The following is a 56,189-nucleotide window of genomic DNA, read 5'->3' on the forward strand; positions in this document are numbered from 1 at the left end:
ACGATCTGCACGCGTTCAGAAAAGCGGCAATTCCCTCAGGCGGCCTTGAATCGAGCCGTGACGGGGTCAGCGGCATAGAAAGGCACAAATTCCTCGGTACGCCGGGACAGGTCATTGACGCTGTCGATGATGAACTGAACGGTTTCCTCGCTCATCAGATAGGAAAAGTTCAGGCGCACCCAGCCCGGTTTCTTCAGTTCTTCCCCTGCGGACAGTGCTGCGTGCAAAGCCTCGGACGTGGGGCGGTCAATACCAAGAAGGCGGTGCGCATATGGCCCTGCACAGGCACATCCGCCCCGTGCCTGTATGCCATAGATGTCGCTGAGCATCCGGGTGAACAGCTGCTGGTGCACCGGTTGGCCCGCTTTGTCCCGCACGAGGAAGGAAAAGATCGGCAATCTGTGCGACGAATTGGTACCCAGCAGAGTCAGGTGCGGGTTGTTCGCCCAGCCTTCCAGCGCCATTCGGTTGTACTGCGCCTCGCGTTTCGCGATCTCGTCCGCGCCCACAACGTCCTTGACGATGAAAGCCAGAGCAGCACGGATATCGCCGATAACATTTGGGGTTCCAGCCTCTTCCCGCGTCGCCAGATCGTCACTGTAGTCGTGCCGCCAGGGCGAAACAAAGCTGACGGTGCCACCGCCCGGCCAGCTGGGTCGCTGGCGCTTTACCGCATTCTGGTTGACAACAAGAACACCCGACGCCCCCGGACCACCGGGAAATTTGTGCGGGGAAACCACGATGGCATCCTTGCGGGCATCGTCTGGCCCCATATCCATGGGCAGGTACGGGCCACCACCCGCATAATCCCAGACGGCGTGCGCGCCATGTTTTTTCAGCATCCGGGTAACAGGGTCGGGATCGGTAATGATCCCGGTCACGTTGGATGCGGCCGAAAACGATCCAATCAACAGGTCGGCATCCGCGTTGGCGATCAACGCTGCCTCGAGCGCCTGCAAATCCGGGCCACCCTGCGGTGCTTCGGGAATTTCGATCACCTGTGCCTTGCTTTCCCGCCACGGCAGGATGTTGGAATGATGTTCATAGGGTCCGATCAAGACAACCGGCCGGTCAGCCCCTTCCACTCCGAGTATACTGACCAGCCGGTTGAGCCCTGCAGTGGCGCCCGACCCGGTGAAGATCACCGCGTCGTCTCCCCTTGCGCCAACAATGCGGGCGATTTCATTGCGGGCTTCGCGCCGCAACCGCGTAATGTAGGAACCGCAATAGGAGGCTTCGGTGTGGCTGTTGGCATAAAACGGCAACACATGCCCGGCCACAAAGTCTTCGACCTGCTGCAACGCGCGGCCCGAAGCAACGTAATCCGCATACACAAGCGGTACGTCCCCGTGCAGACCTGGGATGAGAATGTTCTCACCAATCAATCCATTACGCAGACTGTCATCGTGAGTGGCGGTTTCAATCGCTGCGCGAAACTTGGAAAGGGTCATGTCACGGGCTCCTTACTGTTCTTTAAATATGATTGACGGAACCCGAGGAAACTTCCCCTGAATCGGTTTAGTTTTCCCAATTTTTGTGTCATATGCTTCAATATGAGCAAAAAAATCGATCAGATTGACGCAAGTATCCTGCGTGAGCTGCAAAAGGACGCCACATTGTCCCAACGCGATCTAGCGGAACGGGTCGGCCTGTCGCAAAATGCATGCTGGCGGCGTCTGAAGGCGCTGAACGAAGACGGCGTGCTGCTAGGGTCATCCGCGCGGATCGCGCGCGAGAAACTCGGACTGAATCTTGTCGTCTTTGTAATGCTGCGTACACGGCATCATTCAGCGGACTGGCTGCAAGCCTTTCGCCGTCATGTTCTGACAATTCCGGAGGTGGTGGATTTTCACCGCATCGGCGGGGACTATGACTATCAGCTCAAAGTGGTCACGCAGGACATGGCAACCTATGACAAAGTCTATCAACGGCTGATCGAAAAGGTCGAACTGGACAGCGTGACATCATATTTTGCAATGGAAGCCATAGCCGAAGGACGGCCCCTGCCGATCTAAAGTCCTTCGGGAGATATCAGCTCAAGTCAGTATAGCCGCAAAAAAAGAGCCGCGCGAAACGCGCGGCCCTTGGTTCGAAACCGGTTCTGCGAAGATCAGTTCTTCGCGTAGAATTCGACGACCAGGTTCGGCTCCATGACGACAGGGTAAGGCACATCGCCCAGACCCGGTGCGCGCACGAAGGTCGCGGTCATTTTCGAATGATCAGCGTCGATGTAGTCAGGCACATCACGCTCGGCCAGAGCGACAGCTTCCAGAACAACAGCCAGTTGCTTGGATTTGTCGCGAACCTCGATCACGTCGCCTTCCTTGACGCGGTAGGACGGGATGTTCACGCGCTTGCCGTTAACCTTGACGTGGCCGTGGTTCACGAACTGACGCGCGGCAAAAACAGTTGCCACAAACTTGGCGCGGTAGACGACTGCGTCCAGGCGGCGCTCCAGCAGGCTGATCAGGTTTTCACCAGTATCGCCTTTTACACGCTCGGCTTCGGCGTAGATGCGGCGAAACTGCTTTTCGGTCAGGTCGCCGTAGTAGCCTTTCAGCTTCTGCTTGGCACGCAGCTGCAGACCAAAGTCCGACAGCTTGCCCTTGCGGCGCTGGCCGTGCTGGCCGGGGCCGTATTCGCGACGGTTGACCGGGGATTTCGGACGACCCCAGATGTTTTCGCCCATCCGGCGGTCGATTTTGTACTTGGCAGACGTGCGTTTGGTCACGGCTGATCTCCTTCGTTTTGGTCGAGGTCCGAACGGACCACTATGAAGGGCGTTGTCCTCTTGAGGTCTCCCCCATGACAGGCATCCCCTTGCGGGGGCCACCAACACCAATGAAGCCGCGCTTATATCTGCGGGAATGACAGAGTCAACAGGGCGCAAGGCGGGAAAGGAGAAAATAGCGTGCGCAAGACGCTGTCCCTCAAAGCCCGGTGGACGAATTAGTCCGTGGTGCCAAACGCTCGTGCGTACCCGGGCACTCTTTCCGGTTCGTGGGTAACGGCCAAACGCCTGTCGGCCAGATAGGTTACGACCCCGCCCCCATTTGCATTCGACACCGAATACGGCTGAGGTTCCGACACTTCGCTGATCCAGAATTCCTGCTCCCGCGGGGGCGGGCCGGATTCGAAAATCAATGTCGGCAGTGTCTCATTCACCAGCGTCACAAGATACGCCTGATAACGTTGTGCGCCATTGCTCAGAACCAGTGAAGGGCTGCCCTTTTGAATGTCCGCAACCGATGCATTACCGGGCATCGTCGAACGTGCTGAAACAATGGAAGAGAACCCGGCTTCTTCGCGCCCAAGCTCCTTCTGCTCAATCAAAACAGTGGCCTGTCCCCGCCATTCCCATGCTGCACCAACAACCAAAGACTCCAGAGGCGCTGCCTCCAATCCGTCGATTTCCGTCTGTGTCCATGAAATGGCAACTCGACCGTTTAACCCGGTTCTCATCCGCCTGCCCGCACTTCACTACTCCGCACCATTTACTTAGCGGACAATAATAACGACGAATCAGGCAGAAAAGAGACCAGATGATGAAATCACGAACATGTTGCTTGTGTATCAAATCAAATTGATACTCAAACAACTATAATGATAACTCGTGTACCTCAACTCAACCCAGATGTCACCTAAGAATATTGGTGCCAGCTGATTTTGACACACCTTAATAGACTGATTAAAGGGCAACTTGTCGCCACGAAAATCCGCACTTTGATCACAACCTCACCAAGTAAAGGGATGGGTGTGGCCTTGCGGACCTTTTGAGAAATTCAGCGAAAGCGCTCTTTGTGCGCTCATACACCATTCGTGAGGACCGAAGAAAATGGCCGGGGCGAACCCATCGCGCCATATTCCGCAACAAGAATGAATGTCGGTTTTTGATACATCAGTGTGGCAACCGTCTCTCTCGCCTACTGTGGCAGACCCGACGATTTCACACCTACTAGTTCGGCCGCCTTCCAAGCACGTTGTTCCGCTATACAAACCAGTTTTTTCACAAAACGTCACAACAATGCCTGATGCAGTCAGTAATGCAGGGTCGTAATATACCCTTTCAAAAAAATAGAGGCCGCCTGAATGATCCGCTTCCATCAATTTGTCTGCATTTCAGCCATTGCGTTGCACGCCCCGGATGTTTCGTTTGCCGAGATTTCCGCATCTGATGTCTGGCAAATTCAGCAAGACTACTTTGAAACCATAGGCGGACAACTAACCGGAAGCACGAGCCGAGCAGGCAAGACGGAAACGATCCGGGATGTTTCACTCCATTTCGATTTGCCGCTTGAACTCGGATTTATCAGCTTTGCGACTACAGGAATGACGCTTACAGAAAATGACGATGGTTCTGTCAGCATAGGATACGTGGAGCCGGCTGTTCTGAAGATTTCTGCGGAGCTTTCCGAGCAGGACGAAATCAGCATGTCAGTTGGGTTCGAACTGGAAAACTTCGAATTGCTGGCTGCCGGCAAAGCGGGAGACATTACCTTCGACAGTTCTGTTGGCCGAATGAATATGGCGCTGGAGGAATACAGCGCTTCGGCCAGTGACTTGGAGGCTGACACAGTTGCCTTCACTGGGGTCATCGAAGATTTTTCTGGCCGAACCCAAATAACAATGAGCGAGATGGCCAAGGTGAGTGCCCACTATGAAACAGGGGCACAGAGGTTCGATTTCGAAGTTGTGGGAGCCGAAACAGGAAAAAGCATCGGCTCGGAACGTGCCGAGCGTGTCGTGAGCAAAACTGAAATTGCTCTGCCGAGAAATGGCATGGACATCATGAATCTGGCTGCTGCCTTGGCCGAAGGGTTGAGCATATCCACTGATACCAGCATGCATGGCTATGAATCGAAGCAGAGCGTGGAAATCGACGGTCAGGAACTTTCCGATCAGTGGTCCTTCAGTGAGGTTCAAACCGCACATATCGTTTTTGACCGGAATGGTGTGGTCCTCGCTGGTGCGGCCCAACAGAACGTCACCAAAATGAACATCCCAGAAGTCTTCCCTGTTATCTGGGAATTTGCTGCTGATCTGATTGAGGGTGAAATGAACTGGCCGATCTCCGCCAGTGATGACCCGCAAGAGGCAAATATGCGTTTGGAAATGCGCGGGCTGACAGCAAGTGATGATCTTTGGGCAATGATCGACCCCGAGGCAGTCATACCACGCGATCCAGCCACTGTCGCAGTTGATATGTCGGGCAAGGTCCGCAACCTCATCGACTGGATGAATTTTCCGCTGGTCAGCCAGGTGTTTGAAGCAGACGAGGTTCCAGTGACCGCTGAATCTGTTGCTCTTGATGAGCTTGAAATCAAAGTGGCCGGTGCGTCCCTCAATGGTTCCGGAGCACTGGAGTTTGATAATGACGATCTCCAGACCTATGGCGGATTCCCCAAACCTGTCGGGGCGATTGCACTGGAAATGAGCGGCGCCAACAGCCTGATTGATCGTCTATCAGCGCTGGGTGTTATGGACGAAGCTGAGGTACAGGGTTTTCGGATGATGCTGGCGATCATGGCCAAACCCGACCCGTCCGCAGGCCCGGATGCGTTGGTTTCTCGGATTGAGCTGACCGAAGAAGGGCATGTGCTGGCAAACGGAAACCGGATCAAGTGATTTTTAAGGGAGTGGCGACGATTGCATCCTCGCCATACGCCCGCTTTCAAGAAATTTTAGGTTCTGTTTCATCGCGTGACTTTTCGCAACTTTGGCCGCGATCCCGTTTTCAGTGCGGTTGTTTGATTGATTTAGTGCCTGGTCGGTTCAATTTGACATGCAACAATATTGTTGCATTATAAGGTATGAGCATTCAGTTCGATCCGCAGCTAAGCATTTTGTTCAACGCCCTTGGTGACACAACACGCTTGTTGGTGCTTGATGAGTTGAGAAAGCGTGACGAACAGACGCTTTTCGAACTCTGCGCACGGCTGCTCGAAGAGCATTCAGTCACAATATCCAGACAAGGCATCACAAGGCATCTGAATACGCTGGAGCAGGCAGGCCTAATCAGCACTGCATGGCGAGGGCGCACAAAAATTCACACGCTGGTGGCTGCGCCAATTGCTTATGCGATCAATCCCTGGGTGGAATTATTTTCTCAAGGAGACAGAGTATGAAAATGTACATGAAGAGCATTGCTGTTGATGATCAATCTAAGGCTCTTGATTTCTACACGAACAAACTCGGGTTCGTTGTGAAGCACGATATCCCTCTAGGCGAACATCGTTGGCTGACATTGGTGTCAATGGAGGAAACTGACGGAGTACAATTGGGTTTAGAACCGAACGCGCACCCTGCAACGCGCGCCTATCAGAAAGCGCTTATGGCCGATGGTATTCCCGTTTCGGCATTCAGCGTCGACAACATTGAGGCCGAGGTTGCCAAACTAGAGGAAGCTGGTGTCGAGTTCACACAACCCCCTGTGAAGGCTGGTGGCGCGACGATGGCTGTCTTTGACGACACCTGCGGAAACCTTATCCAGCTAGTCGAGTTACATGTTTGACCCGAGAGCATTCGAATTCCGACATTTACAAAGTACCGGCAGCCGTTGAGCGCATCTCAACGGTAGCTAAGTCCACGAAGCAGACGTCCAACCTGGTCTGCTGAACAACCGGCCGCGCGGAAGGTCCGGCACTTTCGGTGCAAGAAGACTAGGAAAAACACATGATCGATATCCGGCCCCCTTCCCTGCTATTTCATTCTCTTTGGCACAGGGCTTGCCTGTCGCCTTTTCTTGAGATTTTCTGATCAGACTGACCAATCAAAAGGCCTGGCCTTCATGAAACTTGAATTTCACCACATCAACTTTGTCTCGGAAGACGTCGATCGGATGCACCGGTTTTACACGCAGGTGCTGGGGCTTGCCGATATACCGATTGAGAACTTCCCCCGGCCAGATGAGACCGATGATAGTGGCTACAGTGGCAAAATCCGTTTCGCGACTGATGGCGGAATGCAGATGCATCTGGCTGAAAAAAACCTCAACGTTGCATTTAAGAACAATGAGGCCATCAATCCCGTTGAACGTGGCCATATCGCATTCCGTACCGACGACATAGTGGCCTTCAAAAAGCTTCTGGACGACAACGGAATCTCCTATTCGGACTACGGTACCGCCTTCGCAAAAGAGTGGCACCAAGTGTTCTTTCACGACCCAGAGGGGAATATTATCGAGGTCCATCAGGCGATTTGATCTGTATTGGAGGTGCGTATTGAAACAAGCCGTACTGGTAATCGATGTTCAGCCCAACTTTAACCCGCCGCGCTGGTTGGTCGAGCGTTGCCAGGTGTTAGCGTCCGGCTTGCCTTCTATTGCCACGGTAGTGCGCCATGATGAGGTCAAGGTACCTTTCTTCGAGCAGCTTGGATGGAAGCCCGACCTGGACAATGCCAGCCTCGTTCAAACAGATCGCACCGTTATTAAACATGGATATGGTCCACCTTCAGAGGTTATAGAGCAGTTCAAAAACTGGAAGATCGAGCGCGTATTGGTCTGTGGCATTCAGGCGGATGCCTGCGTTCTGGCCGCAGGGTTTGCACTCTTCGATGCGGGGCTTCATCCGACCATCGTGGCCGATGCTGTTGTTGGTTCGTCACTGGACCGCAGCGGCCAGCTGGGGGTCGATTTATGGCGCCACCACTTTGGGAAAGTTATTAAGAATCATTTAGAAATCACTTAGCGGGCAACCAAGTTGACGCAGGGTAAGCCTTTGTAATACCGAAGTAATTCACGCATTTTTGGTCTAAAAACAATTGCTTCTGCCAAGCCTGACAAAAGTCTTGGCCTTCTTGAGGCGTTTAAAATGATTCTAAAGCGCCCAAATAGCCACCAGCCTTTCAACTTTAACCGAGCCTGCGTGGGTGTGAGTTTCACCCCTCAGGCCCCTATTCGAACAGGATGGTCCCCATGAATTTTGTTCTGCGTGGTAGCCTGGTTACTCAAATCATCATCGGCCTCGTGGCTGGTGCTCTTCTCGCCACTCTTTGGCCTGCTGCCGGTTCGGCCGCTGGCCTGCTTGGCGACTTCTTTGTCGATGCATTGAAAGCCGTTGCACCGGTACTGGTTCTGATCCTGGTTTGCGCGGCGATCACAAACCACAAAAAGGACAGCGAGGCGCGCATGGGCCCCGTGATACTTTTGTATTTACTCGGAACCTTTGCAGCTGCACTGGTTGCCGTTGCAGCCAGCTATATGTTTCCGATCACATTGCATCTAACGGGTACGCCCGAGTTGCTGGATGCCCCTGACGGTCTGGCCGAAGTGGTCAAGAACATCCTGCTGAAAATCGTGGACAATCCCGTGAATGCGCTGGCAACCGCTAACTACATCGGCATTCTCGCCTGGGCCGTTGGCCTTGGGCTGGTCTTCCGCCACGCTAGTGACTCGACCAAGACCCTGATGTCGGATCTGGATGGCGCAATCACCAAGATCGTGGCAGCAATAATCCGTGTGGCCCCAATCGGTATATTCGGTATCGTGGCCTCGACAATTGCTGAGACCGGTTTTGGAACACTTGCAAGCTATGGCCAACTACTGGCGTTGTTGATCGGCTGCATGATTTTCATGGCGCTGGTCGTGAACCCGCTGATCGTGTACCTGCGCATTCGCAAGAACCCATATCCGTTGGTTTTCACATGCCTGAGAGAATCCGGGATTACCGCTTTTTTCATGCGCAGCTCGGCCGCCAATATTCCGGTGAACATGGAACTTTGCCGCCGTATGAATCTGGATGAAGAGACCTATTCGGTCACTATCCCAATCGGTGCGACGATTAACATGGCCGGTGCTGCCATAACCATCACAGTCATGACGCTGGCAACCGTTCATACATTGGGCATTCAGGTCGATTTCCTCTCGGCCCTATTCCTGAGCATCATTGCCTCGATTGCCGCTACTGGGGCTTCGGGCGTTGCAGGCGGCTCACTGTTGCTGATCCCGATGGCTGCCAGTTTGTTTGGCATCGACAACGCGACGGCTATGCAAGTGGTTGGTATCGGCTTCATCATCGGCGTTTTGCAAGATTCTGCTGAAACCGGTTTGAACTCATCGACAGATGTCCTGTTCACCGCGGCAGGGTCGTATAAGCAAGGCGATCCCTACCCGCGCAAACTGCCCGTGGCACAGGTCGTCGCTTAGGCAGTGCCTAAAACACTTTGTTCAGCCGCCGACGATAGTTGGCGGTTGAACAATCACTTGGTCCGCAATGGGATCGCCCGACGTTGTCATTCGAGATCTTGTGCAGTAGCGTCCTGAACTATGGCCATCAGACGATACTCACTTGTGCTACTGGTTAGCGTTCTGGCTTTATTGACCGGACTTGGCGGCGTTGCTCACGCTCTGTCAAATGGCTGCATCGGCTTTCACTGCATGGACCAAATGCAGTCGGCTGAACAAGCAGCGATGGCGAATTACAGCGCCGATATATCGCCCCCAAACCACCAACACGAACCGTATGTCTCTGACACTGGAGAGTGTAATCTCGCTCTTTGCCAAGCAGTTGTATTGGTCTCTCAGAACCACGACGTTTTACGATCCCCGCGTGAGATCAACCCGGAGCTCCAGATTGGAGCCCTTACCAGGCTTACCGAACCAGACAGCCCCTACAGACCCCCTGACCTTTGAAGCTGCGAAAACCCTTGCGCACCTGAGCGACCGGCACACGCGGCTGTTCGCAAAGTGCCGCAACACTACCAGCTTCTACAAAGTCAGGATCAATCAATGAAAAAAAGTTACCTACTAATCGGCGTCTGCGCCGTCGCTGCCCTTGCCGCCTTATTAACTCTTCGACCCAACCCAGCCGAAGAAGCGGCACCGCCAGAGGCAAGTGAAGGCGGCGCCATAGTCGCAATTCAGATGCCGTCCATCGAGGGCAATGCAGCAATCGGCCAGCGCATCTTTGATGTCTCCTGCGCCTCTTGCCATGGCGTTAATGCGGTCGGAGTAGAAGGTGCCGGACCGCCGCTGATCCACAAAATATACGAACCCAGCCACCACGCTGACGAAGCCTTTCAGAGGGCGGTTTCACAAGGTGTAAGAAGCCATCATTGGCGGTTTGGTGACATGCCACCCGTTGAAGGTTTGACGCGAGGGGACGTATCATCGGTGATCGCGTACATTCGTGAAATCCAGCGTGCCAACGGAATAAACTGAGGATGGCGCAATAAAGAAGGTTTTAACGCTTTGTTTGGTTTGCGATTTTGCCTCTCAAAAGCTTGCGCCAAACAATATTGAGAAGGCAAAGGTCACGACGTGACCTTTGCCAAACTAGTTCACCTGTTGAAGAACTCCGCTACAGCGTCGGTTGACGCCTTCACCGCCTCAGGCTTGTAGTAGAAATCAACATGGCTAAATTCGTCGAAGGCCAGTTCCTCATGCTCGTTTGTCAGCTTCTCGACAAATTGGGTCGAGCAAATCGCTGTAAAGGCCGACTTGCTATAGATGGTCAGAGAAGGCTGCACGATCTTGTCTGCATAGGCTTCCCCGATCGAAATCAAAGACTGCATGCCCTGATCGCCAATATGCATGTTGGTATATGTCGGTACGGCAGTCGGTCCTTTGACCCCATCGCGCCCATAGTAGTTATAGCTTTCTTCCGCCATCGGATTGACCCCCGAGCCGACAAACTCTTCTTTTGATTGTTCATCGTTCAGGCCGAAGGGGGCGACATAGTCCGGCTCACCTGTTTCGTACATTTTCTGCATCGACGCATTGGAGGCCGCAATCTGTTGATTGACCATGTCGCGGTCTGCCCATTGGAATGCATCCGCCGCCATCATGCCGGACACCATGGCGATCTTCTTGATACGATGATCGGTCACAGCGGCCGAAGCGATAATCGAACCACCTTGGCACACGCCCAGACCGTGGATTTCTTCGACGAAAGGCAAGGTGCCCAAGAAAGACACTGCGTCCCAAGTGTTTTCAATCAGGCGGAACACATAGCGGGACTGCTTGAATTCGCCCGGAAGCGCCGGAGAAGTACCAATGCCCAGGTAGTCAAACCCCAAATAGATGAAACCCCGTGCGGCCATCTCCGGCCCGTATGTCGCCGGAATTTGGTCTTTGACCTGTGGGAACGGGCTGGCGCCCACGATGGCCTTATAGGTCTTGGATCTATCAAATCCTTCGGGAAGGTAGAGATCACCTGCCAATTCCACTCCAAAGGATTTGAACGTTACAGAGTTTTTGCCAGCAGTCAGATTTTGAGGAGCCATATTCATAGTCCTTTCGAGTTGGTCGGCATCTCGCCTTACATAAGTAAATTTCTCTGTTTACTTACGACTCTGAAATGGCGCTTGTAAACAATTCTTTTTACTTTTTGGGGAAAATCATGAAACGCATTGAGAAGAAACGAAAATACTTCTCGATGCAGCCATCGAAGAGTTCCGTGAGCAGGGTTTTCCAGGGGCTAAGGCGACCACGACCGCCGAAAATGCGAATGTATCGAGTCGCTCTTTCTACAATCATTTGGAGAGCCAATAGGTGCTGTTTGAGGCGCCCCCTGAGATCATGATCGAACGCAACTGGAGAATGGAGCCGGTGCCCAATGACCCGGATCGCGAATTCTTCAGACAATTGAAGGATGCCTTATAGCGCTTTGTTCGGGTAATCACTGACGAGACGGCCATTGGCCTGAACCGCATGGCCATATCAGAGTTGATCGTTGATCTGGATCGCTCCCGACAAATCCACTTGGACTCTGAAACACATGACTATCCGGTCACAAGACTGATCGGAGACGCTATGGAAGCGGGCGTGATCCGCAGAACCGATCCGGCTTTTGCGACAAGTCAGCTCCTCGTTCTCATCAGTGTCTTTCAGGGCGAAAGCCCCACGCCGAAGAGCGTAATGGACGAATGCATCGCGATGTTCCTGACACACTACGAACCCGACAGATGAGCCAAACGGTGGATCGCACATTGCTGAAACAACACGCGATCTTGCAGGCCGAAACATCAGTTAGTTCATATACTTGTCGAAGAACTCGATCATCGTTTCGGGATGCTCACCGAAGAAGTTGTAGCCGATGAAACGCCGGGTATCGCCTTCTTTGATCCAGTGCAGTTTCTTGTCGTCAACCGGGATCAGATCATAGGTCGTTTGCACGTCATCGGGGATAGTCCAGACGTCATCCCTATTCTGCACGATATAAGTTGGCATGGTAACGTTCTTGGCGTGAAGATGTGGGGTCATCTCGTTGAGCGTCACGCCTCTGATCCTTTCAATTTCTTCACCCAGAACATCGTGGAACGCTCCCAGCCCCATGGCGTCTAATGAAACCTTAGACATGATATTGATTGATGCTGGCTGCGCGCAAATAAACGCTTTCACGTCTTCAAAATAGTCGGGGCGTTCTGTCATGGCGTGCATCGCGGCATTTCCACCGGCACAGGGATTGAACAGACCAATTTTCATGTCTTTCAGTTTGCCCCGAGATTTGACGTAGTCGAAGGCCGCCAGAACATCCTTGTACTCATCAGCGAAGCCCTGACCCCAAGCATTGTCCGCAACACCGTCGCTTTCGCCGTGATTGCGCAAGTCATAAGCCAGGACGTTGTAACCCGCGTCGTGCAAGGCTTTGTGCACCCTTCCAAATTTCACCTCGATATTCTGGAAATCACTCCAAGGTTTCATGTGGCCGGGGAAACCGTAGCGGTTCAAGGTCGCGGGGTGATTGCAAATGATGAGCTTGTCAGAACCTTCTGCCGGAATGAACCAAGCCGCAAGTTTGACGCCATCTTCCGCGTGGAATGTGACGTTTTCGAATTCGAGCCCATAGTCCTTTGGAGTTTCCAGGATAGGAGCGCGTCCACCATCGATTGACACTAGGCAGCGCGCCACGGCCTTGAGGGTTGCGCGTTGGTCTTCGTTTGGTTGAACGGTCATGCCATTTCTCCTGATTTTGACGTGTTTCATGGTGCGGGTCCGACATGCTGGTCCCGTAAAAATGGGGGTTAAGTTCTGCGTTGACAGTTTGGCGCAGGCTAGCTTCGGCTTGGCACCTTGTCCGGGCTGTTCGGCAATCTGGCGCGCCACTCAGCTGGGGTCTGACGCTCCCATTTTTGGAAGGCGCGGTAGAACGATCCCTGGTCTTCGCACCCAAGCAAATATGCGATCTCATTGATATCGAAGTCCGGCTCGGCCAGATACTCTTGCGCCAGCTGATGTCGAGTGTCCGACAGCAGTGATTTGAAGCTGTGTCCTTCGCCTTTGAGATGCCGCTGCAAGGATCGTTCACTGACCGCCATTTCACGCGCGATGCTGCGCAATTCCGGGCGCCCTGCAGTCAGCGCACGGCGAAGGTGCCAGAGCACCTGATCGGTTAATGATGTCGTGTTTTCGGCCTTGTTCAAATCAGCCTCAAGCGCGGCATCCAGCATCACCAAAAGCTCGCTGTTATAGCTGGTGAAGGGAATATCCAAATCGGCTTTGTCAAAGACAAGGCGAGCTTGTGGCGCATTCCATGTGATCGGGCAATCGTACCAGTTTTCAAGCCTATCGCTTGGGCTACGTCGCAGCTCGATTACCTTGGGTTTGATCTTCAGCCCAGTGCCAGCACGCACCATGTTCACAAGAAATGTAAAGGTGGCGTCCGTTAGCGCGTCGGGTTCTGTCTGCTTGGCGTATGTCCAGGCGGTAGACACGACACAGCTTTCACCTTCTACGGCCACTTGGAATTCTTCCGGTGCGCAAAGCGCCTTGAACCGCGCAACACGGTGCAGAGCTTCGCCAACGTTCTTGGCGTGAAAAGCGACTAAAAAGGACGGGGGCAACGTCGGCCCATGCATGGCCTGCGTCAAGGCCAGCCCAATATCTTCGCCGCCCAAAGTCTGAAGCGCCTCCCATATTGCAAAGAGCTGCTTGGTACTCATACGCGCCTCTGACGAAAACGCACTCGGTGGTAGCCTGGCCTCACGCAGCAGAGCTGCGCGATTAATCGACAGGCTTCCGAGAGCCTTCCAGAAAGTGTCTGGCGTCTTTATCCGATCAGGCGTTGGCATTTATCTGTCCCTTGGCATCTGAATAGAACATAGCCAATTCTGCCAAGATAGCTTATGGCAACACCCGCCATATATATCGCGGGACGCGCCAATCCTCCGACTGCTATGAGACCTCAGTCGCTGCCATTTGCGGCTACCGCCAATCACCGCGCATTCGAACTCAGAGAACACATCGGGATAAAAGCCCATTACCTGTTCCCGTTGGCCACGACTGATCAGCGCGCCGAACGAGTTTCCAGTTTCAAGTCAGGCCGAAAATTTCCGCCGGAAATCCTTGGGTGTCATCCCCGTTGCCTGATGGAATTTTCGACCAAAAGAGGAATGATCCGCGTACCCCGTGTCAAACGCAACTTGCTGGATCTGCTTTGTCGAATGGATCAGCAAGTCTTTGGCCTTCTCGATCCTGACGGCCTGAACATAGGCGATCGGCGTCATTCCGGTCACAGATACAAAGCGACGGATGAAAGTGCGTTCTGCCAGACCCGCCTGCAGGGCAAGATCATCCACCGACAAACGCAACGCATAGTTGCTTTCGATGGCCAGCTGCGCTTTTCGGATCGCGGCATCCTGATGCGATAGGTCTGGTGTAAAACTGCGATAGCGCCGTTGATCCATCCGTCCAACATCAACGACAAACCGGCGCGAGGTTTCGATCATCGCGTCACGGCCAACAAACCGCTCAATCAACGCCATGGACAAATCCACCCATGCCATCATACCCCCCGCAGTCGTCAGGTCAGAGTGTTCGATCAGGATCTGGTCCACGTCCGTAGCGGCTTCGGGGTATCGCTCGGACATGAGTGTTTCCAATCCCCAATGGGTTGTCACTGGCCGATTGCCTAATACACCCGCCTCTGCCAACCAGACCAATCCCACGCACACCGAACACACAAGCGCTCCGCGTGTGTGTTCTTGTTTCAGGAGTTTTGGAATGTCGGGTTGGGCCGATACGTCAACCTCTTGTCCCGCCGGCGGCAAGATATAGGCGTCATATCCGGGAGCTACTGTGTCGATAATGGTCACGCTCAGGGGACGATGCCCATCAAGAGCTCCGGCAAAACTCAACATCTCTTCAATGCCGTGAACGGCTGAGGTCAAAGCGCCCCGGTATCTGACAACCGCAATACGTGATTGATCGGTCATAATGGCAGTTTGTGCATAGTTTTTGTCTTCTCTGCCAATAGCAGAAAAACTTGAGAGTAGCAAATTGGGATCCAGAAACGTGAAAGGATCAGCAGATGAAAACTCCAGAGCTTACTCGCCGCACATTTTCAACCGCCCTGCTTGGGACTGCCGCTGCTGCCGGTTTACCCAAGCCTGTTTTTGCGGCTGAGATCGCCACGCTGAACGTTGGTACAAAGACGGTTTCGATGCTATCGGATGGTTATTTTGAAATCCCGCCCGCCTTCTTTCAGGGTGCAGACGACGCGGCCACGGCAGCCGCAGGGGATCCCATCGAAATTGGAGCAACGATCTGGTTGGTGCGCGACGGTGCGCGCACCGTTCTAGTCGACACGGGATCGGGCGCGGCACTTTCCGAGATGTTTCCAACCGTCGGCAAGCTGGACGCATTGCTTGCTGCGGAAGAGATCGAGAAGGACGCGATCACCGATATCATTCTAACCCACATGCATGCCGATCACATCGGCGGGCTGATGGGGCCGGACGCGGGCGGGTTCCGAAACGCAACCATTCATGTCGCGGAAGCCGAATGGGCGTTTTGGACTAACCCGGACTTGCCAGCCGCTGCTCCTGATGCGGACAAGCCGATGATTGATTTGCTGCAATCCATTGCGGCCCCATTGGCAGGTCGAGTTAAATCCTATGAGGGCAAAGCGGATCTGGGCGGTGGCATCACTTTGGTTCCACTCCATGGTCACACCCCGGGGCACACCGGAGTGCGCATCATGGCCGAGAATGGCACTGAGCTGCTGATTGTTGGTGACGCCATCATCTCAGAAGTACTTCAGTTCGCGAACCCATCGGTACGTTATGCGCTGGATTCCGACCCAGAAAAGGCCGTCGCAACCCGGACAAAGCTGCTTGGCCAACTGGCCGACAATCAGACGGTCTTCTCGGCCACCCATCTGAGCTACCCCGGAACCGGGCGCGTGACGCGCAGTGGTGACGGGTTTACCTTTATCCCTCTGGCATGAAGTTAATGAAACGGGTGAAAGTGCAGCGCTGCTCTTTCACCCATGCGATTTCGCCTATCGCTTCAGGCCCGCACCATATGCCCACCGTCTACGTCGAGTACGGCACCGGTCAGATAGCCATTGGTCATTGCCATGATGACGGTCTGTGCGATGTCTTCGGCCTGACCAACACGACCAACGGGCAAGCTGCCACCGACTTCGGTATACATGGCGTCCCGTGCTTCCTGAGGCATTTTTTCGTAGGCCTCTGTGGCGACCATGCCGGGACTGATGCAGTTAACCCGCGCGCGTCCGGCAAGTTCAAGCGCCAGTCCTTTGGGCAGCGCTTCGACCGCCGCATTCACGGCCCCAAGACCTGACGCCCCGGCGGATGGGCGACGGCTGAGGACACCAGAGAAGAAGGTGATCGAACCGCCTTCGACCAGTGACGGCAGCACTTCTCGTGCGGTGACATACGGGCCCGTAAACTTGGCTTCAAACATGCCACGCAATTCATTGGTTGGCAGTTCGATGAAGGCACCATGCACTGCACTGGAGGCCGAGATCACCAAGTGATCCACCGTGCCAAGTTCAGCGGCCCAAGCTTTCACACCGGCCTCGTCGGTCGTGTCCACAGGCGCCACTTTGGCGCCTCCCCCGATCTCGGTCGCGGCGGCGTTCAGCTTGTCCACGTTGCGGCTGGAGATAGTGACGTATGCCCCAAGCGCCGCGGCCAGTTTTGCGGTAGCTTTGCCCATGCCGCTGCTGCCGCCAACGATGACAACATGTTTGCCCTTAAGGGCGGTGTCGAAAACTGTATTCATTTCAGTCATTCCTAAGATCAGTCGATGTGATTGGATCAATCGATGCTCAGTACAAGCTTTCCGGTGGTCTCGCCTGCTTCAAGACGTCGATGCACTTCTGCAGCCTCTGCAACTGGTAGAGGCGTGATATGCGGACGCAGAACGCCTTGTTTCAACATGTCAAACACATTCGCCATGTCAGAGTTGAAGGCATTGGGGCGATTGGTGAAATAGGTGTAAATATCGCTTACACGTACCGCGACGGATTTCTGAAAATGCTTCGCCAAATCGTCGGCAAAGCTGCCTGCGGGCGAGCCGGCAAGGAACCCGAACAGCACCGCCGTTCCCAGCGGGGCCAGCGCGTCGAGGTCGAATTTCAGGGTTTCCCCAGAGATCGGGTTCAGCGTCAGGTCAACGCCGCGCCCACCGGTGAGTTCCATTACCCGTGCGGCAACTTCCTCTTTGCGGTAATCGATCACGTAGTCCGCACCTTGCTCTTGCGCATAGTTGGTCTTGTCTGTGCTGACCGAGGCGATCACTGTCAGGCCCAGGTGTTTCGCGATCTGCAGAGCCATGGTGCCAACGCCGCCAGCGGCGGCATGAACCAGCACCGTATTTCCGGCTGAGGCACCGCCGAGATTGACCAGCATGTGATAGGCGGTCATCGCGTTCACCGGGATCGATGCAGCGGTTTCGAAGCTGACTTCATCGGCCAGCCGAACCACGTAAGGAGAGCTGATCACAGAATGCGTACCATAGCCGCCTGCGCCAACCGGACCCATCCAAGCCACGCGGTCACCCACGGTGATTCCAGCAACACCATCGCCTATGACTTCGACAATCCCGGCGCCTTCAACACCCGGAACAAGAGGCAGATCGGGCATCATTCCTTCGGGCATTTCGCCCCGACGGATGATCGTATCGATAAAGTTCACGGCCCCGGCGCGGTTGCGGATCACGACTTCACCCTCGCCCGGCGCAGGCACCGCGAGATCAGTTTCGCGCAAGACCTCTGGCCCGCCGGTCTGAGTGATTTCGATTGCATATGACATGGTGTTCTCCTTTTGTTGAGGAGAAGATAGAGAAAGCGGCGTACAGGGATAATAATTGAAAGTAGAACTATTAATCCCATAAAAAGGATAATGATCTACAATGACCTAGCCCTATTCACCGCCGTCGCTAATCACCTCAGCTTCTCCGCCGCTGCCGAGCAACTGGCCATCCCGCTTAGCCGGGTCAGCCGCCGTATTGCGGAGCTTGAGGATCATCTTGGTGCAAAACTGTTTGAACGCACGACCCGACAGGTGCGCCTGACCGAAGAGGGTCGCCGGCTTCTGGATCGGTGTCAGAATCCGATCGAGGCGCTTCAAGAGGTGGCGGGTTTTGCCGATGACACGCGGCGGCATATGATCCGCATCACTGCCCCACCCCTTGCCGCCCGCAAGACCGTCGGCCCACGCTTGCTGGATTTTGCTGAGCAACACCCAGATGTGGAATTTGAACTGACAACGACAAACCTGTTTCTCGATTTCTTTCGCGACAACATCGACCTTGCTTTCAGGGTTGGGCCGCTCTCGGATTCCAACCTAATCGCCAAGAAACTTTGGTCGATTGATTATTGTTTCTGCGCCGGGGCGAAGTTCGTCGAAGATCGTGATTTGCGTGAGCCATTGTCGCGTGAAGAGTTACTGACCCTTCCTGCATTGGCGGCAGGACAGTCATGGGTGCTTGAAACCGGTGAGACACTGCAACCGGGACAGATTGTGCATAGCTTCGGTGATCTTGATGTTATCGAGCAGGCGGTTCGTCGCAATCTGGGTATCGCGATGCTGCCGCTAGATATGGTCGGGGGGGACATTCAGCCCTTGCACGTCGAGAATACCATCCCCCTGACCAGAGACATGTTTGCGGTTTATCCCAGCCGCCGCCTGTTGCCGTTACGAGTCAGAAGGTTGATCGACCACATGGCGACCGGCTGAGGCTACCAGTCGATGGGCTTCCCGTCGCGAAAGAAGCCTCCTGTGGGGCCTGCATCGGTCAGGGTTGCGGCCCAAACGACCCCTTCGGCACCTTCGGACACCGGGCGACCACCGCCACCCATGTCTGTCGCCACCCAGCCGGGGCAAACGGCGTTGACGAGGATACGCTGCGGCTTCAATTCCGCTGCCGTCTTCAAGGTCAGCGCATTCAACGCCGCTTTCGAGATACCGTAACCCGGTGTCCCTGAGGACATTCCATGAATAGCCCCGGCCCCGGAAGACACGTTCACGATCCGGGCGCTGTCTCCCCGCTTCAAGAGCGGCACCGCAGCAATGGTTGTGGCCCAAGGACCAAAGAGGTTGGTCTCAAATGCGCGCTGGACGCGGGCAAGATCGGCGGTATGCGCCCGCTGATCGGTGTCATAATCCACACCAGCATTGTTCACGAGGATGTCGAGGTGACCATGTTCCGCTTCGAGCTTGGCGAATGAGACCGCGACCGAAGTGGGATCGGACACGTCCAGCTGAATGGCTTCTGAGTCCAGTCCGATCTGATGTGCAACGGCTTCTCCCTTTGCCAGATCGCGTGAACCGATCAGAACTTTCACTCCGTGATCATGGGCCAGCTGCCGGGCAACCTCTTTCCCAATCCCGCGATTGGCGCCGGTTACAAGAGCAATACGTGGCTTGGTCATTGTGAACCCTTTCACTTTTCGGAAGCGGCGCGTTCTCCAGCCTGCCCCACAATAGCGCGGTCACCGGTCTCCCACAGAGGTGTCATGGTCATGGATGTAACAAGCCAACGGTCATCCGATTTCACAAGATCATAGCTGTACCGCCCTCCCAGCACCCAGAACCCGTCCTCAATCCGGTGGGTGGCGGTAAAGTCGGCCTCTGCCTTGGCGCTGGTATCGGTCAGTTCGGCGATCGTGTGATTGGTCACCATGTGGTGCGTGATTTCAAAGCCGGGCAGGAAGGCGGCCCAACCGGCGATCAGTTCATCGGCGGGCTGAGTAACGGGATCGCCGCCCCACAGTCCGGTGTAGTCGATGGTGACGGTGTCGGCAAAGGCGCCGCGCACGCGGGTCCAATCGTGACGGTCGGCCCCGGCGGCGATGTCGGTGATTGCCTTGCTGATGCCTTGGGCGGTGTCGGCGGGGATCATGTCGGCCATGGCAGTGCCTCCAATCAGGGTTGCGGCCGCGAGAGTTGCAATAAATCCACGGGTCATTTCAGTGTCCTTTCATCGGTTGGCGGAGTTGCTTCACTCATTGGCCAAGCGCTCGGGCACAGGTGCCAGTTGGTATTGTGACCAGAAAAAGGTGTTGGCAGCGTCCTGATCAGCACTGAGATTGGTTGCCTCGACGATCTTGCCATTCTCGATCCGGTAGACCAGCGCCCAGATCGTATCGACATTCGGCTTGCCTTCGGCATTGGACCAGCCCCGGTGGATATCAACCACATGGGTTTCATCGGCACCGAAATAGATCGGATCAGCCTGAAATCCGGCCACGCCGAGCTGGGCAAAAAAGGCCAGAACCTCGTCTCGGCCATTCTTGGTACCGCTCAGAGGGTGGCGGCCCGGAATGTGCCATTTCACATTTTCGTCCATGACAGCACTGATCCCGTCGAGGTCATTGGCGCCATAAGCAGCGAAGAAATCCTGGACGACTTTCATGTTGTCTTCGGGTGTTTCGGCCATCGCGGTGCCTCCGATCAGGGATGCGGTTGCAAGGGTTGCGAGAATTTTGCGAGTCATTGGCTTTCCTACGGAATGAGGAAGTGCCGGGCAGCATCGCCCGGCATCTACCGGTTCTGTTCAGCCTTCAAGGCCAATGCGGAAATGGTCGGCCACTGTGTCGGCGGCGCGGGTCACATCCTCGGGATTGTCGTAGAAGTCGAACTGGGTCACGTCTTCCAACCACCGAGCGGTGGCCTCGCCAGCAAAGCCTGCCAGGAAGGTTTGCACGCCTTGCGGGATGGCGGCGCTTTCCGAGTGCACGATAGCCAGCGGCTTGTCCAAGCGCTGTGGGTTATCGGCAGGATGATAGGTCAGCCAGCCTTCCCAGCCCGCGTTGTTCCACTTGTCGTCATATTCCGGGATCGCGCCACGGTCGGCTTCGTAGTAGTAGCCACCGATCGGCATCAGAACGCCCTCAGCGCCTTCGGGCCCCGCAGCGGGGATGATTTCGCCACCCTTGGCTTCGGCGGCATGCGAAACTTCGATTAGGCCCGCAACGCCTTCTTCACCGCCATAAACGGCCTCAACAATCTCTTTGTTGTGCAACCAAGGGGCTACCAGACCAAGGCGATCCACCAGCGGGTTGCCTGCCACAGCGTCGACCATATAGCCAGCAGAGGCACAGATCCCCAAGCCGTTGACGTGGCCGGCGTCGACCTCGGGTAGGGTTGCGACAAACTCAAATGCAGCCTTGATATCCGAAGTTTTGGCCTCGGGGCTTTCTACGAAACGCACGTTGTTCGGCAGATCGCCGGATTTGCCCCAGCCGCGGAAATCGAAGGTGAAGGCGGCAAAACCACGTTCGGCCATTTCACGGGCATAGTTTGCAGGCATCTGTTCCTGAACCGAGGTCCAGGCACCGGTCACAACGACAGTTGGCAGCGGCGCGTCACCACGTTCTTCCGGCAAGTAGAGCGTACCCGAAAGAATGGCGCCTTCGTTTTCGAAGGTCACGGTCCGGGTTTCGACCTGAGCGATGGCAGCAGTGGAGGCCATAAGCCCGGCGGCAGCAGTCAGAGCAAGAGTTTTCACGACTGTATCTCCGTTGATTTGTTTGGGCTCAAGCCCGATGACCAAAGAGATACGGCGCACTCGCCTAGATTAATTGCACCTGACTGCCGGGTTTTTGAATGATCCTGCTTCAGACAGGTTTTGACGCCCGATACGCCCGAGGGGTCTGCCCTACGACCTGCTTGAAGCTGCGTGTGAAATGCGCTTGATCCGCAAAGCCACACGCCAGAGCGATGTCACCAAGCGGACGCTCTGCGTCGTCCATCATCTTGATGGCCTGCTCGATCCGATAGGCCATGACATATTGCATGGGTGTAGATCCAAGCGTTTCCTTGAACACACGGGCAAAATGGGACTGGCTCATCCCGACCTCTGCGGCCAGTTGATCCACCGTGATCGTCCGATCCAAACGGTTCTGCACATAGGAGAGAACGCGCTGGTAATGCCCTGATGTGAATCGCGCCGAAAGTTCGATCTCGTCAGCGCGGCGTTTCCCGTATTTCTGTAAAAGCTTGACCAGAAACACACGGCTCATCGCTTCGAACATCACGGCCGAAGACATATCGTCTGCCTCAAGCGCGTCCCGCAGGATAACCCCGGCAGCACAAAGGTCGGGGTCGGAAAACTGCGGAAGGTTCCGAAACTGCTGGGGATCCAGCAACATGCCAAGCTCGGATTGCGCAAACTGCTCCACCTTAGCGGGGTCCAGTGTGATCACGATCACGTCCGACTTTTCATGCCACCGCCAGCCGGATCGCATCCCAGCCGGCGTGACAACAATCTCGTCCATCTGGAACGTGAAATCGCGCAGTTCACCATCCCGCCAATTTTGCACGCGATGCGCCTTGGGATTAAGGTTTAGAAGCACGTGATGCTCTTCAAACACCTCTTCCGGCATCTGATCCGGTTCGGCCTGAAAATATCGCACTGACATAAGCCCCGCTGCTGACGGACGCGCCATCGCATCGCTGCTGAGCAGCGGTTCCGAGGGGTAAATGTCGGTGTATCTTAGGGGCAACCTATGAATCCTGAAGCGAAGCTGATCAATCCTCGATGATCCCAGTCAATTGTGCCGACGCAGCGTTTCTGAGGGCTTTTCTCCAAAGAAGTTGCGGTACTCTGCTGCAAATCTACCCGCATGCGTAAATCCGTGATCCTGCGCCAGAGAAGTTACACTAGCTTCGCCAGGCCCGCATTCAATCAGCTGTCGACGCACCTCGCCAAGGCGCAGCGCACACGAATATCGTGCCGGGCTAACACCGGGCCACTGCCGGAACGCGCGAAATAGCGTCCTTCGACTGACACCCATATTCCATGCCAATTCGTCAATGTTCTCGATCTCTTGTACGTCGGGCCCCGATAAATAGGTTCGCGCTTGATCAACGAGGGCCAGAACCGGCGCGTTGAAAGGATCCCTCCTTGCATCTGCGTCGACGAATAACTGCCTGCCAAAGGCCATCTCTAACCACTCAACAAGTACGTAGTCGACGCCACGCGTATTTGGAATCTTTCGGTCCCTGATCGCATAGCAAAGAGATTGCAGTTTTTTGAACGCAGAAGGCTTCGGCTTGAGGTATCTGGGTATTTTTGCAGCCCAGCCACGCAGCTCCGCAAATTTTTCGTCTACTCTCACAATAAGCCCGCGCATGCTTTTGGGAGTAACAAATTCATAGCGAAACGGGTCGGCGGGCTGCCAAACGATGGCTTCATCTTTGTCGATTGATCTTCCAAGTAGCTTTGGGGCGCTCTCTCCATCCGTAACGAAGCCGAAACTATAATACGGAGCGCTGTGCACGTCGCCGACGTGTAGCGCAGCGTCGCAACGCGGAAACTCGAATGCCACCCTTCCAAGGTCGATCACATAAAGCTTGTAGTTCAGAGGACCGCTGGAGAGCTGAAGAACTTCAAGTTCCCATTCATCATCCGACGGCATTTCTTCGACCTGATAGGCAGTTAGGCCATACCTGCTTGAACGAGCATTTTCATTCATTTGAGCATTGGAAGCAGTGGTCCTTTCTAAGTCAACTTTAAAAATGGCACTATTCGGATATCGCAATATGTTACAGTTGCTAGCGTCAAATAGTTGAGAACCAACGTTTAGGAGACTTTGCGTATTATTAGCCGTTGCCCAAAATTCCTTCTATCGGCCGCCTTCGTCGCATTTGCGACCTCAGCTTATTCCCAAGACGCAGACATCGTCTTTACCAATGCTAGCGTTCTGACAATGGACGACGCCAATCCTACCGCCGAGGCCGTTGCAGTCACTGGCAACCAAATCACATATGTGGGTGACGCCGCCGGGGCAGAGGCTTTTGTTGGAACGGATACAGAGGTTCTTGATCTGGGCGGGAACACGCTTTTGCCAGGGTTCGTGTCCGGTCACGATCACATAATCGCCTCGGGCTGGACAACGCGCGGGGTCAGCCTGTTCGGAATCGAAAGCCTGGACGAGGCACTTGCTGCGATTAAGGAATATGCGGAGGCCAATCCAGACGAAGACCTGATCCTTGGATACGGTTTCAATCAAGTTTCGTTTGGCGGGTGGCCGACAAAGGAAGATCTGGATTCCGTTGTGCCTGACCGCCCGATCTTTATCCTCGATTTCACAATTCATGATGTATGGATGAACTCGAAAGCCTTTGAGGTCGGCCAAGTGCCACCGGACGATCCTGATCAGGTGCCGGGCGTTATGTTTTGGCAACGGGATGCTGAAGGAAACCAGACAGGCATCGGGGTTGAGTTTCAGTGGGCTTCGGCTTTCCGAAACGCCGGAGCATGGGATGCTGCTTCGTCCATTCCGGACATCCAAAAACAGCTTTATGACCAAGCTGTAAAAACCGGTTTGACGTCAGTTCACGTCCCGCTCATCGCTATGCCGACGGTTACGGATCTTTCGCTGGGCAAAGAAGACGAGAAACTTGCACTGGCCCACCTTCACGAGCTTGAAAAAGCAGGTGAGCTGAATATCCGCACCTTCGTTGCAACTGGTTTTAAGGACCCAACCGCCAATGCGGACGACATCGTCCAGCACACCCTTGAGCTGCGGGAAAAATATGACAGCGACATGCTGCGTGTTTGGGGCATCAAAATTCACCCTGAAGGCAATTGGAGTTCTCAAACAGCGTGGATGATTGATCCTTACACCGACGGAACACGGGGTGCCGCGGCAATTGAGGGTCCGATGATCACGTCTGTTTACTTGCAAGCAAATCAAAACGGACTTCCGGTGGGGACACATGTGGACGGCTCGCAAACCGTACGTAACACCGTGAACGCGATCATGACAGCGCGCGGCGCCGGCTACGACGTTCCCAACAACGTGCTGCACCATTATTTCTGGGTTACCGACAAAGACCACGAAACGGTTATCGAAAACGAAATCATGGTGAACACGACACCCATTTTTCATGTCGATTGGGAAGCGCAGGATGTTAACGCCCTCGACTTGCTGGGCCGTGCGCGGGTTGAGGCAACCTTTGCACGCTATTCATCCCTGATGGCATTGGGGCATAACGTGTCTATCTCTTCGGACGTACCATCAGCCCCCATTGATCTGATCGGACCTCTGCTGAATGTAGAGATCGCGATGACGCTTCGTGATCCGTTTAATGACGAGTCCAAACAGTTCCCGCTTTCCCGCAAACCGGCATCGTTGCAGGAAGCCTTGAAAGCCGTGACCATCTACCCTGCTGCGCAACAAGCAATGGAAGACAAGATTGGCTCCATCGAAGTGGGTAAGTATGCTGACCTCGTGGTGCTTGATCAGGATATATTGGAGGCCGAAACCGCCAATATCTCGGGTATCAAGGTGCTGGGCACAGTGATGGATGGTCGGTTTACGCATCGGGAAGGTCTCTGACCTTGCTCCGCAACCTCTTAACCGGAACTGCAACTGCGCTTGCAGTGGCTGTTCCGGCGGCAGTTCACGCAGATGTCGCCTTTATCGCCATTCTGAACGTTCCTAAGGAAAATCAACAAAAATTTGACGAACTCGCAGGCCAAATGGTTGAAGCCGCATCTGAGAATTCCGGGTTGCTCATCTATGAATTCGCACGCTCTGGGGAGCGGGTATATGGTTACGAACGCTACGTCGACGCCGCAGCTCATGAACAGCATGAAAAGATAATTGCCCCTTTCCTAAATGACCTGGTGGCACTGGCAACTTTCGAGTCCATCGTGACGCTGTCGGAATTGTCGGAATCGCATCGCGATGCCTTTGAGGCCATAGGTGCTGAAATCGGGAAGCCGATTGCGAGCGTTGCTCAGGGAAGCGTTGGGAACTAGCTGACGCTAAAAATTGGTGAATGACCGCCATGAGGAACAATGGCAATTTGAGAGTCCTTTTTGAAAGTCAGTTTTTGGGGAGCAAGCCAGTCTATGCAAAGGTTGCTATCTTCGCGTTGCTACCATCGATTGTGCTTTGTACTGCAAAAGCAGCGAACGGCTGCTTGATGCCAAACTAAAACGGCGCTGATCTCGCAGGTTCATCTGTCGCGTTCAGGCAGTGATTTCCTTAGTACTTTGGTTTCTTTTGAGCCCGCGAATTGGTGTTTGCTTTTTCAGAACTCAATTGACAATTTTGGACGCTATTTTACAAAATCGGTCATGATGCAGCCAATAGAACGCAAGCTGGAAATCGTTGTTTTGGTGAGTCCGCATTTTAATGTTTCGGCTACGACTTCTTTCGTGGATCCATTCAGAATTGCAAATTATCTGACAGGTTCGGCTCGATTTTCCTGGACCTATGCCTCAGACAACGGTGGTCCAGTTGAGTCCAGCAGTGGCCTGGTTGTTGACACTGCCCCATTGGCGGACTTGACGGGACACATGCCTTGGCTGGTTCTTGTGAGTACAAGTTGGACACCTGAACGGCACGGGACACCTCAGTTCAAGGTAGCACTTCAGAAATGGGAGTCGGGTGGAGCAATCGTTGTTGGTTTGGACACTGGTGCGATTGTTCTTGCAGCTGCTGGACTACTGAAGGGCAAGACCGCCACTGTTCACTATGAGCATATTGATGCATTTGCAGAAATGGCACAGGACACCACCGTTTCAGAAGACATGATTGTTGCGGATGGTAGGATTTTCACGTGCTGTGGGGGATCAGCAGCAACCGATCTGGGTTTGGGATTTGTGCACTCTATCGCTGGTGAAAGTATCGCAAATGCATCTGCACGATATCTGTTTCATCACAATGTGCGCGGTGAAGGCCAGTCTCAGAACCCGAAAGACGTGGAACCGCTTGGGTATGTCACCTCTGGGATAGTGCGGGACGCGATCGACCTAATGGAGGCGCATTTGGAAACGACCCTGTCGATCCCGGAAGTATCAGCGCGTTTGAAGATTTCGCAACGACAACTGAGCCGATTGTTTCAGCAATATGTCCAAAAGTCGCCGATCGAGTATTACCGTGACATACGCCTTGATCGCGCGCGCGGATTGGTGACACAGACCGAGTTGAAGTTCAGCGAAATAGCAGAAGCATCAGGGTTCAACGGGCAGGTTCATTTCAGCCGGGCATATCGAAAACGTTTTGGCCTGACACCAAGTGCGGACCGCATTGAAGGCCGTACGCCGTTCGAATTTCGCGCTTGGCCGATGTTCAAGCCCGATATCAAGTCCGAAGGTGTCGCGTAGCCTTTTGCATCGCTGTCAGCATCTTGTCGCGTTTTGCTGATAGCTCTTCTGTACTTTGCCCTTGTGTTTGATCCTTAATGCCAGAGACCAGTTTATCGATTACATCCTCATCAAGACGTGGATTGCCCAGATCGTCCCACCAGCCATTAAATGTGTCTTTGAAATGGTCACAGAAGGCCTTCAGACCACCGTCGCCTGCACCCAGATGAAAAAGGGTCGTCGGACCCATCGCGGCCCAGCGCAGTCCCGGGCCAGCCCACATCGCTTTGTCGATGTCTTCAACACTGGCAACACCTTCGACCGCCATATGGACGGCCTCGCGCCACACCGCGGCTTGCAACCGGTTCGCGACATGCCCGGGCATGCCCTTCTTGATCCGGATCGTGACTTTACCAATGTTTTTGTAGAACGACTCCGTGCGATCCAAGACATCTGAACCGGTGAAGTCATTCGCAGTCAACTCGACCAGAGGGATGAGATGTGGCGGGTTAAACGGATGACCCAAGATCAGTTTGCTCGGATCGCGCCATCCCTGTTGCAAAGCTTCGAGCGTCAGGCCGGAAGTTGAGCTTGAAACTATTGCATCAACGTCCAAGTCTGACTCAATTTCAGCATAGATCGAGTGCTTAATCGGCAACCTCTCTGGTACATTCTCCTGTATGAACTGGGCGTCTCGCACGGCCTCAGCAGCGGTCGACACAAAAGTGATCGCATCGGCAGTAGCGTTATCTGTTTGGCCCAGTTCCTCTAACGCAGGCCACGCTTTTTCGACGTACCTACGGACCGATACCTCTGCGTTCGGATCGGGATCATAGACGGTCACACTACGGCCCGAGGCGAGAAATAGCGCGGCCCAACTGGCCCCGATGACACCAGCTCCAAGGATGGCGGTTCTTTCAATTTCTGACATTAAAATAGTCCTGGATTAAGGGGGGAAGCAGCCGTCATTCCCCCGTCCACGGTAAACAACTGTCCGGTCGCAAAAGACGAGTCGTCCGAGGCCAACCAAAGGGCCATCGCAGCAATGTCGGCTGGCTTGCCAAAGCGTTTGACCGCGTGGCGAGCCAGCGCATCTGATTTGGCCTTTTCCGGGTCTTGGGCGAGATCGAACCCTGCGTCCAACATGCCCGTTTCAATCCATCCCGGGCAGATCGCATTGCAACGCACCGCCGGTCCATGGTCCACCGCAATGGAACGTGTGAGCCCATGTACAAACGCTTTTGACGCATTGTAGAGCGCCATAGATGGATCTGCGACATTGCCCGAGATCGAACCGATATTGATGATCGAGCCACCTTGTGACATTTCCGGAATGAAGGCGCGGCAACAGTTAAAAACGCCTCGTGCGTTTACTCCCATCACCAAGTCCCAATCCGCGTCCGAGCTTTCGGTAACCGTTTTTTCAACCTGAACACCGGCGTTATTTACAAGGATATCTGTCCCTCCGACTGTTCTGACGATTTGTGCAACCGCTTCGGAATCGCGAACATCCAACGTGTACCAATTCACGTTTTCCGGCAGATCATCTGGTTGAGGACCACGCCCGCAGGTGGTGACAGCGGCCCCTTCGGTTACGAACGCCTCAACGATACCGCGCCCAATGCCCTGCTTGCCGCCTGTCACAAAGGCGCGTTTGCCAGCCAACCGCATCAGTGTGCCACCATGACGTGACGGATCGCAGTGTAGGCGTCCAGCGCATAGACCGACATATCGCTGCCTGTGCCCGAACCCTTCATAGCGGCCCATGGCATCTCAGGGGTCGCGACCCCATGCGTGTTTACCCACGTAAACCCATAGCGCAGCTTGGACGTCATTTTCATCGCGCGCCCGACATCACGTGTCCAGACCGACGAGGCCAACCCGTAGGGACTGTCGTTTGCGATCTTCAGCGCTTCTTCGGCGTCAGAAAACCGGGATATGGTAACGACAGGGCCAAAGACCTCATTGCAGGCAAGCTCGGCATTGTTGTCGACATTGGCGACAACAGTCGGCTGGTAGAAAAAACCGCGTTCTTCGCCGAACGCCCCACCGGCAACAATTTCGGAACTGCTACGCGCACGATCCACAAAACCCGCAACACGATCCCGCTGAGCCGCAGAGACAAGCGGGCCCATTTCTGTTCCTTCGGCTTTTGGTTCACCAACTTGGATCTGACCGACCTGATCAGCAATGGCGGCAACAAGCTTGTCGTAAACCTTGTCTGCAACCATCAAACGGCAAGGCTGTGCGCAGTCCTGACCAGCATTAAAGTAACTACCATATCGGATCGTCTCGGCCACAGAATCCAGATCAGCATCATCAAAGACTATGACCGGCGCCTTGCCGCCCAACTCCAGATGAACGTGTTTGATTTTCTGGGAAGCAGCCCGCATTGCAGCCATGCCTGTCGCCGGAGACCCCGTGACACTGATCCCTTCCATCTGTGGGCTGTTCATCAAGGTATTGCCCACGCTGGGGCCCCGGCCATGGATCACGTTCAGCACGCCTTTTGGCAGGACGTCTTGCATCAATTCGGCCAGTCGCAGAGTGGATAGCGGCGTGATCTCGGAAGGTTTCAACACGACAGAACATCCTGCCGCGATAGGTGCGGCAATCTTCCAGGACGCCATCATCAGCGGGTAGTTCCACGGGGCGATGGCCGCGACTGGACCTATTGGATCACGCCGGATCATCGAAGTATGACCCGCGACATATTCACCAGAAGCGGACCCTATCATGGTGCGCGCGGCACCCGCGAAGAAGCGAAAGACATCAATTGTTAGCGGCATTTCATCATCATGAGCTGATGGCCAGGGTTTTCCCACATCAAGGCTTTCAAGTGCTGCTAATTCTTGGCTGTTTGCCTCAATTACATCGGCTATCCGAAGCAAGATCGCAGAGCGTTCAGCAGGGGTCGTAACCGAAAAGGTTTCAAAAGCCTCTGCTGAGCTTCGCACTGCCGCCTCGATCTGTGCTTCGCTGGCTTCTTTTACCGTACCAATAACCTCTCCTGTTGCAGGGTTCAGGATATCCAAGGCTTCTCCGATACCTTCCACCATTTCGCCGTTGATCAGCATTTTCGTCTGCATAAGTGTCTCCTTAGAACCCAACCTGATCGCCGCCTTTTAGTGCAAGCCGCATGCGCGCTTCAGCCGGCGTCGCGACCGTAAGGCCAAGGCTTTCAACGATTGACCGGATGCGCGTGACTTGTTCGGCATTGGATTTTGCCAACTCTCCTTTGCCTATGAACAGGCTGTCTTCGAGGCCCACCCGCAGGTTGCCACCCCGCATGGCGCTTTGAGTCGCAAATGGCATTTGGTGACGACCAGCGGCAAGGACAGACCATTCGTAATTCTCTGCCCCGAACAGCTTGTCGGCCGTGTTGTGCATGTGGGTCAGATGATCAGCATCTGCGCCAACGCCGCCCAAGATGCCAAATACCATCTGAATGAAAAATGGCGGTTTGATCAGGCCTTGATCGACAAACCATTTGACGTTGTAGAGATGGCCAAGATCATAGCATTCGAACTCGAACCTGGTTCCATGATCGCCTCCAAGTTTTTCGATGGCGTAACGAATGGTTTTGAAGGTGTTGGGAAAGATGAAATCTTCTGTCATCTCCAAAAATGGCTTTTCCCAATCGTGCTGAAACTCACTGTATTTTTGCAGCATCGGAAAGATGCCAAAGTTCATGGACCCCATGTTGAGTGATGCCATTTCCGGGCTGGTCGAGGTCGCCGCCAGCAGCCGCTCATCCATTGACATCCCCAAACCGCCGCCCGTCGAGACATTCATCACCACATCAGTGGACTGCTTGATTACAGGTAGAAACTGCTTGAACAGCTCAGGTCGGGGATCGGGTTTTCCGGTTTCGGGATGCCGTGCGTGCAAGTGAATGATCGATGCGCCTGCTTGCGCTGCTTCAATACTGGCCGTCGCGATCTCGGCGGGCGTTATCGGCAGGTGCGGTGACATCGACGGTGTATGGATGCCCCCCGTTGGCGCGCAGGTGATGATGACGGACTTGGCCATCAGAGCTTCATCTGCTGCACTTGCGCAGACAGCCCTCCATCCAAAACCCACAACTGACCGGAGGCATACCGCGCTTCGTCCGAGGCAAGCCAGTTGACCAGATTTGCGATATCCTCGGGCGTCCCATAGGTGCGCATCGGATGAACATCGCGCACGGCCTTTTGCAGTGTCTCAATGTTGCCACCGCCACCGCCGGATCCATCGCCGTTGAAAAAGCTCTGCAACATCGGAGTGTCGATATAGCCCGGGCAGATGGCGTTCACGCGGATGCCTTCAGGACCGTGATCGCAAGCCATTGCACGCGTCAAAGCGTGAACTGCACCCTTGGTTGCGCAATAAGCGGCAAGCCCTGGATCGGCAATGAATCCGTCATAGGACCCGAAGTTGATAAGGCTTGCGCTGTTCCCCGTATTCGCCGCTTCGCGCATCAACGGAATGGCGTATTTTGAGGTCAGAAAAGTGCCCGTGGAATTGACCGCAAAGCTTTGGTTCCATTCCTCCAAAGTGGTTTCTTCTACCGTTTTTTCGATCTCGATCCCGGCAGCGTTGACAAGGATGTCCAGTTTGCCGTGTGCCGCGCGCACATGATCCATTGCGGTAATCGCGTCTGCCTCTCGTGTGACATCCAGCTTAACAAAATGACTGCCATCGTCATCGTGCTGATCTAACGATCCTTCCGGTGTGAGGTCAGCGGCAAATACAGTTGCACCTTCTTTCAGGAAGCGAGTGACAATCGCGCGACCGATACCTCCGCGCGCACCGGTCACAAGGGCAATTTTTCCGTTCAGCATCATCGGCTTCAGTCCTTCAAAGGCGGATAGCGATAGCGGCTTGCGGCCACAGTCCAATCCATATTGTTGCGTACATACTGCTGGCTTGCGTCAGACGGAGGGTTATAATCCCATGGCTCGCTGGCACCTGCTTCCATCGCGGCATGTAACGCGCGGCGGGATTTTTGCGTCGCGATAATCTTCTTTCGCAAATCACTGCCGTCCCAACGCTCGGCAACTTCCACTGAAAAACGATCTGCCGCGTCAGCGTAACCAGGGTCCACAGAAAGATTCTGCGTTTCCATCGGATCAGCACTCAGGTCATAGAGCTGCGGCGGGTCGCTATCGCAATGAATATACTTCAAGGGTCCGCGCCGGATCATGATCACTGGATAGCCCGTCATTTCGGCACAATATTCACTGATGGCCTCATCAATTGGATCGCCCTCGCCCCGGGCCAAAGGCATCAGGCTGCGACCATCGATTGGTTCTCCAAGCATCGTCTCATCACCGCCCCCAATGTCGATGAATGTTGGCAGCAGATCGACGAGCGACACCGCATTTTGCGCGGTCCCAACTGCAATGCCCGGCCCGGCCATGACCAGTGGAACTCGCGCGGAGTGTTCGAAGAAATTCATTTTGTACCACAGCCCACGTTCGCCCAGCATGTCGCCATGGTCGGCTGTGACAATCACTATGGTGTTGTCCAACTCGCCCGTCTCTTCGAGGGTTTGAACAAGCTCTCCGATTTTGCTGTCGAAGTAACTGACGTTCGCCAGATAAGCATGACGGGCGCGCCGTATTTCCGCCTCGCTGAGCGGCACGTAGGATGCTTCGATCCCATCCATCAAACGACGAGAAAACGGGTCCTGATCTTCTAGCGCGGGCACAAACGCAGGCATGTCAATGTCAACGTCCGCGTACAGGTTCCACCACTCTGGTCGCGCCACATAAGGATCATGTGGATGGATGAAGCTTGCCACCATCGCAAAAGGCGCGTCGTTGCCAAGTGCTTTGTCGCGGGCCGCATCGAACAGCCAGCGTTTGGCGGCAAAGCCAACCTCGTCGTCATAGTCGATCTGGAATGTAGCATGGGCCACACCACTTTCCTTGACCGTCTGCATGTTGTGATACCACTTGTCGATCCGCTCGTCCGGGGCTTCCCAATCCGGGGTCCACGCGAAATCTGCGGGATAGATATCTGTCGTTACCCTGTCTTCGAAACCATGCATTTGATCCGGGCCAACAAAATGCATCTTGCCTGAAAGGCACGTCCGGTAGCCTAGCGAATTGAGGTAATGCGCAAATGTTGGCACCGAAGCCCTGAACTCGGACGCGTTATCATAAGCTGCGATGCGGCTGATGTGCTGACCTGACATAAAAGCAAACCGTGAAGGCGCACAGAGAGGAGAGTTGCAGTAAGCCGCATCAAAGCGCATGCCACGCGCAGCCAGCATATCAAGGTGCGGCGTTTTTGCGACCTTGTGTCCGTAAGCCCCTGTGAAATGAGGGGCCAGTTGGTCCGCCATGATCACAAGGATATTTGGCCGCGTCACGCAGCACCTTTTGCGTAAGCATCAAGTACCAAACCATGGAAGTGATGCACGGCGTGCTCGGACTTGCCGGACCCATCCGGGTCATTGACGATCCTACCCTGGGTGAACGCAGGTGTGTTCATTCCGCGCTGCACACTTTCGACGAGGCTGATATCTTCAACCTGAAGTACTTCGTCCAGATAGCGAATTGCATCCAGTTCCATCGCGTCAGGTTCCGGCGTCTCGAGGAAGAAGTCATAAGTTTCTAGCGTTCTGTCCGGTCCAACAGGGATTATGTTCAACACGATCATGCTAGAGCGCCCGGGATATCGCATCAGGCAGGTGGTAGGATATAGCCACCAAACCGCGTGGGTTTTGACAGTGGCATTTGACACGTCATAGGCGGTATTTGGACTGGTGCCCGCGTCCGCCATATGGCTTGAGTAGATGCCGTAGGTTGTGACCTTGTAGGTATCCATATCCACGAGGTCACAAAAATCCTTATGTGCCGTTGGGCAGTGATAGCACTCCAGGAAGTTGTCCACGACGTTCTTCCAGTTCGATTTGATGTCATAGGTCAGACGGTGACCAAAAGTGAGCTGATCCACATCCGGCGCCCAATGCCGCACCTCGGTTTCCAGGTTTCCGGATTGCTCTGACAACGAGGCGGCAGTCGGGTCCAAATTGACAAAAACAAATCCGCAAAACTCTTCGACCTGCACTTCGTCGAGGCAAATCTCGTCCTTGTTGAAGTCTTCGAGGTTTTCGGTATGCGGCGCTCGCGCCAATTGCCCGTCAAGCTTATAGACCCAAGCATGATAGGGGCACATAATCCGTGTGGTATTGCCTTCACCCGTTAGCAGTTCGTGCGCACGGTGTTTGCAAACGTTGTAAAAGGCACGAAGCTTACCTTCTTTGTCACGCACAACCGCAATAGGTTGACCGGCAATATCCACCGTTACATAGGCCCCCGGCTCACGTGTTTTCTCGCCATGACACACCCATTGCCAAGTCTTGGAGAGAATGAAGCGAAGGTCAGCGTCAAACCACTTGCCCTTGGTGTATGCAGCAGCCTGCAACGAGCTCGAGCGCGATGGATCAACGTGATAACCAAAGGAAATTGTTTCTGAATCAGCCATATTGCCCCTCCCAAGTAAGGCTAATTCTATTTCGGGTGAGATTCTGAGCTATGCTTTTTCAGCCGGCGTTTTGATTATTTTCGCCAAGCCTTTGGTTTTCGGGCGCACCGTGGTGATCTAACAAACGCTGGATTTGGCTGACACGTGAATGCTAGTTCCTTGCCAGCACCCGATTTTCGGTCATTCGACACAGGTGCAACATTTTGAGGCTGGTGAATTCATTCATCGCGCAACGGAGCCGACCTTCGCTGAGTTTGTCTGAATAACGGGTTGGCATGTTGCCCCGAGAGTGACTTGCCTAGAACGGTAATACGCGGGCGAAGAAGACTCTAATCTCTGCGCCTCCAGTGATTGGTGTCACCAAGGACACGTATTGATCCGGTCTGGTAACAATGACTGCGCCCTTGTTTCGATTGATGCCCCGCATGTTGAAAATGTCACTTCCATCTTGGGTTGGACAAAAAACCTTTTCATAGTCAGTGAGGTTCAGTGACCCTTTTCGAGGCTTCAGCAGATTAGGCAGTTTCGAGATGTCCATATCCCGGTGAGAAACCTGAAAGACCGCACGGACATCGATCACCGCGTCGATATCAGCACCTTTTGGCGTCACTCGCTCCAGCAACGTCTCTAAGTCTGCACACATAGCAGCCACAGGTCCATTTGCCTCGCCTCCGTCTGATCTTGGCGCAAAAATGATGATCCGCCAGCGCCCATCAGCCTTCAAATTGTGCCCCAACTGCATTGGTTTCGCATCGGCAAGCCTGATGACAGGTCCAGAGTGGAACCGCTTGCCAACAGGATAACCTGTCGCCAGTTCCTGATGGCGTGTATCTCCCCTGATCAACGAAGTGTCATAACAGGTTTCAACACCCGCTGTGTAACGCCCATGCTTCTTGAAATATGCCTGAAATTGGGCGGCATCTTCTTTGGTCTTTGGCTTTTCACTAAACAGGCGCGCCATGTCGCGGTCAAAATCGATCAATTCCTGCGCCTTTGCGCGACGTTCCATGGAGTAAGTGTCCAGCAATTCAACGGGCGATTGGCCGCGAAGAACTGCGGCCAGTTTCCAACCCAAATTGAAGGCATCAGCCATTGAGACGTTCATGCCTTGTCCTGCTTTCGGGCTGTGCGTGTGACAGGCATCACCGGCAATGAATATTCGAGGTGATTTTGCTCCACGTTCCGTGTCGTCGACATCATCAAAGGTATCGCAAACACGCTGCCCAATCTCGTATGCCGACCACCAGGCGACTTGTGCGACATCAAAGTCAAAAGGGGATAGGATCTTTCGAGCCTTTTCGACCAACTCGTCTGTCGTGACACCTCGATCAGCGGCGCGCTCATCAGGGCCTAGTTCATCAAGTTCTATGTACAGGCGAACCAGATAGCCACCTTCGCGGGGAATAATCAGGATACTGCCCTGATCCGCAGATTGGATTGCACATTTTAATCTGATGTCGGGGAAACTGGTGTTGCAAAGAACATCCATCACGCCCCAAAGCTGTCGTGCCGATGTTCCTTCTAGGACAAGTCCCAATTCGGATCGCACTTTGCTGTGCGCGCCGTCGCAGCCAACGACATATTTGGCTCGAATGGTCTCGGTATCCTCAGGCCTGTTCACACAGGCAACTGTTGCTTCAATTGGAAAGTCGTGACCTTCCGTTCGAGTCAGGGAAATCAGTTCTCGGTTGTAGTCAGGAACGAGGCGGCGCGGTGATTTGGCCATATTCTCAAGGTAAAAATCATGAACTCTGGCTTGGCTCAGAATGATGTGTGGCATCTCAGAAAGATCATCTTCCACGTCTTGGATGCGCTCGACCCGGACAAGTGGCGTTCCGTCAGCTCCAGGTCGCCAAAAGCTCACTTCATTGACCTGATAGCCTTCCTTGATCACACGCTCTGCAAAACCAAATGCTTCGAACATTTCGACAGAGCGGCAGGCGATACCGTCCGCTTGGCCAAACTCCAGAGGGCCAGATTTACGCTCGATAATACGCACCGAGATGTCACCAAAAGCACTGAGCTGAGTCGCCAACGTCAATCCAGCGGGCCCACAACCAATAATCAGCACGTCGGTGGTTTCCCTCGCCGAGGCTGAACTGGCGGAGGCAATTGAAGGATCTCCAGCGCGGAAACCATTGAGATGATACTGCATTCGCAAACCTATTGCAGACATTGAAATAAAATTCTTGTGGGTGTCAGGCCTTTACTCATTCTCAGAACCACCCGGTTATTTCGTTAGCCGACCATCCCTCGATGCTTCAGGGTCCGTGCAGGTGACAATTGTCATGCCGCGCGGAGCTAGTCCCATCTTGGAGCATACCGCTTCTGAGGGTGTATTTCCCGCCTCTACACCGGTCATGAACTCCTGAAACCCAAATCTTTTTTCCATCTCCAAAATCGCGTGAGCACCGAGGACCAGAGCCAATTTACGTCCTCGCATTGAGGGGTTTGTTGCCAGCATTCCCCACCATGCCTGCCCGGACAATGTCGCGTGTTCTGGATGAGCAATGGCAGACGCCGCAGCAATCGAAAATACGTTGCCCGAACAATCGATGGCCATACAGCTCACGGTAGGTTGAAGCTCTCCTCTCAATGCTGCTCCGCATGTTGGCAGGACCCCACAATTCAAGGCCATATCCGCAGCCGCTTGCAGCAAGCCTACGGAGGTTTCCGGAGACACCCAAACGAGGGTGATATCATCGGGAAACGGGATGGCGCTGACGACATCCCTAGCTGCTGCCAAGGTTGTTTTGGATCCTTCCCACTTCTGGTAGACGAGCGGTGTAAGACCTCTTGAGCTCAGGCCCGACGAAAAACACTGGCTTTCGTTGGCCGGTACCGTGATGCAGCTTGAGTTTCCTTGTATTTTGGCAAGATTCGCCACTAAATCCACATCGCCATCAAGTGAACTGGCCACACCAACCGTGCGGCCATAGTAGCTAAAGCGGGCATCATTGCGGAGGATTTCCGACAACGCGCGCGCGCGTTTGAGAATGGATCGCTGATCGGCGCTTCCGAAGAATTCCTCTGGTCTCATTCCCCACCCTCCCGAGCCGATGCCGAGCTGGCCTGACCGTCTGAACAGGTCAAACCGAAGGCAGCTATCCCTGAAATTGAAGCGGCCAGTTCGAGATCGGCAAATTGCGAACAACCAATCACCCGCATTGGATGTCCGTTTTGGTCAGTATACCAAACATTCGCGCAAAGGGCAGAATGCGCCACGATGGGCTCAACTCGACCAGTCACCGCGATCTGGGAACGGTGGTTTCAGGGCCGGTGAATGTCCGGACCGGCAGAGCAGTCCGGTAGCTCAGCAGAGCGACAATACAGAAATGACCTGCTTCAAGCTGTGAACAGGTCTCGCGAAAGGTTTGACAGAATGCGGCAACCTTCGGCAGTGACAACCGCTACTTCTTCCAACCGGACACCAAACCGGCCTGGCAGATAAACGCCTGGCTCAACCGTAAAAACCATGCCTTCCTCCAAGACCAATTCACTGATGCCGGTCAGGTAAGGCGGTTCGTGCACCTCGGACCCAAGCCCGTGACCTGTGCGGTGTGTGAAGAACTCACCGTATCCTGCCGCCTCAATGACGTCGCGGGCTGCCTTGTCAATCATGCAGGCCTTGATACCCGGCCGAATGGCTGCCAGCGCCGCTGAGACCGCAGCGTCAACAGTGTCGTGAACGTCCTGGTATCCCTCCGGTGCGTGACCCAGGCAGGACATACGCGTTATGTCCGAGAAGTAGCCGTCTTTCTTGCCTCCGATATCGACAACGATCGCGTCACCCGGACGCACTGGCGTATCCACCGAATGGTGGTGAGGGAACGCTGAATGCGCGCCTGCCCCCACAATGCCAAAGGCAAAATGCGCACCGCCTGCTTCGAACCGCGCTTTTGCCACTTCGACCAATTCGCGTTCAGTAACGCCATCGCGCAGGGCCTCTCGGATGGCGATATGAGCCGCGTCGGCAATACGGGCGTTTTCCTGCAAAGCCGCCAGTTCACTATCATCCTTGATCATCCGCACGGCACCGATTGTGCCAGAGGCGAAGCTGCGCTTGGCATCTGGCAAGGCATCCAGCAACAAAAGCGCATGGTCAGCGCGCATGGCTTCATCAACCGCTACGCTTTTCGGTTGCGGATTGACAGCGCGTAGAGCGTCGGCAAACGCCGCATCAGGACCGTCGTCATCACCCCACTCCCAGAACGGCAGATCGCTGTGTTGCCGTGCATCCTGAGCATTCAATGCAGGCATCAGGAACCCTGCCTTGTCGGGTCCTATCAGCAAGAGGCATGGCCGTTCGTCGGGATGGGGCGCAAACCCCAAAAGCCAGTGCATATGCGCACCAGGTGACAATGCAACAAGATCAACCCCGGTTGCCGCCATACGCTCCCGCAACCGATCGAGCCTGGTCATGTCTTCTCCTCCAATCGCACTTCATCAAAGGCGGCATACAATTCTACCCGCGCATCGGCGACCAGTTGTTCCAGCAGTGTTACGCGCGCCCGCGTGAAATGCCCGACCTCATCTAGGATGTTCACGGTGCCGATAACCTGCCCTTCCTTGGTCACCGGAATGTTGACCGCAGCCTCACAACCCAGTTCGTTGATTAGCGCGTGGTCCGAGAAATAGGGCGCAAATTCAGCGGTCTGGTTGGCCACAAAGGTCTCCCCCCGTTCGAGAACCTGTTCTGTCCAGTCATTGCTGCCCATGGGCTTTGTACCAGTGACCGGGTATTCCAGAGGGTGCGAGGAATAGGCGCGTCGGGCGAGCCCCGCTTTTCGGTCCAGCACGGTCACCGTGAAAAGGCGCGCGCCGCACGCCGTGTCAGCCGCGCGATGCAGCGCCGCAAAAACTTCGTCAGGTGTCATGTAACGCTTTCAATAGTGTGTACCGGGAGCGGAGACCGCTCCCGGTTTGATACATCAGTTCTTTTCGACAAGGCGGTAGTAGACATAGTCCGCGTTGGCCCCGTTCACGAAGCCCTCGACATTGTCCGCCATCGCAACTTGCTTGACTGCCTGGAACATGATCACGAACGGCGCTTCCTCCTGCATGGATTTCTGCAGTTCGACATACATCTGATTGCGCTTATCTGCGTCCTGTTCGGCCAAAGCCGCCTTGGTCTTCTCATTGATCTCGGCAGGAGGCATCCATGCGTTACGCCAAGTTGTTGTCGATGCGTATTTATCGTCGGAGTTGTCAGCGTTGTAGGCAAACGCCTTGGCGTTCGAATGCGGGTCCATGAAGTCCGGGCCCCAGTACAACAGCATCCCCTGATGGGTGCGTGCGCGGTACTTTGTAATCACCTGTGCACCCGTGCCCGGCAAGATCTCAAAGTTTATGCCGGCTTGTGCAAAGGTCTGCTGCAAGCTGGCTGCCATATCGGTGAACGGCGGCGCGTTGATCACGTCAAGTTCGATGGTAATCGGCAGTTCGACGCCAGCTTCCTCAAGGATCGCCTTGGCCTTGTCCGGGTCATAATTGAATGGTGTATCGGTCAAAGCGCCGGGGAAACCCTCGGGCCAAAACGCCTGATGCACTTCCATCTGACCTTTGAGGAAACTGTCGGCCATGCCGTTGTAATCCACCAGATAGCGCGAGGCTTCCCACAGTGCGGGGTTGGTCAGAGGTTCATGTTTCTGGTTGAAGCTGAACCAGTGCACTGCGGTCTGCGGATAGGTTTCGATCTTGATGTCGGCATTGCCTGCAAGGCCGGCAACCTGATCGGGCGTCAAGTTCTTGGCCATATCCACATCACCGGATTCAAGTAGCAGCCGCTGGGTTGCCGCTTCGGGTGCGTGGCGGATCATCACACGCTCGGTCGCGGGCGCGCCGTTCCAGTAGTTCGGATTTGCCTGAAGCATCAAAACTTCACCCGGTGCATACCGGGAGAGTGTATAGGCGCCTGTTCCGGCGCTGTTCTGGTTCATCCAGGCGTGGCCCATATCGCCATCAACCTCGTTCGCCATCGCGGTTTTAAAGTCCACGATTGCAGCCGGGCGGGCGGCGAGAACGTTCAGCACGAAAGACGGCGCAAAATCACCATCCCAACGAACCGTGACCTTGTTGCCGTCAACCGTGACCATCTCTTCGATGTTGTCGGCGGACCAACCGAGGTTTTCCAGAATAAAGGCCGGAGCCTTTTGCAGAACTAGAACGCGTTTCCAGCTTCCAACTACGTCTTCACCGCGCAGCGGGTTGCCCGATGTGAAATTAACGCCGTCGCGCAACTGGAACGTCACGGTCTTGGCGGCTGCATCGATCTCCCAACTTTCCGCCAGACCCGCCGCCAGAACGGTGGTGTCCTCGGCGTCGTATTGCACCAGTTGGTCATAGGTGTTTGTGACATATTCGCCCGAAGTAAACTCATAGGCCGATGCAGGATCGATGGTCACGATATCATCTATGTTTTGCGCGATCACCAGTGCATTGGCAGGTGTTTCGGCCAATACAGGTGTGGCCGAAAGCGCGACAAGGCTCACCGCCAACGTTTTGGCAATGTCTGGAACGTACTTCATTGGTCTCTCCTGTTGATGTTGTGATTATTTTGTGCGCCCGGCTTGGGGCCAAGCAATCTGGGCGAGGTGCCGGTCCATAAAAGTTTGGCCGGGCCATCGCCTACATTTTCAAAGGCGTGGGGGGTATCACCCATAAAGTGCAGGCTGTCGCCTTGGTGCAGTACGAAATGTGTTTCGCCCAGCGTTTGGCGCACGGTCCCTTCCAGCACCATGATAAGCTCTTCACCGACATGAGCGGTGACCTCTGACGAGTATCCTGCGGGGATATGGATAATCAGCGACGACAATGTCCCGCCCGGCAAAACCGTCGAAATATGTTCGTAAGACAGAGACGAATCCGCGAGCGCGAATTGGGGACGTTCACCTTGGCGTGTCACGCTGTCAGCGGGTTTTGGCGTGGAAATGAAGACGTCCACGTCCACACCTAGCGTTGCCGCCAGATTGGCAAGCGTTCCAAGGCTGGGCGTCGCCTTGTCCCTCTCAACCTGACTGAGAAAGCCAACCGAAATGCCCGCCTGATCTGCAAGGGTCTGCAGCGTCATGTTCGCCTTGCGGCGCAAGTCCCTGATGCGACCACCAAAAGCAGGCGGACGCGCAGGGTCGATATTGGACATGGGTTCAGACATAGTCGCTCCTGCAAGAAATTTTGATATTAGTAAAAAAATTTTGCTCAGTCAAAAAACTTTGATATTGTGGGTGAAACGGAGCCGAACTTGACCCGATCTATCCCAGCCCTCCAGTTCCTAATGACACTGGTCGTGACATTTCTCGGCTTGCTCGCGATCACGTTTGTAATCGGGCGGGTCGTTCCGATTGATCCGGTGGTGGCGATTGTCGGTGACAGGGCCAGCGCAGAAACATACGAGGCGACGCGGCAGGAATTGGGCTTGGATGACCCCCTTGTTGTTCAATTCGCGCGCTACGTGAACCAAGTTCTTCATGGAGAGCTTGGCATGTCAGTTTCTACTGGCCGTCCGGTGGCCGAGGATTTGGCACGCGTGTTCCCGGCCACACTGGAAATGGCCACGATCGGCATCATCATCGGTGTGCTTCTTGGCGTTCCAATGGGCGTTTTCGCAGCGTCACGGCAGGGAAAGCTGGCGGATCGCGTTATCCGCGTGATCGGATTGGCGGGCTATGCCATCCCGGCCTTCTGGCTGGGGCTAGTTGGTTTGGTGGTCTTCTACGCCAACCTGCGTTGGGTTGGTGGTCCGGGCCGGATCGATTTCTTTCTCGATGGCACAGTGCCACCACGCACCGGGCTTTTGCTGATAGACAGCATCATCGACGGAAACCGGGAAGCACTGCTAAGCGCCATCCATCATATCATTCTGCCTGCAACGATCCTTGGCTTCTTTGCCCTTGCCTATATCGCGCGCATGACGCGCAGCTTCATGCTCGAACAGTTAAGCCAGGAATATATCATCACCGCTCGCGTCAAAGGTACACCCGAGCGGTTGATCCTGTGGCGACATGCGTTCCGACCCATTCGCGTGCAATTGATTACCGTAATCGGGTTGAGCTATGCCGGGCTACTGGAAGGCTCGGTGATGATTGAAACCGTGTTCAGTTGGCCGGGCATTGGCAGCTATCTAACTACGGCCCTTCTGAATGCCGACATGAACGCGGTTCTTGGCGCGACACTAGTGATCGGCGCGGTCTTTGTAGGGATCAACAAAACATCTGACGCACTTTACCGACTGCTCGACCCGAGGGCGCGATCATGACAACACGCGACTGGTTGCTTTCCGACGATCCCGAAACACTGATGCAAGCCCGTTTGGGGCAGTTCTACAGATTGGCCCGCGCATTGGCCCGCAACTCGCTGGCAATGGTCGGGCTCGCCATCATTCTTATGCTGTTGATCGTGGCGGCACTTGCACCATGGTTAGCCCCCTATTCACCCATCGAAGGTGATCTGGCGAACCGCCTGCAGCCGCCGTCCGCAACCCACTGGATGGGCACCGATGAACTGGGCCGGGATATCCTGTCCCGTATCATTTTCGGCGCACGGATCACTCTGATGATCGTCCTGCTGGTGGCGGTGATTTCCGCTCCGCTTGGATTGCTGATCGGCACTGTTGCCGCCTATTTCGGGGGCTGGATCGATCGCATCCTAATGGGGTTGACGGATATCTTCCTGTCCCTGCCCCGACTGATCCTCGCCCTGGCCTTTGTCGCGGCGCTGGGTCCCGGTATCGAGAATGCGGTCATTGCCATCGCTATCACCGCCTGGCCTGTCTACGCACGGATCGCTCGGGCCGAGGTGCTGACTTTCCGAAACGCCGAATTCCTTGATGCGGTGCGCATGCAGGGCGCATCCCCGGCACGTATCATCGCGCTTCACGTCGTGCCATTGTGCATGTCATCGACCATCGTCCGTGTAACACTCGACATGGCGGGGATCATCCTGACTGCCGCCGGTTTGGGCTTCCTCGGCCTGGGCGCGCAGCCCCCATTGCCGGAATGGGGAGCGATGATTTCACGTGGGCGCTCGTTCATCCTCGATCAATGGTGGGTCGCCACTATGCCCGGCTTTGCCATCGTGATCGTATCGCTGGGATTTTGCCTGTTTGGTGACGGATTGCGTGACGTGCTGGACCCGAAACAAAGGTCGCGCGGATGAGCCTGCTTTCGGTTGAAAATCTACGCGTCACCTTCCCGTCGGACCACGGCCCGGTCGAGGTTGTGCGCGGCCTGTCCTTTGACCTCGGCCGAGAGCGATTGGGCATCGTTGGGGAAAGCGGATCGGGCAAGAGCATGACCGGACGGGCCATCATGGGGCTGATACCCTCCCCCGGTTGTGTGACTGCGGACCGTCTCGAATTCGATGGCACCGATCTGCGCGGCCTGCCCGAAGCTGCCATGCGCCGGATGCGCGGAGCGCGTATGTCGATGGTGCTACAGGACCCAAAATTCAGCCTGAACCCGGTTATTCGCATCGGTGAACAGATTGAAGAAGCCATGGCAGTACATGGTGTCGCCCGTCCCAAGGAACGCCGCCAGCGCATGATGGACGCCTTGCAAGCCGTGCGCATTGAAGACCCTGAACGTGTAGCCAAGCTTTACCCGCACGAGGTGTCTGGCGGCATGGGGCAGCGTGTGATGATCGCCATGATGGTTGTCATGGAACCGGCACTGATGATCGCCGACGAACCCACAAGCGCTTTGGATGTCTCTGTGCGCGGTCAGGTTTTGGATATTTTGGACGACCTTGTTCGACGTCGGGGCATGGGGCTGATGCTTATTTCACATGACCTGAATATGGTGTCACGCTGGTGTGACCGGATATTGGTAATGTTTAAGGGTGAAATTGTCGAAGAACTGGGTACTGGCAAACTCAATGAGGCACGTCACCCCTATACGCGCGGACTGGTGGCCAGCCTGCCCAAGATCGATGAACATCGCGCGCGCCTGCCGGTTCTGGATCGAGGCGCGTTATGATCCAGGTTCAGAACCTTTCAGTAAAGTTCAGTGAAACCACCGTCTTGCATGATGTTACGTTTGAGGTCGCAGCGGGCGAGAGCTTTGCACTTGTCGGGGAGTCCGGGTCAGGCAAATCGACCATCCTCAAGGCGCTTTCGGGTCAGGTCAAACCGTTTCGGGGCACATTGCAGATCGGCACCAACCGCCAAGGGAAAACAAGCCGCCTTGCGCTGGCACGGCAAGTTCAGATGGTGTTTCAGGACCCTTATGGCAGCCTGCACCCCCGTCGAACAGTGGACGACACACTCAGTGAACCGCTCGCGATTCACCGATTGCCAGATCGGGATCGGCGGGTTCTGGACATGCTGGATGCCGTTGGTTTGCCTCGGCGCTTTCGCTTTCGCCTTCCCCATCAGCTGTCTGGCGGACAACGCCAGCGGGTGGCCATCGCCCGCGCGCTGATGCTTGACCCTCCCATTTTGCTTCTAGACGAACCCACAAGCGCTTTGGATGTCAGCGTACAGGCAGAGATTCTGAATTTGCTTAAATCCTTGCGCGAAGAAAAACACCTGACTTTCCTTCTTGTCACTCATGATTTGCCGGTTGTCAGTTTCCTGTGTGACAGGCTGGCGATTTTGCGAGCAGGACGCATCGCGGAACTCGCCGACGTTGCCACGTTGCGTTCCGGCAAATTCACGTCTGACTACGGCAAAGAACTGTTTCAACGATCAGTCGAATAGTCATGGAAATTGCGTGCTGATCTGAGCAGTCCTTGTGAGAGAGCCCCCGCCAACCTGCAATTCTGCTCGATCAACTTTGAATGCCTAGTGTAGGGAGTTTGGTAAGTCGAAATGCCAACAGCCGGAATGTCAGCATCGGGCCGCCCACTCGGTTATCGTTGTCCGTTTCCTGCGCTGATGCATCGTTCGTCTAAGATGCAGCATTAATTAAGCCAGGCTCAATGCGGCCAAGCTGGCCTTTCGATTGTGCTTGTTTTGAGAGCACGACCAGGGTTTGCAAAACTTGCTATCTGCTCATCGCGGACGTTGCTCACGCGTACATCATTTGTCGCGTTGGGGCGCACTGCTGTTGTTAGAGAAAGCGCTCAAACCTTGGTTTGCTACTCGACCGGCGTCCAATCCGATCCGGGATCGTAGGCTGATATTTCGGCCGTTACCTCAAGGGTCTCGGGTCCGAAGTCCGCCTCATAGACGATACCGTTTTCGCCGACGAGAAAGGAGTGAATCCCGGTTTCACCGTAGTCGGAGGGAACTGCCAGCAGAGCATGCCCGGCAACAAAATAATCGCCGATAAAGTACGAGTACGCACCACCAGGGGCATTCGCTCCCTGTTCCTCCAAAATCGTATAGTAGTAGCCGAGAAACGGCTCCGCCTCATAATCATCTTCGCCGTCGCTCCACCCCGATGCTGTCGCTCGGGCGAGTGCGGCGCCGACAAAGCTGTCTTCGTCTGGCCAGAACAAACCGTCTCTCGCTCCGGGATCAGCGATGATCGACCGCGCAAATTCCATCACACCATCACCGTTGTGATCCACAAGACGGAATGCCGCCTGAAGGTCCACATAGGCCTCAAGCAAGTCGATCACTTCCAGCTCATTCAGACCAATCTCGCGAGCAGACAGTTCTTCCAACCCAGCTTCGATATCAAATTGCCACCCCTCATCGCCACGCAGAATTGGGATCGGGAATGGCCAGCCGTCTTCACCCAGAACCAGAACAACCCCGTCATCATCAGGCTGAAATCGATAGCCTTCGGCATACATGCCAAGCACTTCGCGCCGTCTTTCCTGATCCTCCACGGGATCACCGGTGCCAATCAACTCTTCAGCCTCGGCTCCGAAAATCTCAATCAGCCTGTTCTGATCATCCGCCTTCAGAGCTTCGACAAAAGCATCCAAAGCCGATTGGGGCGTGTCGAAACGGGCACCATCCGCGAACGCCGAACCTACCGTCAAAGACAAAAGTAAAACAGAAGAAATAGATGTGCGCATTTTACCGTCTCCGCTTGCCCTTGGCGGCATGTCCACGTTGGGACGCCTTATGAGCTCTGTTGCCTGACGCTTTTTTCTTCATTGCCTGACCCTTGGACGCAGACGGTTTCCGCTGTGCTGCCGCCTTTTTTGCCTGAGGTTTCTTGGCCGCTTGCGGTTTCTTTTTGACCGGCTGTTTCGCCGCATCCGGACGTTTCGTGCGATCAACCGCCTTCTGCTTGGCTGCGGCTTTGTCCCGGTCGACATTGCCCCGGTTCACTTGCGGAAGTGACTTGTTCCCGTCGCCACGGTTTGCCAAAGCACCACCGGCCAATGCGCCTGCTCCGGCACCGGCTGCGACCGCCGCAGCGGCGCGATCCCGGCTGATGTCCGCCGCACCGCTTTCACGGCTCAACTTGTCGCGCAGTTCGTCCGTGCGACCTTCGGGGCGATTGACTGGCAAGTCACCGCGACCGCCTTCGGGTCTTTTATGATCAGCAATTTTATCACGGGCTTGCTGCTGGCGATCCGGATCCGGTGACCACTCAATATCTGTGCGATCACCCAGATCTATGTCGTTGCCAATATTGACGTTGCCGTCGACGTCTATGTCGATATTCGGATTTCGGTAGATCGGACCGCCGCCCCAGCCACCACAATTTCTGCAACCCCAGTAGCCGTACCAATCATCGTCATCGTCAAAGATCTCGTCGATCAACGCGACAGCGCCAAACGTAAGCAAGGCCGTGCCGACCACGTCTCCGGTCGATGGGCCGGTATAAACCGTCTCAGGGTTGTATTGGGGGACGTACACAGTTTCGGGTTCGGTGGGCGTGACAATAATCGTATCGTCGTCCGAAACTTCCACTGTCTGCTCGGGCCCCGAAACAAGGGCCCCTGTGTCGATCGCCTGATTTCGCATAACCTGAACCGCATCCATCACGTCATCCGACTGGGCCAGCATGGCGGTGCCGACCGTCTCGGTCCAGTCGATATGCGTAGCCATCTGACCGACGACTTCCGGGAAAGCCGTTGCCAACACACTGACGGAAGGGTCCCAACCCATCGCTTCTATTTCGGGTTCAAGCTCGGCTGGATCGCGCTCGGTATTGTCCAGCAAGTATCGTTCGGCCTTTACAATCTCTAAAGGTTGGGTGGCTGCCACCAAAATCTGAATAAGCAACGTGTCGGGGTAGAGTGCCACCGGCGCAACAAGCGTTTGCAGTTCTGCGTCAGTCAAGAGTTCCAACGAAGTCTCTGAGCTGTCTTGTGACGCCGAGGCATCGGATGCTTCTTGCGCGTATAAGGCAGTTGATGCACCAATTCCGAGCGCAATTACCAGATATCTATACATATTGCGTTCCTTCAATCTATTGAAGGATCACCCATGTCTGCGATTCTGGCAACCTCAGCCCTCAGTTCGCGGCTGGGCCCTTTGTTTAGTTCTGGCCAAAAGCCAAATGCTGCCACGGCGCGCAGGGATTGACTCGGGGTAACAACCTTCGATTTTGACAGTTCCCCGGTCTACGAGAATTGAACAGGGAACCGATCCGGATTTCCAAAGTCTGAGGCAGTGACAACCATTACGAATGGACGATGTCGGGTTTCACTTCGCCACCACTCAAATTGCGCTCAGGACTTTGGAGTTTGCGAATTCTTCAAACGTCGATACCGACAGTATCGCGTGCGATTTACCAAAGCGACCGGTTATTGGGGCATCAGTAGCCTACAGTAAAGGCGGCGCGTGGAAACTTGGCTGACTGAGCCTCATTCATAATTGCGATTGCAAAGTCTTCCATAGAAATCTGCGAATTGCCGGCTTCATCAACAATCAGGTTATCTGTGCCGGTTCTGAACACCCCCCGGCGCTCGCCGGGCTGCAATAAAGCGGACGGGCTGGCATAGGTCCAGTTCGCTGATGCATCAGATAAACAGAGTTCCCACTGCGCCATTGAAGCACGCGCGATTGGTACAATGCTCTCGGGCAGAAAGTCGGGATCTGACAAGACGGTGTGCGGACTGCCATCGGGTAGATGCAGACGAGCGGCACCGCCCACAATGATCACCCGAAGGTTGGCAAGGGACGCGGCTTCTAGGATGGATCTGGTCAGTGCAACGATTTCGCCTTCGCGCCCCGCAGGTGTGCGCACGGCGCTTATGGCTAAATCCTGACCGGCCATGGCGGTGGCCAAAGCTGCGGGGTCGGCAACGTCCGCAACGACCGACTTGGTGCCTTTGGGCATCTTGTCGAGCCCCGCCTTATTTCTTACGGCCGCGGTTACATCATGGCCACGTGAGATCGCCTCGGTCACGACGCGAGAACCCACGTCGCCAGTGGCTCCAAATACGACAAGCTTCATGAATATTCTCCTTTTGGGTTGAGGTGTGAGTAGGAAGTTTTTGCAAGTGCGGGAGGGCTGGAACGCCCGGCGCGCTGCCCAAGCCAGATTGCAGTGAGTACAACTCCGGCTCCGGCGATCTGAGTGGGCGTCAGAGACTGGTCAAGTAGCATCCAGCCAATAATGACTGCGGAAAGTGGGCTTAGAAAACCAAGGGCTGAAACCGCGCCGGGCTCGATCCGGGAAACGCCTCGGAACCACAAAATATATGTCAGCGCAGCCCCTATCAGGGTCAGATAGGCGATGCCGTAGATATTCCTCACATTCAAAGGGGGAAGCGTAGGCTCAAACAGAAACGCCAGTGGTATCAGCAACAGCCCCCCTGCTGTGAGCTGCCAGGCCGACAAGGTCAAAAGTGGTACAGGGGCTTGCCACTTCCGGGTCAGAACTGTGCCCGCCCCCATGGAGACTGCGCCGCCGATGCCTGCCAGCAACCCAATCGGATCAAGTGATATCCCCGAGCCAAGCACAAGAAGACCGACCCCGGCGATACCGATCGTTGCCGCAACCACCGCAGACGTCTTGACCGTCGTACCAATCAGCATTGCAGCCAAAAACACGACAATCAAAGGCTGAACCGCTCCGACGGTTGCAGCTACTCCGCCCGGTAGTCGATAGGCCGCCACAAACAGAAAAGTCCAAAACAGTGTGAAATTGAGCGAACCAAGAATGAAGGCGCGCATCCACCAGATACCTTGCGGCAGTTGCCGGGCCAGAATGAGCAAAAGCAGGCCAGCAGGCAAAGCACGCAGCGCAGCCATTGTGATTGGATACCCTGCGGGAAGAAATTCAGTCGTAACGTAGTACGTGCTGCCCCAAACCAGCGGCGCAATAGCAGTGAGCGCGATATCGACGTGATGTTTCATGAGGATTCTCCGTTTATCTTGACGTCAAGATAAATTCATTTCTCTTGACGTCAAGATAAATCCTCGCATTATGCCTCTATGGACCACGTAGATCGCATCGTCTTGCAATGGAACAAGGCCCGACCTGACCTTGATGTCAGTCCGATGGAAACGATTGGGCGGCTCGCCCGCCTGGCGGTTCAACTCAGAAAAGAAATGGAGAAAACTTGGAAGGTTTACGGTCTCAACGCCGCCAGCTTTGATGTCCTGGCGACGCTGCGTAGATCCGGAAAGCCTGAAGGTTTGTCGCCGGGAGAATTGCTTGACCTGACCATGGTTTCGTCAGGGACAATGACCAATCGGATCGACCAGCTCGTCAAAATCGGCCTGGTCGAGCGCGTGCCAAACCCGGAAGACAAACGCGGCTTCCTGATCCGACTGACTAGGACCGGTTTCTCAAAAATCGAAAAAGCCGTTACAGATCACGTTGAAACGCAACATCGGCTATTGAAGGGGCTATCACCCGCGCAGCGCGATAATTTGAATGCAATGCTAAAAGCACTGGGCGAAACGGTTGATGCAGATTCAAAATGAATACTGGTGAGTTAGGCAGCTTCCAAGAAACCATCACATTTTCAGAACACGACTTGCCAATTAGGCAAAGCACTTAAGCAGGAATCTCATGGCAACATATTCGCGAAACGAAGGTGAAAATTCTTCTGTTCAATAGCGTCTAAACTGCTTGCCCTGCGCGCCGGTAAACTGATTTGTTGCGCGCCCGTGTCACAAACTCCATGTCTGCCGCGTCCTGTTTCCGTACACCACAAAAACAGGAGCACTAAATGCAATCCCGTCTCAACTATTTCGCCGTTGCCCCGCAACTGATGCAGCCAATGCTCGACATGGAGGAACGCCTCAAAACTGCGGGCCTCGAGCACAGTCTAATTGAGCTGATTAAACTGCGCGTGTCGCAGATCAACGGTTGCGCCTTCTGCATCCACATGCACACCCATGACGCGCGTTCGCAGGGTGAGAATGAAGACAGGCTTCACCTGCTGAATGCGTGGCGAGAGTCGTCTCTTTATTCCGAGCGTGAATGCGCCGCTCTTGCCTGGGCCGAAACGCTGACCCGCATCGAGCAGAATGGTGCACCGGATCACACCTATCAGGAAATGGCCGCTCAGTTTTCAGATCAGGAAAAGATCGCCCTGACGTTAGTAGTGACAACGATCAACGCCTGGAACCGCATTGCTATTGGATTTGCAACGCCACATCCTGCCGCCAAGGAGGCCTCGGCTGCATGAGTCATATGACTTCACCCGACAACGACCAGACATTTGTCGATCTGCGACCGCGCGTGTTCGCGGTCGCCTATCGAATGCTTGGCTCCGTTAGTGACGCTGAGGATGTAGTGCAGGACGCGTTTCTGCGTTGGCAGAAGGTTGATCATACCAGTGTACGAGACGCGACAGGTTTTCTAATCCGAACCACCACGCGGCTATGCCTAGATCACATGCGGGCCGCGCGTACTCGGCGCGAGGCCTATCCCGGCGAGTGGTTGCCCGAACCACTAATCACAGATGATGCCACCGACCGACTGGACCGTGACGTCTCGGTGGCGCTCTTATTGGCGCTAGAGCGGCTAACTCCTCTCGAGCGGGCAGCCTTTCTACTCCACGATGTGTTCGAGCACTCATATGACGAACTGGCACAGGTACTGGACCGCGCACCTGAATCATGCCGCCAGCTTGTTAGCCGTGCCCGGAAGCATGTGCAGCGCAGCAAGCCCCGAACTCAGGTTGAGCCGCAACAGGGCGAAGCCATCGCTAGAGCTTTTTTCTGGGCTGCCAAAAGCGGCGACACAGCCGCACTTACAAAATTGCTCGCGCAGGACGTTCGATTTGTTTCGGATGGCGGCGGCAAAGTTCTGGCGACACTCAATCCGATTTTAGGACGGGACAAGGTGATGCGGCTATTGTCTGGACTGGCGCGCAAATACTCCGGTCAACCGGTACAGCAATGGCAATTCTGTCACCTGAACAATCTGCCATCGATCCTCAGCCACGAAACCGGCGGCATTTTGCAAACCACGTCGTTGGAGATCGAAAGCGAGGTAATTACAGCGATTTACGTGGTGCGCAATCCAGAAAAGACACGCCATCTATCCTTCGACGTGTGACCACCCATCAATGGTAACCTACTTGACCAGGCCGACAATATGGCCGGAGGAGAACCCACCTTGAGCGTTGCTATCTAATGCTGCTGTGCAGTGTTTCCTGAGGCATCTCTTTATCCACGCGGCGCATGGCTGGCTGGCGTGCTACCGCCAAACCTCCGCAAAATTCGTTAAAAAAATCAGTTTGCAAACCTACATGCACTGCCTGGTTGCACTCCAGCCCATTTCAGTCTCTGCTGCAGTCAAACAGCTTTGAACGAGGTCACAATGCCCCAAGCATCTGACACCAATCGCCGTATTGTTCTTGCCGAACGACCAAACGGACAACCGGACGAAAATACGTTGCGCCTTGAAACTACAAGCATTCCTGAACCAGGTCCGGAAGAGATGCTGGTACGAACGGTTTATCTGTCGCTGGATCCTTACATGCGCGGCCGAATGAACGATGCTAAATCCTATGCAGAACCCGTTCCGATTGGCGGTGTTATGACTGCGCAGGTCGTGGGACAGGTGGTCAAATCCAACATCAAAGAGTTCGAAGTCGGAGACTACGTTCTTAACACAAGCGGGTGGCAGGACTTCGCTGTCTCAGACGGAACTCAGGTGGTCAACTTAGGAAAAGCCCCGGATAACCCGTCTTGGTCGCTTGGAATTCTCGGCATGCCCGGATACACGGCTTATGCTGGACTTCTGAAAATCGGAGAACCCAAGGCTGGTGAAACAGTCGTTGTGGCTGCAGCGGCAGGTCCAGTCGGCGCTACAGTCGGTCAGATTGCCAAACTTAAAGGATGTCGCGTGGTTGGCATTGCTGGCGGTTCGGAAAAGTGCGCCCATGTTGTCGAAAACCTTGGGTTTGATGCGTGTTTGGACCATCGATCCGGCGACTTGGCAGCGCAGTTGTGCGAGGCATGTCCGGATGGAATTGACGTCTATTTCGAGAACGTAGGAGGCAAAGTTCTTTATGCCGTATTGCCCCTTTTGAACCCGTTTTCGCGGGTACCCGTTTGCGGCATTGTATCTTGGTACAACCTGCCTGGCCTCCCAGACGGCCCGGATATGGGTCCAGCGATCATGGGCACTATCTTGCGAATGAAAGTCAAAATGCAGGGTTTCATAATCTACGATAACTTCGGTCCCGACATATACCAGGAGTTTGTCCGTGACATGAAAGCCTGGCTCGAATCCGGTTCAATAAACTACAAGGAGCATGTGATTGAAGGGCTGGAAAATGCCCCGGAAGCATTCAATCAGCTACTGGCCGGCGGAAACTTTGGGAAAATGGTTGTAAAAGTCGGTTAACCGAATTTGCAGTGTGATAGCGCGTGGTTCTTTGAAAAGGCTCTAGTGAACGACGGCCCTTCCCTGCCGGTGACTACCACACTGGGTCGCCACTTTGCAGCCCGTCGAAGCTGTCGTTCGCTGCGTCCGCGAAATATGCGGTGGGTCGAAATCACACTGTGCGCAACAAAGGCGCCTTTTGGGGGCTTCGGCGAAGGGCTGCTTTCTAAAAATTTTCCTATGAAATCAACTCAAGTGCAGGCCTGCTGTCTGGACTTTGGCCTTGCGATTAGAGCGCTATTGAACCACACCGCGCAAAAGCTCGATGAGTTTGTCAGCCTCTTCCTTTCCGAGCAGGGATTGGTATTCCGCATCTTGCTCTTGCACTTCCTGCCGGATTTGCAGCATTCGTTTTTTGCCAAGCGCTGTTGGAAGAACGTTGATTTGTCGTTGGTCAGCCTGGGCCACTTGTCGATGGACCAAACCATCTGAAACCATACGGTCCACCAGTTTGGTCAGCGTTGGTGGGTTCATCAAAACGACTTCTGCCAGCTGTCCCATAGTTAACCGTTGGCCCGTCTCCAAAGTTTCGAGAATACGCCACGCTTCGATCTGAATTCCGTGCTGCTTTAGACGTGCGCTCAATGATGCAGACATCCTTCGATGTGCCGCCGCTAGGGCATATGAAAGATAGTCCTGAATTGAACTTGGGCTCGTTTGCATCGGCGTACCTGTTGTTGACAGCCTGAAATTATTTGACTTGGAAAGTAAAATCAATTGGTATGTAGCGGTCCTCGATAAGTCTGGGAAAGGCTGAGCCACTTTGACGACTCTTTTGGCTGTACCAACCGAACTTGAAGAACTGCGCGATGATCCGGTGTTGCGCAGCAAGGGAACGTATCGGATAGCCCTCCTTATCCCACTTTGTGGCGCCGCGGGTCTTTGGGCGCCGTCCTGCATCTCAAGTGCTCAGGTCGCTGTCGAAGAGCTGAACCGGACAAACGGAATTGATGGCCGCAAGGTGCAGCTCGTCATGATAGACGCCGCCATGGAGGCGAGTATTTCAATCGAAGAGACCGTGAACGACCTGATCGAAACGGAGTCGATCGATGCAATCGTCGGGATGCATCTCAGCTCGGTCCGGCATCGTCTCAGCAAGATTGTCCGCCAGCGAATTCCTTACATCTACACGCCACTCTATGAAGGTGGTGAGCGAACGCATGGATTGTTTGCAATCGGCGAAACACCCGATGAACAGCTTGGTCCTTCAATGGAGCATCTGCAGAACGAATATCGGCCTCGGAGTTGGGCTTTGATTGGCAACGACTACGTCTGGCCCAGAACGTCACACAACTATGCCAAGTCCAAACTTCAGGAGATGTCAGTTGGATTGGCCTATGAAAAATACCTTCCCTTCGGCCTGAAAAGCATGAACCAATTCGTGGAAGAAATATCCAGATCAGGCGCAGAGGCGGTACTGATCTCTCTAATTGGTCAGGACGCTGTCACGTTCAATCGGGCGTTTGGCAAGGCAAAACTACACGACCGGATGGTCCGGTTATCCTGCGCGCTTGATGAGAACGGTTTGCTTGGATGCGGGGCAAGTAACAGCCGCCGTATGTTCGCCGCGTCATCCTATTTTGGCGGACTTCCAACGGAAGCAAACGCAGCATTCAAGGAAAAATACTACCGGGTGCATGGGGATCAGGCACCGGTATTGAACACATTGGGGCAATCCACCTATGAGGGGGTGCATTTTCTGGCCGGGTTGATGCAGCGACACGCAACAGTCTGGCGGGAGCATAGTGTTACAGATGCCCTACCGGTGATCTATCGAAGTGGGCGCAAACAGACGTCTTTTAACAAGAGCGAGCGGGCACCAATCTACCTTGCACGCGCAGATGGGTTGAAACTCGAGGTAATAAAAGAATTATAATTCAAAGCATTAAGTAAAATATTTTCCATTTCAATTATTTTACTTGAAATGGAAACTAAATTCTCCCACGCTTTAGCGAACGAATGGATCGCGGGCCACAGGTCTGACGATTGGTCAATTGGGGAGAATTGCCTTGGCTTGGGTAATCACGCTAGTTCTGCTGGTAGTCATCGCGCTGATCGCAATCTGGTTTCTGCAGAGATATTACGCAAAAGCGACCTTGGACACTGCGCTTGTGAGAACCGGATTTAGAGGGCGCCGCGTTGTCACCGACGGTGGTTGCTTATCTCTTCCCATTTTGCACCAGATTCAAAAAGTGTCGATGGGTGCGCTGACCTTCAGCATCAGCCGCGAAGGTCGCGATGCCGTCTTGACGCGGGACAAGATGCGGGCGGATGTGCAGTTCGAATTCGAGCTTCGCGTGGCACCTACCGATGAAGGAATCTCAACAGCTGCGCAGGCCTTGGGATCGCGGATCGCGCGCAGTGGCGACAGCGTCAAGGAAGTATTCGCAGGTTCGCTTGTGGACGCAATACAACGTGCAGCAGCTGCTCGCACGTTGGAAGAAATTCACCTGGATCGCTCGGGGTTCTCCAAGGATGTGGCAGACGCCATCGAAACGCAGGCCGCAAAATTAGGGCTGACCCTGGTTTCTGCCTCGCTGATTGCAGTTGATCAGAGCGATCTGAGCCAGTGGAACGAAAACAACGCCTTCAACGCGCAAGGAATGCGTCAGTTGGCAGCGTTGGTTGCGGACCAACGCAAAGAGCGCATCCGCATCGAAACAGAGGCCGAGGTTGCAGTTCGCGAAAGCCACCTGGCCCAGCATCAGCGGCAGCTA

The 56,189-nt window shown here is 54.7% G+C and carries 57 protein-coding genes and 1 pseudogene (1 of these 58 cut by a window edge); 25 read left to right on the forward strand and 33 right to left on the reverse strand.

The window, feature by feature from the left end:
- Positions 1-35 precede the first annotated feature (35 nt).
- Positions 36-1,451, reverse strand: a complete 1,416-nt coding sequence (locus ACR0D6_RS03865) for an aminotransferase class V-fold PLP-dependent enzyme (protein WP_480764518.1) — start codon at positions 1,449-1,451, stop codon at positions 36-38.
- Between the two features lie 102 nt (positions 1,452-1,553).
- Between ACR0D6_RS03865 and ACR0D6_RS03870 the strand changes: the two genes are divergently transcribed.
- Positions 1,554-2,015, forward strand: a complete 462-nt coding sequence (locus ACR0D6_RS03870; RefSeq protein ID WP_170651032.1) for an Lrp/AsnC family transcriptional regulator — start codon at positions 1,554-1,556, stop codon at positions 2,013-2,015.
- A 95-nt stretch (positions 2,016-2,110) separates the two neighbouring features.
- Here ACR0D6_RS03870 and rpsD read toward each other — a convergent pair whose 3' ends face one another.
- Both rpsD and ACR0D6_RS03880 read right to left on the reverse strand, forming a co-directional pair.
- Positions 2,111-2,731 carry a 30S ribosomal protein S4 gene (gene rpsD, locus ACR0D6_RS03875; protein WP_170651033.1) on the reverse strand — a complete coding sequence of 207 codons (621 nt, stop codon included), beginning with the start codon at positions 2,729-2,731 and terminating at the stop codon, positions 2,111-2,113.
- Between the two features lie 218 nt (positions 2,732-2,949).
- Positions 2,950-3,462 carry a hypothetical protein gene (locus ACR0D6_RS03880; protein ID WP_170651034.1) on the reverse strand — a complete coding sequence of 171 codons (513 nt, stop codon included), beginning with the start codon at positions 3,460-3,462 and terminating at the stop codon, positions 2,950-2,952.
- A gap of 627 nt (positions 3,463-4,089) precedes the next feature.
- Between ACR0D6_RS03880 and ACR0D6_RS03885 the strand changes: the two genes are divergently transcribed.
- From ACR0D6_RS03885 to ACR0D6_RS03915, 7 genes are all read left to right on the forward strand, one after another.
- Complete coding sequence (locus ACR0D6_RS03885) at positions 4,090-5,625, forward strand: DUF2125 domain-containing protein (protein ID WP_480764519.1); 1,536 nt, start codon at positions 4,090-4,092, stop codon at positions 5,623-5,625.
- Positions 5,626-5,810: 185 nt separating this feature from the next.
- On the forward strand, positions 5,811-6,125 hold the full coding sequence (locus ACR0D6_RS03890; RefSeq protein WP_480764520.1) for an ArsR/SmtB family transcription factor: 315 nt from the start codon (positions 5,811-5,813) through the stop codon (positions 6,123-6,125).
- A complete protein-coding gene (locus ACR0D6_RS03895; protein WP_480764521.1) occupies positions 6,122-6,511 on the forward strand; it encodes a VOC family protein in 390 nt (129 codons plus the stop codon). The genes ACR0D6_RS03890 and ACR0D6_RS03895 overlap by 4 nt, the downstream gene beginning before the upstream one ends.
- Before the next feature lie 276 nt (positions 6,512-6,787).
- Positions 6,788-7,201, forward strand: a complete 414-nt coding sequence (locus tag ACR0D6_RS03900; RefSeq protein ID WP_480764522.1) for a VOC family protein — start codon at positions 6,788-6,790, stop codon at positions 7,199-7,201.
- A gap of 19 nt (positions 7,202-7,220) precedes the next feature.
- The gene (locus ACR0D6_RS03905; RefSeq protein WP_480764523.1) at positions 7,221-7,688 is read left to right on the forward strand and encodes a cysteine hydrolase family protein; all 468 of its coding nucleotides are present in this window, start codon (positions 7,221-7,223) and stop codon (positions 7,686-7,688) included.
- A gap of 227 nt (positions 7,689-7,915) precedes the next feature.
- Positions 7,916-9,145 carry a serine/threonine transporter SstT gene (sstT, locus tag ACR0D6_RS03910; protein WP_480764524.1) on the forward strand — a complete coding sequence of 410 codons (1,230 nt, stop codon included), beginning with the start codon at positions 7,916-7,918 and terminating at the stop codon, positions 9,143-9,145.
- 582 nt (positions 9,146-9,727) lie between these two features.
- Positions 9,728-10,159: a c-type cytochrome gene (locus tag ACR0D6_RS03915; protein WP_480764525.1), complete on the forward strand. Its 432-nt coding sequence runs from the start codon at positions 9,728-9,730 to the stop codon at positions 10,157-10,159.
- A 119-nt stretch (positions 10,160-10,278) separates the two neighbouring features.
- Here the strand turns inward: ACR0D6_RS03915 and ACR0D6_RS03920 are convergent, their stop codons facing one another.
- The gene (locus ACR0D6_RS03920) at positions 10,279-11,223 is read right to left on the reverse strand and encodes an alpha/beta hydrolase (protein ID WP_480764526.1); all 945 of its coding nucleotides are present in this window, start codon (positions 11,221-11,223) and stop codon (positions 10,279-10,281) included.
- A 142-nt stretch (positions 11,224-11,365) separates the two neighbouring features.
- Between ACR0D6_RS03920 and ACR0D6_RS03925 the strand changes: the two genes are divergently transcribed.
- Together ACR0D6_RS03925 and ACR0D6_RS03930 are read left to right on the forward strand one after the other, a co-directional pair.
- Complete coding sequence (locus ACR0D6_RS03925) at positions 11,366-11,491, forward strand: TetR family transcriptional regulator (protein WP_480764734.1); 126 nt, start codon at positions 11,366-11,368, stop codon at positions 11,489-11,491.
- Positions 11,492-11,614: 123 nt separating this feature from the next.
- Positions 11,615-11,908: pseudogene (locus ACR0D6_RS03930) on the forward strand (TetR/AcrR family transcriptional regulator C-terminal domain-containing protein); the annotation flags it as partial.
- Positions 11,909-11,968: 60 nt separating this feature from the next.
- Here ACR0D6_RS03930 and ACR0D6_RS03935 read toward each other — a convergent pair.
- The 3 genes from ACR0D6_RS03935 to ACR0D6_RS03945 all read right to left on the reverse strand — a co-directional run bounded on the left by ACR0D6_RS03935 (position 11,969) and on the right by ACR0D6_RS03945 (position 15,153).
- A complete protein-coding gene (locus ACR0D6_RS03935) occupies positions 11,969-12,895 on the reverse strand; it encodes an alpha/beta hydrolase family protein (RefSeq protein ID WP_480764527.1) in 927 nt (308 codons plus the stop codon).
- Between the two features lie 98 nt (positions 12,896-12,993).
- A complete protein-coding gene (locus ACR0D6_RS03940) occupies positions 12,994-14,010 on the reverse strand; it encodes an AraC family transcriptional regulator (protein WP_480764528.1) in 1,017 nt (338 codons plus the stop codon).
- 246 nt (positions 14,011-14,256) lie between these two features.
- Positions 14,257-15,153, reverse strand: a complete 897-nt coding sequence (locus tag ACR0D6_RS03945) for a GlxA family transcriptional regulator (RefSeq protein ID WP_480764529.1) — start codon at positions 15,151-15,153, stop codon at positions 14,257-14,259.
- 95 nt (positions 15,154-15,248) lie between these two features.
- Between ACR0D6_RS03945 and ACR0D6_RS03950 the strand changes: the two genes are divergently transcribed.
- Entirely contained in the window at positions 15,249-16,166 is a 918-nt protein-coding gene (locus ACR0D6_RS03950) for an MBL fold metallo-hydrolase (RefSeq protein ID WP_480764530.1), read from the forward strand.
- Positions 16,167-16,228: 62 nt separating this feature from the next.
- Here the strand turns inward: ACR0D6_RS03950 and ACR0D6_RS03955 are convergent, their stop codons facing one another.
- Entirely contained in the window at positions 16,229-16,969 is a 741-nt protein-coding gene (locus ACR0D6_RS03955) for an SDR family oxidoreductase (RefSeq protein WP_480764531.1), read from the reverse strand.
- 35 nt (positions 16,970-17,004) lie between these two features.
- The gene (locus tag ACR0D6_RS03960) at positions 17,005-18,000 is read right to left on the reverse strand and encodes a quinone oxidoreductase family protein (RefSeq protein WP_480764532.1); all 996 of its coding nucleotides are present in this window, start codon (positions 17,998-18,000) and stop codon (positions 17,005-17,007) included.
- A 90-nt stretch (positions 18,001-18,090) separates the two neighbouring features.
- Here ACR0D6_RS03960 and ACR0D6_RS03965 point away from each other — a divergent pair, with 90 nt between their 5' ends.
- Positions 18,091-18,927 (forward strand): LysR family transcriptional regulator, encoded by an 837-nt coding sequence (locus tag ACR0D6_RS03965; protein ID WP_480764533.1) that lies wholly within the window; start codon positions 18,091-18,093, stop codon positions 18,925-18,927.
- Between the two features lie 2 nt (positions 18,928-18,929).
- Here the strand turns inward: ACR0D6_RS03965 and ACR0D6_RS03970 are convergent, their stop codons facing one another.
- The 6 genes from ACR0D6_RS03970 to ACR0D6_RS03995 all read right to left on the reverse strand — a co-directional run bounded on the left by ACR0D6_RS03970 (position 18,930) and on the right by ACR0D6_RS03995 (position 23,669).
- A complete protein-coding gene (locus ACR0D6_RS03970; protein ID WP_480764534.1) occupies positions 18,930-19,622 on the reverse strand; it encodes an SDR family oxidoreductase in 693 nt (230 codons plus the stop codon).
- An 11-nt stretch (positions 19,623-19,633) separates the two neighbouring features.
- Positions 19,634-20,158 (reverse strand): nuclear transport factor 2 family protein, encoded by a 525-nt coding sequence (locus tag ACR0D6_RS03975; protein ID WP_480764535.1) that lies wholly within the window; start codon positions 20,156-20,158, stop codon positions 19,634-19,636.
- A 33-nt stretch (positions 20,159-20,191) separates the two neighbouring features.
- Complete coding sequence (locus tag ACR0D6_RS03980; protein ID WP_480764536.1) at positions 20,192-20,686, reverse strand: nuclear transport factor 2 family protein; 495 nt, start codon at positions 20,684-20,686, stop codon at positions 20,192-20,194.
- Between the two features lie 60 nt (positions 20,687-20,746).
- Positions 20,747-21,700: an alpha/beta hydrolase gene (locus tag ACR0D6_RS03985; RefSeq protein WP_480448599.1), complete on the reverse strand. Its 954-nt coding sequence runs from the start codon at positions 21,698-21,700 to the stop codon at positions 20,747-20,749.
- A gap of 109 nt (positions 21,701-21,809) precedes the next feature.
- Positions 21,810-22,697, reverse strand: a complete 888-nt coding sequence (locus tag ACR0D6_RS03990) for an AraC family transcriptional regulator (protein ID WP_480764537.1) — start codon at positions 22,695-22,697, stop codon at positions 21,810-21,812.
- A gap of 45 nt (positions 22,698-22,742) precedes the next feature.
- Positions 22,743-23,669, reverse strand: a complete 927-nt coding sequence (locus ACR0D6_RS03995; RefSeq protein ID WP_480764538.1) for a helix-turn-helix domain-containing protein — start codon at positions 23,667-23,669, stop codon at positions 22,743-22,745.
- A gap of 234 nt (positions 23,670-23,903) precedes the next feature.
- Here ACR0D6_RS03995 and ACR0D6_RS04000 point away from each other — a divergent pair, with 234 nt between their 5' ends.
- The 3 genes from ACR0D6_RS04000 to ACR0D6_RS04010 all read left to right on the forward strand — a co-directional run bounded on the left by ACR0D6_RS04000 (position 23,904) and on the right by ACR0D6_RS04010 (position 27,316).
- Positions 23,904-25,538: an amidohydrolase gene (locus ACR0D6_RS04000; protein WP_480764539.1), complete on the forward strand. Its 1,635-nt coding sequence runs from the start codon at positions 23,904-23,906 to the stop codon at positions 25,536-25,538.
- Between the two features lie 2 nt (positions 25,539-25,540).
- The gene (locus ACR0D6_RS04005) at positions 25,541-25,963 is read left to right on the forward strand and encodes a putative quinol monooxygenase (protein ID WP_480764540.1); all 423 of its coding nucleotides are present in this window, start codon (positions 25,541-25,543) and stop codon (positions 25,961-25,963) included.
- 324 nt (positions 25,964-26,287) lie between these two features.
- A complete protein-coding gene (locus tag ACR0D6_RS04010; RefSeq protein WP_480764735.1) occupies positions 26,288-27,316 on the forward strand; it encodes a GlxA family transcriptional regulator in 1,029 nt (342 codons plus the stop codon).
- Here the strand turns inward: ACR0D6_RS04010 and ACR0D6_RS04015 are convergent.
- From ACR0D6_RS04015 to ACR0D6_RS04075, 13 genes are all read right to left on the reverse strand, one after another.
- A complete protein-coding gene (locus ACR0D6_RS04015; RefSeq protein WP_480764541.1) occupies positions 27,294-28,226 on the reverse strand; it encodes a 3-hydroxyacyl-CoA dehydrogenase NAD-binding domain-containing protein in 933 nt (310 codons plus the stop codon). The two genes, ACR0D6_RS04010 and ACR0D6_RS04015, sit on opposite strands and share 23 nt — an antisense overlap.
- Positions 28,226-28,966 (reverse strand): SDR family NAD(P)-dependent oxidoreductase, encoded by a 741-nt coding sequence (locus ACR0D6_RS04020; protein ID WP_480764542.1) that lies wholly within the window; start codon positions 28,964-28,966, stop codon positions 28,226-28,228. The genes ACR0D6_RS04015 and ACR0D6_RS04020 overlap by 1 nt, the downstream gene beginning before the upstream one ends.
- Positions 28,966-30,384: a gamma-aminobutyraldehyde dehydrogenase gene (locus ACR0D6_RS04025; protein WP_480764543.1), complete on the reverse strand. Its 1,419-nt coding sequence runs from the start codon at positions 30,382-30,384 to the stop codon at positions 28,966-28,968. The genes ACR0D6_RS04020 and ACR0D6_RS04025 overlap by 1 nt, the downstream gene beginning before the upstream one ends.
- A 10-nt stretch (positions 30,385-30,394) precedes the next feature.
- Positions 30,395-31,327, reverse strand: a complete 933-nt coding sequence (gene kce, locus ACR0D6_RS04030; protein ID WP_480764544.1) for a 3,5-dioxohexanoate:acetyl-CoA acetone transferase — start codon at positions 31,325-31,327, stop codon at positions 30,395-30,397.
- Positions 31,327-32,118: an SDR family NAD(P)-dependent oxidoreductase gene (locus ACR0D6_RS04035; RefSeq protein ID WP_480764545.1), complete on the reverse strand. Its 792-nt coding sequence runs from the start codon at positions 32,116-32,118 to the stop codon at positions 31,327-31,329. The genes kce and ACR0D6_RS04035 overlap by 1 nt, the downstream gene beginning before the upstream one ends.
- 8 nt (positions 32,119-32,126) lie before the next feature.
- On the reverse strand, positions 32,127-33,653 hold the full coding sequence (gene betC, locus ACR0D6_RS04040; RefSeq protein WP_480764546.1) for a choline-sulfatase: 1,527 nt from the start codon (positions 33,651-33,653) through the stop codon (positions 32,127-32,129).
- Positions 33,650-34,771 (reverse strand): aromatic ring-hydroxylating oxygenase subunit alpha, encoded by a 1,122-nt coding sequence (locus ACR0D6_RS04045; protein ID WP_480764547.1) that lies wholly within the window; start codon positions 34,769-34,771, stop codon positions 33,650-33,652. The genes betC and ACR0D6_RS04045 overlap by 4 nt, the downstream gene beginning before the upstream one ends.
- A 298-nt stretch (positions 34,772-35,069) precedes the next feature.
- Complete coding sequence (locus ACR0D6_RS04050) at positions 35,070-36,926, reverse strand: FAD-dependent monooxygenase (RefSeq protein ID WP_480764548.1); 1,857 nt, start codon at positions 36,924-36,926, stop codon at positions 35,070-35,072.
- A 75-nt stretch (positions 36,927-37,001) separates the two neighbouring features.
- Positions 37,002-37,811, reverse strand: coding sequence for a hypothetical protein (locus ACR0D6_RS04055; RefSeq protein WP_480764549.1), 810 nt, complete (start codon positions 37,809-37,811; stop codon positions 37,002-37,004).
- Positions 37,812-38,116: 305 nt separating this feature from the next.
- On the reverse strand, positions 38,117-39,193 hold the full coding sequence (locus ACR0D6_RS04060) for a M24 family metallopeptidase (RefSeq protein ID WP_480764550.1): 1,077 nt from the start codon (positions 39,191-39,193) through the stop codon (positions 38,117-38,119).
- A complete protein-coding gene (locus ACR0D6_RS04065) occupies positions 39,190-39,648 on the reverse strand; it encodes a GAF domain-containing protein (RefSeq protein ID WP_480764551.1) in 459 nt (152 codons plus the stop codon). Before ACR0D6_RS04065 ends, ACR0D6_RS04060 begins: the two co-directional genes overlap by 4 nt.
- Positions 39,649-39,702: 54 nt before the next feature.
- Entirely contained in the window at positions 39,703-41,298 is a 1,596-nt protein-coding gene (locus ACR0D6_RS04070; RefSeq protein WP_480764552.1) for an ABC transporter substrate-binding protein, read from the reverse strand.
- Positions 41,295-41,924 carry a helix-turn-helix domain-containing protein gene (locus ACR0D6_RS04075; protein ID WP_480764553.1) on the reverse strand — a complete coding sequence of 210 codons (630 nt, stop codon included), beginning with the start codon at positions 41,922-41,924 and terminating at the stop codon, positions 41,295-41,297. Before ACR0D6_RS04075 ends, ACR0D6_RS04070 begins: the two co-directional genes overlap by 4 nt.
- Before the next feature lie 120 nt (positions 41,925-42,044).
- On the opposite strand from ACR0D6_RS04075, the gene ACR0D6_RS04080 reads away from it, so the two are divergent.
- From ACR0D6_RS04080 to ACR0D6_RS04095, 4 genes are read left to right on the forward strand one after another with little or no spacing between them, the layout of a single operon-like run.
- A complete protein-coding gene (locus tag ACR0D6_RS04080) occupies positions 42,045-43,025 on the forward strand; it encodes an ABC transporter permease (protein ID WP_480449585.1) in 981 nt (326 codons plus the stop codon).
- A complete protein-coding gene (locus ACR0D6_RS04085) occupies positions 43,022-43,924 on the forward strand; it encodes an ABC transporter permease (RefSeq protein WP_170651048.1) in 903 nt (300 codons plus the stop codon). Before ACR0D6_RS04080 ends, ACR0D6_RS04085 begins: the two co-directional genes overlap by 4 nt.
- A complete protein-coding gene (locus tag ACR0D6_RS04090) occupies positions 43,921-44,742 on the forward strand; it encodes an ABC transporter ATP-binding protein (RefSeq protein WP_480764554.1) in 822 nt (273 codons plus the stop codon). Before ACR0D6_RS04085 ends, ACR0D6_RS04090 begins: the two co-directional genes overlap by 4 nt.
- A complete protein-coding gene (locus ACR0D6_RS04095; protein WP_480764555.1) occupies positions 44,739-45,464 on the forward strand; it encodes an ABC transporter ATP-binding protein in 726 nt (241 codons plus the stop codon). Before ACR0D6_RS04090 ends, ACR0D6_RS04095 begins: the two co-directional genes overlap by 4 nt.
- Positions 45,465-45,844: 380 nt before the next feature.
- Here the strand turns inward: ACR0D6_RS04095 and ACR0D6_RS04100 are convergent, their stop codons facing one another.
- From ACR0D6_RS04100 to ACR0D6_RS04115, 4 genes are all read right to left on the reverse strand, one after another.
- Complete coding sequence (locus tag ACR0D6_RS04100) at positions 45,845-46,735, reverse strand: DUF2950 family protein (protein WP_480764556.1); 891 nt, start codon at positions 46,733-46,735, stop codon at positions 45,845-45,847.
- 1 nt (position 46,736) lies between these two features.
- On the reverse strand, positions 46,737-48,068 hold the full coding sequence (locus ACR0D6_RS04105; RefSeq protein WP_480764557.1) for a DUF3300 domain-containing protein: 1,332 nt from the start codon (positions 48,066-48,068) through the stop codon (positions 46,737-46,739).
- A 364-nt stretch (positions 48,069-48,432) separates the two neighbouring features.
- The gene (locus ACR0D6_RS04110) at positions 48,433-49,074 is read right to left on the reverse strand and encodes an NAD(P)-dependent oxidoreductase (protein ID WP_480764558.1); all 642 of its coding nucleotides are present in this window, start codon (positions 49,072-49,074) and stop codon (positions 48,433-48,435) included.
- Positions 49,071-49,979, reverse strand: a complete 909-nt coding sequence (locus ACR0D6_RS04115; protein ID WP_480764559.1) for a DMT family transporter — start codon at positions 49,977-49,979, stop codon at positions 49,071-49,073. The genes ACR0D6_RS04110 and ACR0D6_RS04115 overlap by 4 nt, the downstream gene beginning before the upstream one ends.
- A gap of 78 nt (positions 49,980-50,057) precedes the next feature.
- Between ACR0D6_RS04115 and ACR0D6_RS04120 the strand changes: the two genes are divergently transcribed.
- The 4 genes from ACR0D6_RS04120 to ACR0D6_RS04135 all read left to right on the forward strand — a co-directional run bounded on the left by ACR0D6_RS04120 (position 50,058) and on the right by ACR0D6_RS04135 (position 53,433).
- Positions 50,058-50,552 (forward strand): MarR family winged helix-turn-helix transcriptional regulator, encoded by a 495-nt coding sequence (locus ACR0D6_RS04120; protein ID WP_480764560.1) that lies wholly within the window; start codon positions 50,058-50,060, stop codon positions 50,550-50,552.
- A 248-nt stretch (positions 50,553-50,800) separates the two neighbouring features.
- Positions 50,801-51,262 (forward strand): carboxymuconolactone decarboxylase family protein, encoded by a 462-nt coding sequence (locus ACR0D6_RS04125; RefSeq protein ID WP_480764561.1) that lies wholly within the window; start codon positions 50,801-50,803, stop codon positions 51,260-51,262.
- A complete protein-coding gene (locus tag ACR0D6_RS04130) occupies positions 51,259-52,137 on the forward strand; it encodes a sigma-70 family RNA polymerase sigma factor (RefSeq protein WP_480764562.1) in 879 nt (292 codons plus the stop codon). The genes ACR0D6_RS04125 and ACR0D6_RS04130 overlap by 4 nt, the downstream gene beginning before the upstream one ends.
- Positions 52,138-52,401: 264 nt before the next feature.
- Positions 52,402-53,433 (forward strand): NADP-dependent oxidoreductase, encoded by a 1,032-nt coding sequence (locus tag ACR0D6_RS04135; RefSeq protein WP_480764563.1) that lies wholly within the window; start codon positions 52,402-52,404, stop codon positions 53,431-53,433.
- Positions 53,434-53,709: 276 nt separating this feature from the next.
- On the opposite strand, the gene ACR0D6_RS04140 is transcribed toward ACR0D6_RS04135, so the two are convergent.
- Positions 53,710-54,189: a MarR family winged helix-turn-helix transcriptional regulator gene (locus tag ACR0D6_RS04140; protein ID WP_480764564.1), complete on the reverse strand. Its 480-nt coding sequence runs from the start codon at positions 54,187-54,189 to the stop codon at positions 53,710-53,712.
- 58 nt (positions 54,190-54,247) lie between these two features.
- On the opposite strand from ACR0D6_RS04140, the gene ACR0D6_RS04145 reads away from it, so the two are divergent.
- Both ACR0D6_RS04145 and ACR0D6_RS04150 read left to right on the forward strand, forming a co-directional pair.
- Positions 54,248-55,348, forward strand: a complete 1,101-nt coding sequence (locus ACR0D6_RS04145) for a substrate-binding domain-containing protein (protein WP_480764565.1) — start codon at positions 54,248-54,250, stop codon at positions 55,346-55,348.
- 133 nt (positions 55,349-55,481) lie between these two features.
- Positions 55,482-56,189: the 5' portion of a flotillin family protein gene (locus ACR0D6_RS04150; RefSeq protein ID WP_480764566.1), read on the forward strand. 894 nt of this gene lie beyond the right edge of the window; only the first 708 of its 1,602 coding nucleotides appear in the window; the start codon lies at positions 55,482-55,484; its stop codon lies beyond the right edge, outside the window.

Source organism: Ruegeria sp. BJ6, from assembly GCF_056537885.1.

Bases quoted from the DNA above. Each gene is read 5' to 3' on its own strand.
- ACR0D6_RS03945 (WP_480764529.1), bottom strand. From the start codon at position 15,153: ATGACCGATCAATCACGTATTGCGGTTGTCAGATACCGGGGCGCTTTG.
- ACR0D6_RS03980 (WP_480764536.1), bottom strand. From the start codon at position 20,686: ATGACTCGCAAAATTCTCGCAACCCTTGCAACCGCATCCCTGATCGGA.
- ACR0D6_RS04105 (WP_480764557.1), bottom strand. From the start codon at position 48,068: ATGTATAGATATCTGGTAATTGCGCTCGGAATTGGTGCATCAACTGCC.
- ACR0D6_RS04020 (WP_480764542.1), bottom strand. From the start codon at position 28,966: ATGCGGTTGGCTGGCAAACGCGCCTTTGTGACAGGCGGCAAGCAGGGC.
- ACR0D6_RS03915 (WP_480764525.1), top strand. From the start codon at position 9,728: ATGAAAAAAAGTTACCTACTAATCGGCGTCTGCGCCGTCGCTGCCCTT.
- ACR0D6_RS04045 (WP_480764547.1), bottom strand. From the start codon at position 34,771: ATGGCTGATTCAGAAACAATTTCCTTTGGTTATCACGTTGATCCATCG.
- ACR0D6_RS03885 (WP_480764519.1), top strand. From the start codon at position 4,090: ATGATCCGCTTCCATCAATTTGTCTGCATTTCAGCCATTGCGTTGCAC.
- ACR0D6_RS03940 (WP_480764528.1), bottom strand. From the start codon at position 14,010: ATGCCAACGCCTGATCGGATAAAGACGCCAGACACTTTCTGGAAGGCT.
- ACR0D6_RS04050 (WP_480764548.1), bottom strand. From the start codon at position 36,926: ATGCAGTATCATCTCAATGGTTTCCGCGCTGGAGATCCTTCAATTGCC.
- ACR0D6_RS04085 (WP_170651048.1), top strand. From the start codon at position 43,022: ATGACAACACGCGACTGGTTGCTTTCCGACGATCCCGAAACACTGATG.
- ACR0D6_RS03955 (WP_480764531.1), bottom strand. From the start codon at position 16,969: ATGAATACAGTTTTCGACACCGCCCTTAAGGGCAAACATGTTGTCATC.
- ACR0D6_RS04070 (WP_480764552.1), bottom strand. From the start codon at position 41,298: ATGAAGTACGTTCCAGACATTGCCAAAACGTTGGCGGTGAGCCTTGTC.
- ACR0D6_RS04095 (WP_480764555.1), top strand. From the start codon at position 44,739: ATGATCCAGGTTCAGAACCTTTCAGTAAAGTTCAGTGAAACCACCGTC.
- ACR0D6_RS04010 (WP_480764735.1), top strand. From the start codon at position 26,288: ATGCAGCCAATAGAACGCAAGCTGGAAATCGTTGTTTTGGTGAGTCCG.
- ACR0D6_RS04125 (WP_480764561.1), top strand. From the start codon at position 50,801: ATGCAATCCCGTCTCAACTATTTCGCCGTTGCCCCGCAACTGATGCAG.
- ACR0D6_RS03865 (WP_480764518.1), bottom strand. From the start codon at position 1,451: ATGACCCTTTCCAAGTTTCGCGCAGCGATTGAAACCGCCACTCACGAT.
- ACR0D6_RS03920 (WP_480764526.1), bottom strand. From the start codon at position 11,223: ATGGCTCCTCAAAATCTGACTGCTGGCAAAAACTCTGTAACGTTCAAA.
- ACR0D6_RS03935 (WP_480764527.1), bottom strand. From the start codon at position 12,895: ATGACCGTTCAACCAAACGAAGACCAACGCGCAACCCTCAAGGCCGTG.
- sstT (WP_480764524.1), top strand. From the start codon at position 7,916: ATGAATTTTGTTCTGCGTGGTAGCCTGGTTACTCAAATCATCATCGGC.
- ACR0D6_RS04110 (WP_480764558.1), bottom strand. From the start codon at position 49,074: ATGAAGCTTGTCGTATTTGGAGCCACTGGCGACGTGGGTTCTCGCGTC.
- ACR0D6_RS03890 (WP_480764520.1), top strand. From the start codon at position 5,811: ATGAGCATTCAGTTCGATCCGCAGCTAAGCATTTTGTTCAACGCCCTT.
- ACR0D6_RS04025 (WP_480764543.1), bottom strand. From the start codon at position 30,384: ATGCAGACGAAAATGCTGATCAACGGCGAAATGGTGGAAGGTATCGGA.
- ACR0D6_RS04090 (WP_480764554.1), top strand. From the start codon at position 43,921: ATGAGCCTGCTTTCGGTTGAAAATCTACGCGTCACCTTCCCGTCGGAC.
- ACR0D6_RS04065 (WP_480764551.1), bottom strand. From the start codon at position 39,648: ATGACACCTGACGAAGTTTTTGCGGCGCTGCATCGCGCGGCTGACACG.
- ACR0D6_RS03960 (WP_480764532.1), bottom strand. From the start codon at position 18,000: ATGTCATATGCAATCGAAATCACTCAGACCGGCGGGCCAGAGGTCTTG.
- ACR0D6_RS03965 (WP_480764533.1), top strand. From the start codon at position 18,091: ATGATCTACAATGACCTAGCCCTATTCACCGCCGTCGCTAATCACCTC.
- ACR0D6_RS04115 (WP_480764559.1), bottom strand. From the start codon at position 49,979: ATGAAACATCACGTCGATATCGCGCTCACTGCTATTGCGCCGCTGGTT.
- ACR0D6_RS03975 (WP_480764535.1), bottom strand. From the start codon at position 20,158: ATGACCCGTGGATTTATTGCAACTCTCGCGGCCGCAACCCTGATTGGA.
- ACR0D6_RS03900 (WP_480764522.1), top strand. From the start codon at position 6,788: ATGAAACTTGAATTTCACCACATCAACTTTGTCTCGGAAGACGTCGAT.
- ACR0D6_RS03880 (WP_170651034.1), bottom strand. From the start codon at position 3,462: ATGAGAACCGGGTTAAACGGTCGAGTTGCCATTTCATGGACACAGACG.
- ACR0D6_RS03995 (WP_480764538.1), bottom strand. From the start codon at position 23,669: ATGAATGAAAATGCTCGTTCAAGCAGGTATGGCCTAACTGCCTATCAG.
- ACR0D6_RS03950 (WP_480764530.1), top strand. From the start codon at position 15,249: ATGAAAACTCCAGAGCTTACTCGCCGCACATTTTCAACCGCCCTGCTT.
- ACR0D6_RS04135 (WP_480764563.1), top strand. From the start codon at position 52,402: ATGCCCCAAGCATCTGACACCAATCGCCGTATTGTTCTTGCCGAACGA.
- ACR0D6_RS04060 (WP_480764550.1), bottom strand. From the start codon at position 39,193: ATGACCAGGCTCGATCGGTTGCGGGAGCGTATGGCGGCAACCGGGGTT.
- ACR0D6_RS04100 (WP_480764556.1), bottom strand. From the start codon at position 46,735: ATGCGCACATCTATTTCTTCTGTTTTACTTTTGTCTTTGACGGTAGGT.
- ACR0D6_RS04015 (WP_480764541.1), bottom strand. From the start codon at position 28,226: ATGTCAGAAATTGAAAGAACCGCCATCCTTGGAGCTGGTGTCATCGGG.
- ACR0D6_RS04055 (WP_480764549.1), bottom strand. From the start codon at position 37,811: ATGAGACCAGAGGAATTCTTCGGAAGCGCCGATCAGCGATCCATTCTC.
- ACR0D6_RS04130 (WP_480764562.1), top strand. From the start codon at position 51,259: ATGAGTCATATGACTTCACCCGACAACGACCAGACATTTGTCGATCTG.
- ACR0D6_RS04075 (WP_480764553.1), bottom strand. From the start codon at position 41,924: ATGTCTGAACCCATGTCCAATATCGACCCTGCGCGTCCGCCTGCTTTT.
- ACR0D6_RS03870 (WP_170651032.1), top strand. From the start codon at position 1,554: ATGAGCAAAAAAATCGATCAGATTGACGCAAGTATCCTGCGTGAGCTG.
- ACR0D6_RS04000 (WP_480764539.1), top strand. From the start codon at position 23,904: ATGGACGACGCCAATCCTACCGCCGAGGCCGTTGCAGTCACTGGCAAC.
- ACR0D6_RS04120 (WP_480764560.1), top strand. From the start codon at position 50,058: ATGGACCACGTAGATCGCATCGTCTTGCAATGGAACAAGGCCCGACCT.
- ACR0D6_RS03895 (WP_480764521.1), top strand. From the start codon at position 6,122: ATGAAAATGTACATGAAGAGCATTGCTGTTGATGATCAATCTAAGGCT.
- ACR0D6_RS03970 (WP_480764534.1), bottom strand. From the start codon at position 19,622: ATGACCAAGCCACGTATTGCTCTTGTAACCGGCGCCAATCGCGGGATT.
- ACR0D6_RS04080 (WP_480449585.1), top strand. From the start codon at position 42,045: ATGACACTGGTCGTGACATTTCTCGGCTTGCTCGCGATCACGTTTGTA.
- kce (WP_480764544.1), bottom strand. From the start codon at position 31,327: ATGGCCAAGTCCGTCATCATCACCTGCGCGCCAACGGGGGGCATCCAT.
- ACR0D6_RS04035 (WP_480764545.1), bottom strand. From the start codon at position 32,118: ATGCTGAACGGAAAAATTGCCCTTGTGACCGGTGCGCGCGGAGGTATC.